Annotated in this window: 47 protein-coding genes, 2 tRNA genes, 2 pseudogenes and 1 riboswitch (1 of these 52 only partly in view); of the genes and pseudogenes, 39 read left to right on the plus strand and 12 right to left on the minus strand. The window is 62.5% G+C overall.

Annotated features, from left to right (window positions below; translation table 11 throughout):
• Positions 1–74: 74 nt before the first annotated feature.
• Positions 75–524, plus strand: coding sequence for a hypothetical protein (locus DQ397_RS18790; protein WP_043207329.1), 450 nt, complete (start codon positions 75–77; stop codon positions 522–524).
• A gap of 88 nt (positions 525–612) precedes the next feature.
• On the opposite strand, the gene DQ397_RS18795 is transcribed toward DQ397_RS18790, so the two are convergent.
• Positions 613–2,043 (minus strand): TolC family outer membrane protein, encoded by a 1,431-nt coding sequence (locus DQ397_RS18795; protein WP_043207331.1) that lies wholly within the window; start codon positions 2,041–2,043, stop codon positions 613–615.
• Between the two features lie 152 nt (positions 2,044–2,195).
• Positions 2,196–2,302, plus strand: a riboswitch (TPP riboswitch).
• Between the two features lie 141 nt (positions 2,303–2,443).
• Here DQ397_RS18795 and thiC point away from each other — a divergent pair.
• Both thiC and cytX read left to right on the plus strand, forming a co-directional pair.
• Positions 2,444–4,330 (plus strand): phosphomethylpyrimidine synthase ThiC, encoded by a 1,887-nt coding sequence (gene thiC / locus DQ397_RS18800; protein ID WP_043207332.1) that lies wholly within the window; start codon positions 2,444–2,446, stop codon positions 4,328–4,330.
• 184 nt (positions 4,331–4,514) lie between these two features.
• Entirely contained in the window at positions 4,515–5,798 is a 1,284-nt protein-coding gene (gene cytX / locus DQ397_RS18805; protein WP_148921595.1) for a putative hydroxymethylpyrimidine transporter CytX, read from the plus strand.
• Here cytX and DQ397_RS18810 read toward each other — a convergent pair.
• Complete coding sequence (locus DQ397_RS18810; RefSeq protein ID WP_043207334.1) at positions 5,767–6,513, minus strand: RsiV family protein; 747 nt, start codon at positions 6,511–6,513, stop codon at positions 5,767–5,769. The genes cytX and DQ397_RS18810 overlap by 32 nt on opposite strands.
• A 184-nt stretch (positions 6,514–6,697) precedes the next feature.
• Between DQ397_RS18810 and DQ397_RS18815 the strand changes: the two genes are divergently transcribed.
• From DQ397_RS18815 to DQ397_RS18850, 8 genes are all read left to right on the plus strand, one after another.
• The gene (locus DQ397_RS18815; protein ID WP_043207336.1) at positions 6,698–7,315 is read left to right on the plus strand and encodes an NUDIX domain-containing protein; all 618 of its coding nucleotides are present in this window, start codon (positions 6,698–6,700) and stop codon (positions 7,313–7,315) included.
• Complete coding sequence (locus DQ397_RS18820; protein ID WP_043207338.1) at positions 7,306–7,758, plus strand: DUF1249 domain-containing protein; 453 nt, start codon at positions 7,306–7,308, stop codon at positions 7,756–7,758. Before DQ397_RS18815 ends, DQ397_RS18820 begins: the two co-directional genes overlap by 10 nt.
• Before the next feature lie 85 nt (positions 7,759–7,843).
• Entirely contained in the window at positions 7,844–8,659 is an 816-nt protein-coding gene (gene cpdA / locus DQ397_RS18825; protein ID WP_102081290.1) for a 3',5'-cyclic-AMP phosphodiesterase, read from the plus strand.
• Between the two features lie 175 nt (positions 8,660–8,834).
• A complete protein-coding gene (locus DQ397_RS18830; RefSeq protein ID WP_043215928.1) occupies positions 8,835–9,443 on the plus strand; it encodes a YqiA/YcfP family alpha/beta fold hydrolase in 609 nt (202 codons plus the stop codon).
• A gap of 34 nt (positions 9,444–9,477) precedes the next feature.
• The gene (parE, locus tag DQ397_RS18835) at positions 9,478–11,382 is read left to right on the plus strand and encodes a DNA topoisomerase IV subunit B (RefSeq protein WP_070571120.1); all 1,905 of its coding nucleotides are present in this window, start codon (positions 9,478–9,480) and stop codon (positions 11,380–11,382) included.
• A gap of 74 nt (positions 11,383–11,456) precedes the next feature.
• Positions 11,457–12,365 carry an esterase-like activity of phytase family protein gene (locus DQ397_RS18840; protein WP_372240775.1) on the plus strand — a complete coding sequence of 303 codons (909 nt, stop codon included), beginning with the start codon at positions 11,457–11,459 and terminating at the stop codon, positions 12,363–12,365.
• 76 nt (positions 12,366–12,441) lie between these two features.
• Entirely contained in the window at positions 12,442–14,700 is a 2,259-nt protein-coding gene (gene parC, locus DQ397_RS18845) for a DNA topoisomerase IV subunit A (protein WP_043215890.1), read from the plus strand.
• A 175-nt stretch (positions 14,701–14,875) separates the two neighbouring features.
• Entirely contained in the window at positions 14,876–15,589 is a 714-nt protein-coding gene (locus DQ397_RS18850) for a membrane integrity-associated transporter subunit PqiC (protein ID WP_070571122.1), read from the plus strand.
• Between the two features lie 171 nt (positions 15,590–15,760).
• Here the strand turns inward: DQ397_RS18850 and DQ397_RS18855 are convergent.
• Positions 15,761–17,210, minus strand: a pseudogene (locus DQ397_RS18855) (histidine kinase).
• A 136-nt stretch (positions 17,211–17,346) separates the two neighbouring features.
• Here DQ397_RS18855 and serB point away from each other — a divergent pair.
• Positions 17,347–18,561 (plus strand): phosphoserine phosphatase SerB, encoded by a 1,215-nt coding sequence (gene serB, locus DQ397_RS18860; RefSeq protein ID WP_043212004.1) that lies wholly within the window; start codon positions 17,347–17,349, stop codon positions 18,559–18,561.
• A 71-nt stretch (positions 18,562–18,632) separates the two neighbouring features.
• On the opposite strand, the gene asd is transcribed toward serB, so the two are convergent.
• The 3 genes from asd to DQ397_RS18875 are packed head-to-tail and all read right to left on the minus strand — an operon-like array spanning position 18,633 to position 21,905.
• Positions 18,633–19,496 (minus strand): archaetidylserine decarboxylase, encoded by an 864-nt coding sequence (asd, locus tag DQ397_RS18865; RefSeq protein WP_043212003.1) that lies wholly within the window; start codon positions 19,494–19,496, stop codon positions 18,633–18,635.
• 17 nt (positions 19,497–19,513) lie between these two features.
• Positions 19,514–20,323 carry a rhodanese-like domain-containing protein gene (locus DQ397_RS18870; RefSeq protein WP_043212000.1) on the minus strand — a complete coding sequence of 270 codons (810 nt, stop codon included), beginning with the start codon at positions 20,321–20,323 and terminating at the stop codon, positions 19,514–19,516.
• 46 nt (positions 20,324–20,369) lie between these two features.
• A complete protein-coding gene (locus tag DQ397_RS18875; protein ID WP_043211998.1) occupies positions 20,370–21,905 on the minus strand; it encodes an HDOD domain-containing protein in 1,536 nt (511 codons plus the stop codon).
• Positions 21,906–22,035: 130 nt separating this feature from the next.
• On the opposite strand from DQ397_RS18875, the gene motA reads away from it, so the two are divergent.
• Together motA and motB are read left to right on the plus strand one after the other, a co-directional pair.
• On the plus strand, positions 22,036–22,887 hold the full coding sequence (gene motA, locus DQ397_RS18880; protein ID WP_043211996.1) for a flagellar motor stator protein MotA: 852 nt from the start codon (positions 22,036–22,038) through the stop codon (positions 22,885–22,887).
• 3 nt (positions 22,888–22,890) lie between these two features.
• On the plus strand, positions 22,891–23,922 hold the full coding sequence (motB, locus tag DQ397_RS18885; protein ID WP_043211995.1) for a flagellar motor protein MotB: 1,032 nt from the start codon (positions 22,891–22,893) through the stop codon (positions 23,920–23,922).
• Positions 23,923–24,022: 100 nt separating this feature from the next.
• Here the strand turns inward: motB and rsgA are convergent, their stop codons facing one another.
• Positions 24,023–25,054 (minus strand): small ribosomal subunit biogenesis GTPase RsgA, encoded by a 1,032-nt coding sequence (rsgA, locus tag DQ397_RS18890; RefSeq protein WP_043211994.1) that lies wholly within the window; start codon positions 25,052–25,054, stop codon positions 24,023–24,025.
• A gap of 553 nt (positions 25,055–25,607) precedes the next feature.
• Between rsgA and DQ397_RS18895 the strand changes: the two genes are divergently transcribed.
• The 4 genes from DQ397_RS18895 to DQ397_RS18910 all read left to right on the plus strand — a co-directional run bounded on the left by DQ397_RS18895 (position 25,608) and on the right by DQ397_RS18910 (position 28,993).
• Positions 25,608–26,459 (plus strand): glycosyltransferase family A protein, encoded by an 852-nt coding sequence (locus DQ397_RS18895; protein WP_269475618.1) that lies wholly within the window; start codon positions 25,608–25,610, stop codon positions 26,457–26,459.
• Positions 26,460–26,613: 154 nt separating this feature from the next.
• Positions 26,614–27,678, plus strand: coding sequence for an O-antigen ligase (locus DQ397_RS18900; RefSeq protein WP_232092064.1), 1,065 nt, complete (start codon positions 26,614–26,616; stop codon positions 27,676–27,678).
• A 53-nt stretch (positions 27,679–27,731) separates the two neighbouring features.
• Positions 27,732–28,274, plus strand: a complete 543-nt coding sequence (orn, locus tag DQ397_RS18905; protein WP_043211989.1) for an oligoribonuclease — start codon at positions 27,732–27,734, stop codon at positions 28,272–28,274.
• Between the two features lie 107 nt (positions 28,275–28,381).
• The gene (locus tag DQ397_RS18910) at positions 28,382–28,993 is read left to right on the plus strand and encodes a trimeric intracellular cation channel family protein (protein WP_043211988.1); all 612 of its coding nucleotides are present in this window, start codon (positions 28,382–28,384) and stop codon (positions 28,991–28,993) included.
• A 32-nt stretch (positions 28,994–29,025) separates the two neighbouring features.
• Here DQ397_RS18910 and queG read toward each other — a convergent pair whose 3' ends face one another.
• Entirely contained in the window at positions 29,026–30,090 is a 1,065-nt protein-coding gene (gene queG, locus DQ397_RS18915; protein ID WP_043211986.1) for a tRNA epoxyqueuosine(34) reductase QueG, read from the minus strand.
• A gap of 65 nt (positions 30,091–30,155) precedes the next feature.
• Between queG and DQ397_RS18920 the strand changes: the two genes are divergently transcribed.
• The 13 genes and pseudogenes from DQ397_RS18920 (at position 30,156) to DQ397_RS25075 (ending at position 44,553) form a co-directional block, all read left to right on the plus strand.
• Positions 30,156–31,016 carry an NAD(P)H-hydrate dehydratase gene (locus tag DQ397_RS18920; RefSeq protein ID WP_043212015.1) on the plus strand — a complete coding sequence of 287 codons (861 nt, stop codon included), beginning with the start codon at positions 30,156–30,158 and terminating at the stop codon, positions 31,014–31,016.
• On the plus strand, positions 31,004–31,477 hold the full coding sequence (gene tsaE / locus DQ397_RS18925) for a tRNA (adenosine(37)-N6)-threonylcarbamoyltransferase complex ATPase subunit type 1 TsaE (protein WP_043211984.1): 474 nt from the start codon (positions 31,004–31,006) through the stop codon (positions 31,475–31,477). The genes DQ397_RS18920 and tsaE overlap by 13 nt, the downstream gene beginning before the upstream one ends.
• Positions 31,478–32,917, plus strand: coding sequence for an N-acetylmuramoyl-L-alanine amidase (locus DQ397_RS18930; protein WP_178113802.1), 1,440 nt, complete (start codon positions 31,478–31,480; stop codon positions 32,915–32,917).
• Complete coding sequence (gene mutL, locus DQ397_RS18935; RefSeq protein ID WP_043211982.1) at positions 32,914–34,809, plus strand: DNA mismatch repair endonuclease MutL; 1,896 nt, start codon at positions 32,914–32,916, stop codon at positions 34,807–34,809. The genes DQ397_RS18930 and mutL overlap by 4 nt, the downstream gene beginning before the upstream one ends.
• 1 nt (position 34,810) lies before the next feature.
• Positions 34,811–35,782 (plus strand): tRNA (adenosine(37)-N6)-dimethylallyltransferase MiaA, encoded by a 972-nt coding sequence (gene miaA, locus DQ397_RS18940; RefSeq protein WP_043211981.1) that lies wholly within the window; start codon positions 34,811–34,813, stop codon positions 35,780–35,782.
• Positions 35,783–35,876: 94 nt separating this feature from the next.
• A complete protein-coding gene (gene hfq, locus DQ397_RS18945; protein ID WP_003258160.1) occupies positions 35,877–36,137 on the plus strand; it encodes an RNA chaperone Hfq in 261 nt (86 codons plus the stop codon).
• A 12-nt stretch (positions 36,138–36,149) separates the two neighbouring features.
• Positions 36,150–37,451 (plus strand): ribosome rescue GTPase HflX, encoded by a 1,302-nt coding sequence (gene hflX, locus DQ397_RS18950; protein WP_043211980.1) that lies wholly within the window; start codon positions 36,150–36,152, stop codon positions 37,449–37,451.
• Positions 37,452–37,547: 96 nt separating this feature from the next.
• Positions 37,548–38,726: an FtsH protease activity modulator HflK gene (hflK, locus tag DQ397_RS18955; RefSeq protein ID WP_043211979.1), complete on the plus strand. Its 1,179-nt coding sequence runs from the start codon at positions 37,548–37,550 to the stop codon at positions 38,724–38,726.
• The gene (gene hflC / locus DQ397_RS18960; protein ID WP_043211977.1) at positions 38,726–39,595 is read left to right on the plus strand and encodes a protease modulator HflC; all 870 of its coding nucleotides are present in this window, start codon (positions 38,726–38,728) and stop codon (positions 39,593–39,595) included. Before hflK ends, hflC begins: the two co-directional genes overlap by 1 nt.
• Positions 39,596–39,885: 290 nt before the next feature.
• Positions 39,886–41,073 (plus strand): ATP phosphoribosyltransferase regulatory subunit, encoded by a 1,188-nt coding sequence (locus DQ397_RS18965; RefSeq protein WP_043211975.1) that lies wholly within the window; start codon positions 39,886–39,888, stop codon positions 41,071–41,073.
• Between the two features lie 56 nt (positions 41,074–41,129).
• A complete protein-coding gene (locus tag DQ397_RS18970) occupies positions 41,130–42,422 on the plus strand; it encodes an adenylosuccinate synthase (protein ID WP_013974430.1) in 1,293 nt (430 codons plus the stop codon).
• Positions 42,423–43,434: 1,012 nt separating this feature from the next.
• Positions 43,435–43,695, plus strand: a pseudogene (locus tag DQ397_RS25070) (HAMP domain-containing protein); the annotation flags it as partial.
• A gap of 69 nt (positions 43,696–43,764) precedes the next feature.
• Complete coding sequence (locus tag DQ397_RS25075) at positions 43,765–44,553, plus strand: methyl-accepting chemotaxis protein (protein ID WP_372240776.1); 789 nt, start codon at positions 43,765–43,767, stop codon at positions 44,551–44,553.
• Between the two features lie 95 nt (positions 44,554–44,648).
• Here the strand turns inward: DQ397_RS25075 and DQ397_RS18980 are convergent, their stop codons facing one another.
• From DQ397_RS18980 to DQ397_RS18995, 4 genes are all read right to left on the minus strand, one after another.
• Positions 44,649–46,214 carry an iron ABC transporter permease gene (locus DQ397_RS18980; RefSeq protein WP_043211970.1) on the minus strand — a complete coding sequence of 522 codons (1,566 nt, stop codon included), beginning with the start codon at positions 46,212–46,214 and terminating at the stop codon, positions 44,649–44,651.
• Positions 46,214–47,227: an extracellular solute-binding protein gene (locus tag DQ397_RS18985; RefSeq protein WP_043211968.1), complete on the minus strand. Its 1,014-nt coding sequence runs from the start codon at positions 47,225–47,227 to the stop codon at positions 46,214–46,216. The genes DQ397_RS18980 and DQ397_RS18985 overlap by 1 nt, the downstream gene beginning before the upstream one ends.
• A gap of 267 nt (positions 47,228–47,494) precedes the next feature.
• Positions 47,495–47,581, minus strand: a tRNA-Leu gene (locus tag DQ397_RS18990).
• An 87-nt stretch (positions 47,582–47,668) separates the two neighbouring features.
• Positions 47,669–47,755 (minus strand) — tRNA-Leu (locus DQ397_RS18995).
• 273 nt (positions 47,756–48,028) lie between these two features.
• Here DQ397_RS18995 and rnr point away from each other — a divergent pair.
• The 8 genes from rnr to DQ397_RS19035 form a co-directional block, all read left to right on the plus strand.
• Complete coding sequence (rnr, locus tag DQ397_RS19000; RefSeq protein WP_043211965.1) at positions 48,029–50,608, plus strand: ribonuclease R; 2,580 nt, start codon at positions 48,029–48,031, stop codon at positions 50,606–50,608.
• A complete protein-coding gene (gene rlmB, locus DQ397_RS19005) occupies positions 50,605–51,351 on the plus strand; it encodes a 23S rRNA (guanosine(2251)-2'-O)-methyltransferase RlmB (protein ID WP_043211963.1) in 747 nt (248 codons plus the stop codon). Before rnr ends, rlmB begins: the two co-directional genes overlap by 4 nt.
• 274 nt (positions 51,352–51,625) lie before the next feature.
• Entirely contained in the window at positions 51,626–52,051 is a 426-nt protein-coding gene (gene rpsF, locus DQ397_RS19010; protein WP_043211961.1) for a 30S ribosomal protein S6, read from the plus strand.
• 29 nt (positions 52,052–52,080) lie between these two features.
• Positions 52,081–52,311, plus strand: coding sequence for a 30S ribosomal protein S18 (gene rpsR, locus DQ397_RS19015; protein ID WP_009403887.1), 231 nt, complete (start codon positions 52,081–52,083; stop codon positions 52,309–52,311).
• Positions 52,312–52,344: 33 nt separating this feature from the next.
• Entirely contained in the window at positions 52,345–53,238 is an 894-nt protein-coding gene (locus DQ397_RS19020) for a hypothetical protein (protein ID WP_043211957.1), read from the plus strand.
• Between the two features lie 20 nt (positions 53,239–53,258).
• Positions 53,259–53,705, plus strand: a complete 447-nt coding sequence (gene rplI / locus DQ397_RS19025) for a 50S ribosomal protein L9 (RefSeq protein WP_043211954.1) — start codon at positions 53,259–53,261, stop codon at positions 53,703–53,705.
• A gap of 113 nt (positions 53,706–53,818) precedes the next feature.
• Positions 53,819–55,216 carry a replicative DNA helicase gene (dnaB, locus tag DQ397_RS19030; protein WP_043212012.1) on the plus strand — a complete coding sequence of 466 codons (1,398 nt, stop codon included), beginning with the start codon at positions 53,819–53,821 and terminating at the stop codon, positions 55,214–55,216.
• 213 nt (positions 55,217–55,429) lie between these two features.
• Positions 55,430–57,671, plus strand: partial view of a YgiQ family radical SAM protein gene (locus tag DQ397_RS19035; RefSeq protein ID WP_043211952.1) — the 5' portion only. The gene runs 59 nt beyond the window's last position; only the first 2,242 of its 2,301 coding nucleotides appear in the window; its start codon is at positions 55,430–55,432; its stop codon lies beyond the right edge, outside the window.

Here is a 57,671-nt window from a genome sequence, read left to right on the forward strand (position 1 = left end):
TTTGCGCTGTGCGTGCTGCCTACGCTCCTGTCCAGGACGCCAACAGGCGTGTCGAAGATTGGAGGAGACGCCGCATGTACAGCAGGACACTCACCGCGTTCGGCCTGATGACCGCCTTGTCGGCACAGGCCTCGATCGGTGTGCCGAAGTACCCAAAGTTCATCGAACCGTGGGCCAGCGTGAGCGTGAACTACCCGGATCCAAACGCCAGCATCCAGCACACCGGGGCCTATTTCATCGACGCCCTGAAAGGGCCGCACTTCACTATCGATGACAACGCCAGTTGGTCGGTGGATGACGACGATCAGGGCAGGTTGGAGATGGTGCCGAAGGTGCTGGGCAAGCATAGCTTCGTTGAGGAGGTCCTTGTGACCTCGGGCGCTCTGGCGTGCAATTTCAGCATCATGTACGACCTGCGGCGTGTCAGGCTTCATGCCGCGTCCATCGGCGAGGCCTACGCCGACTGCAGGTCTTCGCTGCATGTCGATGGCGATCACAACGCAATTCGTTTCTTCATGAAGTGATGTGCATCGACAGGCTGTGCCAGCTACTTCACGAGCCACTTCACGAGCCGCTCGGCAGGCGTGCCCGTGAAGTAGCGGTAGCGCGTCCTCAAGGTCGCCGCTCGAAGTTCTTTGCCGCCGCGGCTGCCAGGTCGGGTGGGAGGAAGTCCTTGTCCGGGTTGTAGTCGGCTTTCAGATAGCGGCCCAAGTCCTGCAGGTCCTGCGGACTGAGCGTCCCGGCGGCTTGCTTGAGGCGCAGGTTGTCGAGGATGTAGTCGTAGCGGCTGTTGTTGTAGTCGCGCACCGAGGTGTAAAGCTGGCGCTGGGCATCGAGTACGTCGACGATGTTGCGGGTACCGACCTGATAGCCGATCTCGGTAGCCTCCAGGGCACTCTGGTTGGAAATGATCGATTGCTTGCGCGCCTGTACCTGTTCCACGTCTGTGTTCACTGCGCGGTGCAGGTTGCGGGTGTTCTCCACCACCTGACGACGCAGGCTTTCGCGCTGCTGTTCGCTCTGGCTCAGGCGCTGGTACGCTTCGCGCACTTGGGAACTGGTCAGCCCGCCACTGTAGATCGGGATGTTCAACTGAAGGCCGATGCTGGTCTGCTCCACGTCGCCGCTGTAGCGCCCGAAGGGCGAGGGGTTGGTGAAGCCGAGACTGTCATTGTCGCCTTTTTGGTACTTGGCCACAGCATCGAGCGTCGGGGCGTGGCCGGCCTTGCGCTGGCGCAGGGTTTCCTCGGCGGCGGTCACGGCATGGTTGGTGGCAAGCAGGTTGAGGTTCTGCCGCGCCGCGGTATCGACCCAGGCCTTGGCATCGTTGGGGATTGGCACCTGCACCGGTAGGGTATGGACCACGCCCTGGATCGAGCTGTATTCGCGGTTGGTCAGGGTCACCAGGGCCTCGAAGGCATCCTGTACCTGGCGCTCGGCGATGATCCGGTTGGCCCGGGCGGTGTCGTAACTGGCCTGGGACTGCAGCACGTCGGTCTTGTCCGAAAGGCCGACGTCGAAGCGCTCGTTGGACTGGTCCAGCTGGCGCTTGAAGGCCGCTTCCTCGGCTTTGGTCGAGGCCAGGTTGTCCTGGGCGCGCAGTACCGCGAAGTAGTTTTCGGCGGTTTGCAGAATCAGGTTCTGTTCGGTGGCCGACAGCTCGAGGGCCGCCTGTTCATTGACGGCTTCGGCTGCCTGCAACTGGAACCAGCGGTCGGCACGGAAGATCGGCTGCGCCAGTGTGGCGCTCCAGGAATTGCCGCTGCGGTTGGACGTGATGGAGGGCTCGTCGATCTTGGTGCGAGTGTTGAGCATCTCGGCACCGGCCGACAGGTTCGGCAGCAGTCCGGCCCTGGCCTGGGGGACCACTTCGCGACGAGCGCCGTAGTCGGCGCGGGCGGCGGCCAGGTCGGCGTTGTTGTCGACCGCCTCCTGGTAAACGCTGACCAGGTCGGTTTTCACCGTCGTGGGCATATCCGCTGCCCAGACCACTGCGTTGGACGCACAAGACACGGCTATCGCCAGTGAGAGTTTGCGCAGCATAGGCAATCCTTGAAATGAATTTCTGAACTGTTGAGTATCGAGCGATGGCCAGTGTAGTGCCGGGCGCACCTGGCAACAATCGCCTGACGTGCCTTTCATCATTCGCCAAGCTACACGCTTGGCTTTGCCGACCACTTGAGTCTAGACTGCGCATGTTCTTGTCGGGGTGCCTTGAATCGAAGGCTGAGATCGGATAGTTCCGGATCCCGTTGAACCTGATCAGGTTAGCGCCTGCGTAGGGAACAAGATTGCTCGCTTTCCCGGCGAGATCTTGTGCCAGGTCCGGGATTGTCGAAGCTCAAGCTCAAGGCACTTCTCGCATCCGGCACCGCACCGTCCTAGGTGTATCCGCGCCCCTTCAGGTTCTCCCCGACATTCCACGCTGTCTGGAGAGCCTGTGATGAGCCAACAAGAAAAATCGATCCACCTCAGCGAGTCGGCGCAAGTCGACCAGCAGTCCGTGCAACCTTTCCCCCGTTCGCGCAAGGTCTATGTCGAAGGCTCGCGCCCCGATATCCGCGTACCCATGCGCGAGATCAGCCTGCATGACACGCCCACGGACTTCGGTGGCGAGCAGAATGCGCCGGTGCTGGTGTACGACACTTCTGGTCCCTACACCGATCCCAACGTCGTCATCGATGTGCGCAAAGGCTTGGGCGATGTGCGCTCGGCGTGGATCGAGGCCCGTGGCGATACCGTGCGCCTGGATGGCCTGAGCTCGAACTTCGGTCAGCAGCGCCTGAACGACCCCGAACTGGCCAAGCTGCGTTTCGCCCACGTGCGCAACCCGCGCCGTGCCAAGCCAGGCGCCAACGTCACCCAGATGCACTATGCACGTCAGGGCATCATCACCGCCGAGATGGAATACGTCGCCATCCGCGAGAACATGAAGCTGCAGGAGGCCCGTGCCGCTGGCCTGCTGGACCAGCAGCACGCCGGGCACAGCTTCGGTGCCAGCATTCCCAAGGAAATCACCCCTGAGTTCGTGCGCGAGGAAATCGCCCGCGGCCGCGCGATCATCCCCGCCAACATCAACCACCCGGAACTCGAGCCGATGATCATCGGCCGTAACTTCCTGGTGAAGATCAACGGCAACATCGGCAACAGTGCCCTGGGGTCCTCGATCGAGGAAGAAGTGGCCAAGCTGACCTGGGGCATCCGCTGGGGTTCGGACACGGTCATGGACCTGTCCACCGGCAAGCACATTCACGAAACCCGCGAGTGGATCATCCGCAACTCGCCGGTGCCGATCGGCACCGTGCCGATCTACCAGGCCCTGGAAAAGGTCGGCGGTGTGGCCGAAGACCTGACCTGGGAGCTGTTCCGCGACACCCTGATCGAACAGGCCGAGCAGGGCGTGGACTACTTCACCATCCATGCCGGCGTGCTGCTGCGCTACGTACCGCTGACCGCCAAGCGGGTCACCGGTATCGTCAGCCGTGGTGGCTCGATCATGGCCAAGTGGTGCCTGGCGCATCACAAGGAAAACTTCCTGTACACGCACTTCGACGAGATCTGCGAAATCATGAAGGCCTACGACGTCAGCTTCTCGCTGGGCGACGGCCTGCGTCCGGGCTCGATCGCCGATGCCAACGACGCGGCCCAGTTCGGTGAGCTGGAAACCCTGGGCGAGCTGACCAAGATCGCCTGGAAGCATGACGTGCAGTGCATGATCGAAGGCCCGGGCCACGTGCCGATGCAGTTGATCAAGGAAAACATGGACAAGCAGCTCGAGTGCTGCGATGAGGCGCCGTTCTATACGCTGGGTCCGCTGACCACCGACATCGCCCCTGGCTACGATCACATCACCTCCGGTATCGGTGCCGCGATGATCGGCTGGTTCGGCTGCGCCATGCTCTGCTACGTGACGCCCAAGGAGCACCTTGGCCTGCCGAACAAGGACGACGTAAAGACCGGCATCATCACCTACAAGATCGCCGCGCACGCCGCTGACCTGGCCAAGGGCCATCCTGGGGCACAGATCCGCGACAATGCCTTGTCCAAGGCACGCTTCGAGTTCCGTTGGGAAGACCAGTTCAACCTCGGCCTGGACCCGGACACCGCCCGTGCGTTCCACGACGAGACGTTGCCCAAGGAGTCGGCCAAGGTCGCGCACTTCTGCTCGATGTGCGGGCCGAAGTTCTGCTCCATGAAGATCACCCAGGAAGTCCGTGAGTACGCAGCCAATCAGCGTATCGAGGCGACGGATGTGTCCGTGGAAGAAGGCATGCGCGAGCAGGCCGAGCGGTTCCGTCAGGAAGGCAGCCAGCTGTATAAAAAGGTGTAACGCATCCCGGCCCCTTCCTGTGGGAGGGGCACATTTTTCTGTGTGGGGCACGGCCCTGTGGGGGCGGGTTTACCTGCGAATGCTGAGTTCACTGACGCATTCGTGGGTAAACCCACTCCCACAGGGCTGTGCCCTTCGTCAGTTGGACTCGGTATCCCCAACAACAACTCTGGTAAGCCCGCCGATGACCACTCCCAGCCACTTCTCCCCCGACCACCCGGTCCCTCACGGGCAGCGCCAATTCGGCGCCCGCGACCTGTTTTCCCTCTGGTTCTCCCTCGGCATCGGCCTGATGGTCCTGCAGGTCGGCGCGCTACTGGCGGCAGGCCTTGGCTTGGCAGGCTCGGTGCTGGCGATCGCGCTGGGCTCCGCGGTAGGCGTGCTGCTGTTGGCGGCGGCCGGGGTCATCGGCAGCGACACCGGGCTATCGGCCATGGCCACCCTGCGCCTGAGCCTGGGGCGTCATGGCGCGCGTCTGCCGGCGCTGCTCAACTTGTTGCAACTGGTGGGGTGGGGGGCGTTTGAGATCATCGTCATGCGCGATGCCGCCAGCCTGCTCGGCACCCGGGCGTTCGGCGAGGGCAGCGGCTGGAGCAGCCCTCTGCTCTGGACCTTGTGCTTTGGCGCTCTGGCCACCTTGCTGGCGGTGAGCGGCCCACTGACCTTCGTGCGCAAGGTGCTGCGCAAATGGGGTATCTGGCTGCTGCTCGGGGCGTGCCTGTGGCTGACCTGGAACCTGTTCGCCAAGGCGGACCTGGCGGGCCTGTGGCGCCAGGCGGGCGATGGCTCGATGTCGCTGGCGGTGGGCTTTGACATCGTCATCGCCATGCCGTTGTCGTGGTTGCCGTTGATCGCCGACTACTCACGTTTCGGCCAGCGAGCCAGCCGCGTGTTCGGCGGTACGGCGCTGGGCTTTTTCATTGGCAATGCCTGGCTGATGAGCTTGGGCGTGGCCTACACCCTGGCCTTCGCGCCGAGCGGTGAGGTCAATGCACTGCTACTGGCCTTGGCGGGGGCAGGTCTGGGTATTCCACTGCTGCTGATCTTGCTGGATGAGTCGGAGAACGCCTTTGCCGACATCCATTCTGCTGCCGTGTCTACGGGTTTGCTGGTGCGCATGAAGGTCGAGCACCTGGCCCTGGCCATCGGCGTGCTGTGCACATTGATCGCCCTGCTGGCGCCGCTGGCGCAGTACCAGAACTTCTTGCTGTTGATCGGATCGGTGTTCGCGCCGTTGTTCGGTGTCGTGCTGATGGACCACTTCGTCATTCGTCGTCGGCAGATGCCGGCGGCGATCAGTGGCTTACACTGGCAGGCGCTGGTCGCCTGGGCGGTGGGGGTGGCGGCATATCACTTCATGGCCAATGTCGCACCGGAGCTGGGGGCGACCCTGCCGGCACTGCTGCTGGCAGGGGTACTGCATGGCCTGCTGAGCCTCAGCCGCGGCCAGGAAACAGCTCGGGCTTGAGCACGCCATTGAGGCGTGGATAGGGGATCTTCAGTTCGATGTGGCCCATGGAATAGGGCGCAATGGCATAGACTTCGTACTTGACCACCACCGCGCCATAGGTCAGCGCCACGTGCGGGGACTTGCGGAACGGCCAGGTCTTGATGAATTCGGGGTCCTTGTCCATGCCGGTGCTGATCATCCAGGCGCGGTGGGACTCCTCGACCGTCTTCCAGAAGGTCTCCTCCTGGCCCGGCAGCAGCATGTCCTGCAGGGTCAGGACCTTGTCCAGCTTGCGCGAATAGTTGATGAACCCGCGCCCCGGCATGCCGTGGGCGCCACCGCTGTCCAGATAGCTGGACAGTTCGATGATCACCAGCCCGTCATGCTGCTCGCGTACCTTGGCCTGCAGGTAGCTGCTGTTGCGTTTTTCGGCACTGGCCAGGTATTGCTGCTCATAGGCTTGCAGCGAGGTAGGCGCGGTGCTGCGCTGGTTGTCTTCGGTCAGCTGCAGCAGGCGCTGTTCGACGATGGCGTCGAGCTTGGGCAGGGCCGGGAAATGAATGGTGTCGATGTTCACCAGTGGGCAGTCGCTCTCGCTGCAACCGGGTTTGACGTGTTCCCAGGCGTCGCGCTTGACCTCGAGCGGGGCTCGGTAGTTGGGCTCGAACAGGCTTTGGCAGGCGCCAAGGGCCAATGCCAGCACAGCCACGGAAGTCAGTTTGACAAGCGTCATGATGATCCTTGCAGAACAGATGGAGTCGAGCTTCGACCGTCGGCGCGGCCTTCAGTTCGCCACTAAGCTAACAGAGTAGAGACGCTCTGTCCTGGCCGCCTGAACGGTCGTTGGAAAGGGGTGAAACACGACGGCTCGCAGAGTAGGATGGCGCGATGCGGTAAATGAGGTAACGAGGATTCCCATGTCAGATACGTTGAATTCAGTGCCCAAGGCGGTCGAGATCGTCGAGCAGGCCAACTGCTTCCAGGGCTTCTACCGGCTCGACAAGGTGCGCTTGCGCCATGAGTTGTTCGCTGGCGGCATGGGGCGGGAGATCAGCCGGGAACTGTTCGTGCGCCATGATGCGGTCTGTGTGCTGCCATACGATCCTCAGCGTGACGAGGTGGTACTGATCGAGCAGTTCCGCGTCGGTGCCTTGGGCAAGGTCGAGAACCCTTGGCTGATCGAGATGGTCGCCGGGCTCATCGACAAGGACGAGGAGCCCGAGGAGGTCGCCCACCGCGAAGCTCAGGAGGAAGCCGGCCTGACCTTCAGCGCACTGTGGCCCATGACCCGCTACTTCCCGTCGCCCGGAGGCAGTGACGAGTACGTGCACCTGTTCCTGGGGCGCTGCTCCAGCGAAGGCGCCGGCGGGCTGCATGGTCTTGAGGAAGAAGGCGAGGACATCCGCGTGCGCGTCTGGTCGTTCGAGGACGCCCTGCAGGCTGTGCGTGACGGGCGTATCTGCAACGCCGCGACCATCATCGGCCTGCAATGGTTGGCGCTGAACCGTGCGGAAGTGCGAGGGATGTGGTCGTGAACCTGTTACGCGAGCGCTATCGGGTCGACCTGGCCGGGCTGCAGGCAGCCTGCGAGGCCAACTACGCCCGCCTGATGCGTCTGTTGCCAGACATGCGCACCACCCAGAGCTCGCGGCGCATCGGCATGACCCAAGGTGACCAGATGCTGGGCGTGCTGGTGCTCGACGTGGTGCTGGCGTGCCCCTACACCACCACCCTGCGCGTGCGTCAGGAACACAGCCTGCCCTGGTTGCCGGTGCCGCATCTGGAGGTGCAGGTGTACCACGATGCACGCATGGCCGAAGTGGTCAGTGCCGAGCATACCCGGCGCCTGCGCAGCATCTATCCCTATCCCAACGCGGCCATGCACCAGCCGGATGAAAAAGCTCAGCTCAACCTGTTCCTGGGTGAATGGCTCAGCCACTGCCTGGCCTGCGGCCATGAGTTGGAAGCCGTTCGCTGAAATGTGACGGCGGTCGGTTTCAGCCCTTTGCTCCGGCCCCTTCGGCATCCCATAATCGCGCTGAATCCGTTCGAGGAGCCGGCCGTTGCCGCAATTCAATCTCCCTCAAGCCTCGGCACCCCTGCAGGTGGTGCAACTGACCGACGCCCACCTGTTCGCGGACGCGGGCGGCACCCTGCTGGGCATGAATACCCGCGACAGCTTGCAGCATGTGGTCGAGCAAGTGCGGCGCGAGCAGCCGCAACCGGACTTACTGCTGTGCACCGGTGATCTGTCCCAGGATGGCAGCGTCGCGTCCTATGAAGCCTTCCGCCAGCTGACTGCGGTGTTGGGTGCGCCGAGCCGCTGGCTGCCGGGCAATCACGATGAGGCCAAGGTGATGGCCGAGTTCGCGCAGGGCAGCGACCTGGTGCAGGCGGTGACCGATCTGGGCGCCTGGCGCATTGTCATGCTCAACTCGAACGTGCCCGATGCCACCCATGGTTGGCTCGCCGACGATCAACTGGCCCTGCTGGAGCAAGCCCTGGCTGGAGCGGGGGAGCGTCACTGCCTGGTCTGCCTGCACCATCAGCCTGTGGACATCGGTTGTGCCTGGATCGCGCCGATCGGCCTGCGCAATGCCGATGAACTATGGAAGCGACTGCGCGGTTATACACAGGTAAGGGCAGTGCTCTGGGGGCATATCCACCAGCCTTGGGATGAGCGGCGTGAAGGTGTTCGTCTGTTGGCCACGCCCTCGACCTGCATCCAGTTCGCCCCCAACAGTGAGGACTTCCAGGTCAGCGAGGAGCAGCCCGGTTACCGGTGGTTGCGCTTGCATGGCGATGGGCGAGTCGAGAGTGGGTTCGAGCGGGCCCGGGATTTCAACGTACAGCTGGATTTCAACAGTCCGGGGTATTGAGGCTCGGTGTGCTCCAGGTAAGGGCCCGCGAACAAGATGCAAGCCCTTGGCCGCCTGCGGCGTGAAGAATTTGTTGCGAAAAGCCCGAAGCTGCGCCAAAACCCAGCGAACAAGCTACACTGCGCGTCCCTGCGCCCGCACGGACGGGCGCGCCGCAGTACACTCCGGGGGCAGCATGTCGGGTTCCATCCTTTATATCCACGGCTTCAACAGCTCGCCGCTGTCGAGGAAAGCCCTCCAACTCGAGGCGGTGATGCAGCAACTGGGCCTGGCCGACCAACTGCGTGTGCCTGCCTTGCATCACCACCCGCGTCAGGCCATTGCCCAGCTCGAAGGGGCCATCGCCGAGCTGGGCCACCCTTTACTGGTGGGCAGTTCGCTCGGCGGCTACTATGCCACCTACCTGGCCGAGCGCCATGGCCTGAAGGCACTGCTCATCAACCCGGCGGTCGGACCGCACCGGCTGTTCGACGGATACCTCGGCACCCAGCGCAACCTGTACACCGACGAGACCTGGGAGCTGACCCTGGACCATGTACACGCCCTGGCCGAGCTGGAGGTGCCGCCCCCCCTGGATGCCAACCGCTATCAGGTATGGTTGCAGACCGCCGATGAAACCCTGGATTATCGCCATGCCGAGCGCTATTACCGAGCTTGTGCCCTGCGCATCCAGGCTGGCGGCGACCACGGTTTCCAGGGTTTCGCCGAGCGTCTTCCGGCATTGCTGGCCTTCGCCGGCATTGCGCGCGGGCAGTATGCGGCGCTCGATTTTTCTGTATTTTGACTTTTTGCATTCACCAGACTGACGACGAGAACCCATGGCCAATCCCAGCGCTAGCGCCTATAACGCAGACGCCATCGAAGTCCTCTCGGGCCTTGACCCGGTCCGCAAGCGGCCGGGCATGTATACCGATACCAGCCGGCCCAACCACCTGGCCCAGGAAGTCATCGACAACAGTGTCGACGAAGCCCTGGCCGGCCACGCCCGTTCGGTACAGGTGATTCTCCACGCCGATCATTCGCTGGAAGTCTGCGACGATGGTCGCGGCATGCCGGTGGACATTCACCCCGAGGAGGGGGTGTCCGGGGTCGAGCTGATCCTCACCAAGCTGCATGCTGGCGGCAAGTTCTCCAACAAGAACTACCAATTCTCCGGCGGCCTGCATGGGGTGGGCATCTCGGTGGTCAACGCCTTGTCCAGCCAAGTCCGCGTACGCGTCAAGCGCGATGGCACCGAGTACCAGATGACCTTCGCCGATGGCTACAAGGCCAGCGAACTGGAGGTGGTCGGCACTGTTGGCAAGCGCAACACTGGCACCAGCGTCTATTTCAGCCCCGACCCGAAATACTTCGATTCACCTAAGTTTTCCATCAGCCGCCTCAAGCATGTGCTCAAGGCCAAGGCCGTGCTTTGCCCAGGCCTTCTAGTCAGCTTCGAAGACAAAGCCAGCGGCGAAAAGGTCGAATGGCATTACGAGGACGGCCTGCGCTCGTACCTGGTCGATTCGGTCAGCGAGTTCATGCGTCTGCCCGACGAGCCGTTCTGCGGCAGCCTCGCGGGCAACAAGGAGGCGGTCGACTGGGCCTTGCTATGGTTGCCCGAGGGCGGCGACAGCGTCCAGGAAAGCTATGTCAACCTGATCCCCACCGCCCAGGGCGGCACGCACGTCAATGGGCTGCGCCAGGGGCTGCTGGATGCGATGCGCGAGTTCTGCGAGTTTCGCAACCTGCTGCCGCGTGGCGTCAAGCTGGCGCCCGAGGATGTCTGGGAGCGCATCACTTTCGTCTTGTCCATGAAGATGCAGGAGCCACAGTTCTCTGGCCAGACCAAGGAGCGCCTGTCATCCCGCGAGGCGGCGGCGTTCGTTTCCGGCGTGGTCAAGGATGCGTTCAGCCTGTGGCTCAATGCCCACCCCGAGCTGGGCATGCAATTGGCGGAGCTGGCCATCAGCAACGCTGGGCGTCGTCTGAAGGCGAGCAAGAAGGTCGAACGCAAGCGCATCACCCAAGGCCCGGCACTGCCTGGCAAGCTGGCCGACTGCGCAGGCCAGGACCCGATGCGTGCCGAGCTGTTCCTGGTCGAAGGTGACTCGGCCGGCGGTTCGGCCAAACAGGCGCGTGACAAGGAGTTCCAGGCGATCCTGCCCCTGCGCGGCAAGATCCTCAACACCTGGGAAGTCGATGGTGGCGAAGTCCTCGCCAGCCAGGAGGTGCACAACATCGCCGTGGCCATCGGGGTCGATCCGGGCGCTGCGGACCTGTCGCAGTTGCGCTACGGCAAGATCTGCATCCTCGCCGACGCCGACTCCGACGGTCTGCATATCGCCACGCTGCTATGTGCCTTGTTCGTTCAGCACTTCCGCCCGCTGGTGGAAGCCGGTCACGTGTACGTGGCCATGCCACCGCTGTATCGCATCGACCTGGGCAAGGAGATCTACTACGCCCTCGACGAGGCGGAACGCGACGGCATCCTGGACCGCCTGGTGGCCGAGAAGAAACGTGGCAAACCGCAGGTCACCCGATTCAAGGGGCTGGGCGAGATGAACCCACCGCAGTTGCGCGAGACCACCATGGATCCGAACACCCGGCGCCTGGTCCAGCTGACCCTGGACGATGTGCAGGGCACCACCGAGATCATGGACATGCTGCTGGCCAAGAAGCGCGCCGGCGATCGCAAGAGCTGGCTGGAGACCAAAGGTAATCTCGCCGAGGTACTGGTTTGACCCGCCTGCTCGCAGCGGTCTGCCTGCTGTTGGTCGCCTTGCCGAGCCTGGCGGCCAACTGGCCTGAGCTCAAGATGAGCGAGGAACACCCGGTCGATGGCATGCGCGGTGGCAACCTGTCGGGCCTGGCCTGGTGCCGTGGGGCCTTGTGGACGGTGTCCGACCGGGACGACGACCGCATCTACCGCCTCGATCAGCAGGACCGGACCTGGCGTGCCCAGCCACTGACGTTCACCCCGCCACCGGTGCCGGAGAGCGGTCTGCCTTGGGGATTGAAGTCGCGTAATTGGGCGGCCTCTTATATCCGCGGCGGCGAGCTTGACTTCGAGGGCATCAGCTGTGATCAGGCCGGCAACTTCTACCTGATCAGCGAAGCCCATGCCGCGGTGTTGCAACTGCCTGCCGATGGCGAACCGCGCTGGCTGAAGATCGACCCGGCCATGGTGCGCCAGGCGCGTGCCAGCGGCATGCTGCTGCACTTCAATGCACTGTTCGAAGGGCTGGCAGTCCACCCGTCCGGGGATCGTCTGTGGCTGGCGGCCGAGCGGGAGCGACGCGGTCTGCTGCTGATAGAACGCCAGCAGTCGGTCTGGAACTGCGCACGCAGCTGTGTGTTGCTCAGCGAGGCGGGCGTCGAAATGCAGCCCAAGCAAATGCCCAATCCGCAGGCCATGGCGCGGGACTTCTCCGACCTGGCATGGTACGAGGGCAAACTGTACACCCTCGAACGCAACGCCTATCGCATCTGCCGCCGTGACAGCGAGAGCGGGCAGGTCGAGCGTTGCTGGTCGTTCGCCGCCGATGCCTTGGTTGAATCGCGCCGCTACGACCAACCGTATGGGCTGGCCGAGGCGTTGGTGATCGACGCCAAAGGTGCCTGGGTGGGTGTGGACAACAACAACGGCGATCGTGCCGATGGTGAGGCTCGTCCAATCGTCTGGCGTTTCGCGGCCCCTGAAGGTGGCTGGAACGCCAAGCCGTAGGCTTGCCGGCCGATTTGAATTTACCCGGCGCGGCGGTAGTTGCCGTCGCGCCAGAACCTGAAATGACGAGGCCCGCATGAGCGACTCACTGGAACTCAGTCTCGAAGGCGTCGAACGCCGCTCCTTGGCTGACTTCACCGAACAGGCCTACCTCAACTACTCCATGTACGTGATCATGGACCGTGCCTTGCCGCATATCGGCGACGGTCTGAAGCCGGTGCAACGACGCATCGTTTACGCCATGAGCGAGTTGGGGCTCGATGCCGATGCCAAGCACAAGAAATCGGCGCGCACCGTCGGTGACGTGCTCGGCAAGTTCCACCCCCATGGCGACTCGGCCTGCTACGAGGCCATGGTGCTGATGGCCCAGCCATTCAGCTACCGCTATACCCTGGTCGATGGCCAGGGCAACTGGGGTGCGCCGGACGATCCGAAGTCATTCGCCGCTATGCGTTACACCGAGGCGCGCCTGTCGCGTTATTCGGAGGTGTTACTCAGCGAGCTGGGCCAGGGCACTGTCGACTGGGTGCCGAACTTCGATGGCACGCTCCAGGAGCCTGCCGTGTTGCCGGCGCGCCTGCCGAACATCCTGCTCAACGGCACCACCGGCATCGCCGTGGGCATGGCCACCGACGTGCCACCGCACAACCTGCGTGAAGTCGCCAGCGCTTGCGTGCGCCTGCTCGACGAGCCCAAGGCCACCATCGAGCAACTGTGCGAGCACATCCAGGGGCCGGACTATCCGACCGAAGCCGAGATCGTCACGCCCCGCGCCGAGATCCTCAAGCTCTACGAGAGCGGCCGTGGCTCGATCCGCATGCGCGCCGTGTACCGGGTAGAAGACGGCGACATCGTGGTGACGGCCCTGCCGCACCAGGTCTCCGGTGCCAAGGTGTTGGAGCAGATCGCCGCGCAAATGCAGGCCAAGAAGCTGCCGATGGTCGCCGACCTGCGCGATGAGTCGGATCATGAGAACCCCTGCCGTATCGTCATCATCCCGCGTTCGAACCGGGTGGATACCGACGAACTGATGCAGCATCTGTTCGCCACCACGGACCTCGAGAGCAGCTATCGGGTCAACGTCAACATCATCGGTCTGGACGGCCGGCCGCAGCTGAAGAACCTGCGTGCCTTGCTGCTCGAATGGTTGGAGTACCGCATCGGTACCGTCCGCCGCCGCTTGCAGCACCGTCTGGAGAAGGTCGAGAAACGCCTGCATCTGTTGGAAGGCTTGCTCACAGCGTTTCTCAACCTGGATGAAGTCATCCACATCATTCGCACCGAAGACCAGCCCAAGCAGGCTCTGATCGCTCGCTTCGACCTCACCGAGGTTCAGGCCGATTACATCCTCGAGACCCGCCTGCGTCAGCTGGCGCGCCTGGAAGAGATGAAGATCCGCGGCGAGCAGGACGAACTGCTGAAGGAACAGGCCAAGCTGCTGGCGCTGCTGGGCAGCGATGCCAAGCTGCGCAAGCTGGTGCGCAGTGAGCTGATCAAGGATGCCGAGACCTACGGCGACGACCGCCGCTCGCCGATCGTCGAGCGAGCTGAGGCCAAGGCACTCTCGGAAAACGAGCTGATGCCGACCGAGCCTGTTACCGTCGTGCTTTCCGAGAAGGGCTGGGTACGCTGCGCCAAGGGGCATGACATCGATGCCACAGGCCTGTCCTACAAGGCCGGTGATGGCTTCAAGGGCGCTGCCGCGGGCCGCTCCAATCAGTACGCCGTGTTCATCGATTCCACCGGGCGCAGCTATTCGCTGGCTGCCCACAGCTTGCCTTCGGCACGTGGCCAGGGTGAACCGCTGACCGGTCGTCTGACGCCGCCACCGGGCGCGAGCTTCGAATGCGTGCTGCTGCCTGATGACGATGCGCTCTATGTGGTAGCCTCCGACGCCGGCTACGGCTTCGTGGTCAAAGGCGAAGACCTGCAGGCGAAGAACAAGGCCGGCAAAGGGCTGCTCAGCCTGCCCAACGGCGCCAAGGTCATGACTCCAAGGCCGGTGACGGACCGGGAGCAGGACTGGCTGGCTGCGGTGACCACCGAAGGTCGCCTGCTGATCTTCAAGGTCAGCGATCTGCCGCAATTGGGCAAAGGCAAGGGCAACAAGATCATCGGCGTGCCCGGTGACCGGGTCGCCAGCCGTGAAGAGTTTGTCACTGACCTTGCGGTAGTGAGTGAGGGGGCGACCCTTGTATTGCAAGCGGGCAAGCGTACGCTATCTCTCAAGCCTGACGATCTTGAGCATTACAAAGGCGAGCGGGGACGGCGTGGCAGCAAGCTGCCGCGTGGCTTCCAGCGCGTGGATGGCATGGCGGTTGAACGCCCTGAGTGAACCGGCTGTCTGTCTGAAGCGGCAATTACAGCGTCATTTCAGGCAGAAATGCTGGAGTCGGGCGGTTATTTCGCGGATGATAGTGCCCTTGCGGTACCGGCGTGGCCGTGTGCCCGTAAGAATCTACATGAGTATCACTGCGGTTTGCCCCTGGGCGACCGCTTGGATGGGATGAATGAAATTTCTGCGCCTTCCATTTGCGCTGTTGATGACAGGTCTGCTGGGACTGAGCGGATGCAGCATGCATCAGCCGGTAGCCTTGTATCAGCTGGACAGCGGTGATCCAGGCCAGCCCTCGCAGAGCGCCGGCATGGCGGTTGTGCTCGGCCCGGTATCGGTCGCCGATTACCTGCAACGTGAAACCTTCCTGCAGCGTCAGCCTGATGGCAGCCTGACCTCGGCGACCGACGGTCGTTGGGCCGGCAGTTTGTCCTCGGACATCGATCAGTTGCTGGTTCGCCAATTGGCCTGGCGTCTGGACAGCCAGCGCGTGGTCCTGGCCCCGGCGACCGCCGGTTTCAATCCTGACGTGCAAGTGTTGCTGTCGATTACCCGCCTGGATTCGGGCAAGAACCAGCCGGCGATTCTCGACGCCCAGTGGCGCCTGCTCGATCGTCGCGGCAAGGTACGGGATAACCGTATCGTTCACCTGGAGCAGCCACACGAGGGCTCCGAGGCGTCCCAGGTGCAGGCCCAGGGGCAATTGCTGCAGAAGCTGGCCGAGCAGCTCAGTGTTGCGGTCAAACCGCTGGCTAACCAGCCGGCAATTGCTGAAGAGACCCCGCCTCAACGCAAGTCCGCCCCGGTTCAAGTCAAGAAGGGGCCTGAGAAGCCAAAGATTCCGATGGCCTCGCCGATTCGGACCGACATGGAGGTCTACCGGTTCTAAACCGATAGACACAAAAAAAAGCCCGCAGCGATGCGGGCTTTTTTTTGCTTCGTGAAGTGCTGGTGATTCGAGCTGTTGGAACGGTTGCGAATTAGAAGGCCGGTGTACGGACCCTCGCAGGTTGAGCCAGCTCCTACGGTGCGCTGGCTCGGCCCCAATCGTTCCTGAAGCTCAGGCCCGGCGCTCGTGCATGCGCGCCAACTGGCGCTCGAGCATGGACGGATAGGGCTCCATCAGTCGCTCGACGCAGCAGGCGCCTTCTGGGCTGGCTATCGGGCGGATGCGGGCTCGTTGACGAATCAGTCCATCATCGCTGATCTTGCGCTCCACCAGCAGCAAGTTACGGCTGTGCTGCGAGAGCGCCAGGGCATCCTGAGCTTTTTCGGTCATCAGCAGGTCGACCTGCTCCAGACCCTGCAGGTCGTCTGCCAGGACCAAGCCCAGCTGCAGTTGCAGGGTGATGCCACTGTCGGCCACCTCGATCTGCAAGGCATGGCCCAGCGCCCGTAGCAGTTCGCCGCAGCAGATGGCATTGGTCAGGTAATCCTCGCCACAGTCGCGACTGTGGAACAGCAACAGGGTGCTGCCATCGTTGAGGGTGTAGGTCTCGCCGTCATACAGCGATGCGGCCTGCTCCAGGCAGTCGCGATAGCGCTCCAGCAACTCGGTCAGGCGTGTGCGGGGCAGGCGGCGCAGTTGCTCCTGGGAGCCCAGTTGCACGGCGAGCACGGCGCTGTACTGCGGCTCGTCGGACACAGCAGCGACAGGCTTGGCGTGGCTGTCCTCGGCGTCGATCAGACCGGCGAAGGCATCATCGTCCTCGTCGTCTTCAGTTGCGATCTTGGTTTTTGTCGTGGCCTTGGGGGTAACGACGACTTCGTCCAGGTCCTCGAAATCTTCTTCGATTTCCTCCGGTTCTGGCGGCGGGGGGGGGGGCCAGGCGGGTGTGCAACTGACGCGCCAGGTCGCCGATCTCGTCCTGACGGTCGGTTGCAGGCGTATATGGGTGCGGGTCGCGCAGCCACACGCGCAACTGCAAGAGCGGCGTGGTGATGTGACGGCCCAGGCGCAGGCTCAGGGCCAGTGCCAAGGCCAGCAGGATGCCGCCGAGGATACCCATGCTCTGCAGGCTGATGGTCATCGGCTGCTGGAACTGACTCATGTCCAGGCTGATGCGCAGTTGCCCGGCGGTCACGTCCTGGAAGGTGATCTTGGTCTGGTAAAGCCCTTCAGCCTCGCCCAGCAGTCCGTTCTTCGGCCGTTGGCCGGCTTCGGCCAGCATGCGGTTGTCCACGCTGTAGATGGCCGCATGGGCCACCAGCGGATTCTTCACCAGATTGCCCAGCAATACGTTTAGGCTGAGGATGTCATTCGACACCAGCAGCTCGGTCGCCGAGTTGGCGGTCTGGATGGTCAGGCTCTGGCCGAGGGCGTCGGCCTGCTCATGCATGGCCTGCCGGAACTGCAGACCCATGACGCAGGCATAGATCACCAGCGCCAGGGCCACCAGGAAAATATTGTGGCTGGCGATGCGCAGAGCCAGCGGAACGCGACGCTGGCGCAGGGCTCGGAAGATCATCAGGAAGAAGTTATCAGGTTTGACTGGCGTGGGCCGGTTCACAGAGCGCGGCTCTTTATGGCGAAAAAGGTGTTGCGCAGTATAGCGAGCCGTGTTTTGTCGGCAAAGTATCGGTAGTGCCCGATGGTCACGGAAAATCGGTAGAATGCGCATTTTTCATCGAAGTCGGAGCCCGGTCTTGCGCGAAATCGTCCTGATCAACATCACTGGTGAAGACCGTCCCGGTCTCACTGCGGCCATCACTGGCGTCCTGGTCCAGGGCGGTGTGAACATTCTCGACATCGGCCTGGCGGTGATGCATGGCACCCTGTCCTTCGGCATTCTGGTCGATATCCCGGACAACGAAGTGGCCACCAACTTGCTGCAGAGCGTTCAGGCCAAAGCTCATGCGCTGAACCTGCAGGCCCGCTACACGCCCATTTCCGAGGCCGACTACCAGCATTGGGCCGACAGCCAGGGCGAGGCACGCCATATCGTGACGTTGCTCAGCCGCAAAGTGACACCGGAGCAGTTGCAGCGGGTCAGTGCTGTGATCAGCCAGTACGGCCTGACCATCGAGCGCATCGAGCGCCTGTCCGCTCGGGTGTCGCTGGATGCCTCCTGCGAGAAGAGCAAGGCCAGCCTCGAGATTTCCGTACGCGGCGAGCCGAGTGATTCCCAGGCCCTGCGCGCGGACTTCTTCGCCCTGGCCGAGGAGCTGAGCGTCGACATCGCCTTCCAGAAAGATGACCTGTTCCGCCGCAACCGGCGCCTGGCCGTGTTCGACATGGACTCGACGCTGATCGAGGCTGAAGTGATCGACGAGCTGGCCAAGGCCGCCGGGGTGGGCGAGCAAGTGGCGGCGATCACCGAGCGCGCCATGCGCGGTGAGTTGGATTTCCGTGCCAGCTTCAAGGAGCGCATGGCCTTGCTCAAGGGCTTGGATGTTGGCGTGCTGGACCAGATCGGCGCTTCCCTGCGCCTGACGGAGGGGGCCGAGCACCTGTTCGCCGAGCTCAAGCGGCTGGGCTACAAGACAGCGATCTTGTCTGGTGGCTTCTCCTACTTCGCCAAGCAGGTGCAAGCGCGCCTGGGCATCGACTATGTCTTTGCCAACGAACTGGAAGTGGTCGACGGCAAGGTCACCGGCGTCGCTGTTGAGCCGATCGTCGATGCGCAGCGCAAGGCCGATCTGCTGCAGCAACTGGCGAGCGAAGAAGGCCTGCAGTTGGAACAGACCATTGCCGTGGGTGATGGCGCCAACGACCTGCCGATGCTGTCGCTGGCCGGCCTGGGTGTGGCTTTCCGTGCCAAGCCGCTGGTGCGCCAGTCGGCCAAGCAGGCAATCTCCACCCTGGGGCTCGATGGCGTGCTGTACCTGCTGGGCCTACGGGATCGCGACGCGCGTAGCTGAGGTTGGCGCCTAATGACGTAGCACCATGAAAAAGGCCCCGCCTGTGCGGGGCCTTTTTTCGTGGCGATGACTCAGGCTTGGGCAGGCTGTGCGAGCAACTCGCCCATGCGTACCGCGGAGCCTGCACCCAGGCTTTGCGCCCACTTCACCTGCTCTGGGCCAAAAAGCACGATTGCGGTCGAACCCAGCTTGAAACGGCCCAGTTCGGCGCCTTTCTCCAAGTGGATAGGGGCACGGCTGCCTTCGTCGTAGCGGAAGGTCTTGAGTTCACGCTTGGGTGGCGTGACCAGGCCTGCCCAGACCGTCTCGATCGAGGCCACGATCATTGCGCCGACCAGCACTACAGCCATCGGGCCACGCTCCGTATCGAACAGGCAGACTACACGCTCGTTGCGGGCGAACAGCTCGGGTACGTTCTCGGCAGTGGTCTGGTTGACCGAGAACAGCCGGCCTGGCACGTAGACCATTTCTCGCAGGGTGCCGGCCAGTGGCATGTGCACGCGATGGTAGTCCTTAGGCGACAGGTAGATAGTGGCGAACTCCCCCCCCATGAAGGGCGCGGCCAGGGCGGGATCGCCGCCAAGCAGTTCCAGGGCACTGAAACTGTGCCCTTTGGCCTGGAAGATACGGCCATGCTCGATCGGGCCGAGCTGGCTGACGGCACCATCGGCCGGGCACAGGATGGCGCCTGGGGTTTCGTCCAGCGGGCGGGCGCCTGGCTTCAGGGCGCGGGTGAAGAAGGCGTTGAAATGTTCGTAGGCGGTCAGGTCTTCGACCAATGCCTCGGACATGTTCACCTGGTAGCGCTTGGCGAACCAGGCGGTGAAGGCGTTCTTGAACCAGCGGGCGCGGCATTCGGCGACGCAGCCGGCCAGCCGCGAGAGCAGGTGATGCGGCAGCAGGTACTGGCTGATGATGAACAAACGGGATTTCATTGGGTTTCCTTGGAATTTCAAACTTCTACAGGCGTGTCCGGATGGTTGCCCCATTCGCCCCAGGAGCCGGCGTAGGCCTTCACTCGTGGATAGCCGAGGGCTTTGGCCACCAGATAGGTGAAGCCGGAACGATGGTGGGTCTGGCAGTGAGTGATCACTTCCTTGTCCGGGGTGATGCCGAGTTGTTGCAGGATGTCGGCCATGTCCGAGCGGATGCGCAGGTGGTCGTTCAGGTCCATGCCTGCGGTCCACTCGAAGTTGACCGCGCCGGGAATGTGCCCGCCTTTGGCGGCCAGGACTTTCTCGCCTTTGTACTCGCCGGGGCTGCGGGCGTCCCAGATGGCCAGGTCCGCCGCGCCCAGTCGGCTTTGCAGGTATTCGCGGGTGGCGGTGGGCTCTGCATGCAGTTGCAGGCTGACCGGGCTGCCGCCGCTTGGCGGGATTTCAACGCTGAGCTTGTCAGCGGGCCAGGCCTGGATGCCGCCATTGAGGTAGTGGTAACGCGTGTGCCCGATGACATCGAGCAGCCAGATGAAGCGCCCGGCCCAGCCGCCCCCTTCATCGTCGTACACCACATAGACCGCATCGTCCCGGTGCTCGAGTTCACCGAACAGCTTCTCCAGGTCAGCCCGCGCCGGCAGCAATCCAGGTGCCGGTGGTTGTCCCAGCTGGGTGCGCTTGGGATCGACGAACCGGGCGCCAGGGATGTGCCCGCTGCCATAGCGATTGACGCTGGTCAGGTCGACGAGGATCAGCTGTGGCGAATCCAGGCGCGCGAGCAGGTCGGCCGGTTCGATCACCAGGGGCAAGCCGGAAAAGTCAGTCATCCACGATCTCCAGGGTGGAATAGAGGAGGCGATTGTAGCCTAAGGCTCAAGCGTTGCGGTTGGTAAAGGCCGACAGGGCACGCTCGGTGCATTGGGCTGTCTTGCCGAAAGCTTGCACGCTGACATCGGCCATGGGCCTGCCGCCTTGGTCGGCGATCATCAGCATCGTCACCTGGCCGTTGACTGCCAGCGAGCGCAGCAACAAATGCTCGCTGGACAGCAGTGCTCGCAAAGGAGTTGGCAGCAAGGCCGAGTACTGGGCGTGGTTCTCCGGCGTCAGGCGCAGTTGCGCTGCCTGGCCCATCAGCCGTTGCAACAATTTGCTCTGGTTCAGTGGCAGCACCAGCGAGGCTGCCTCCGGGGGCAGACCTGCGGTCTGCTGAACACGCAGGCATTCATTGGGTCTGTCGAGCGCCAGCAGCATGACCCGCTGCATACCGCAGGCCAGGAGGGCTTCGCGCGCCTGGGTGCTAAGGTGCAGGATGGTGGTGAAGGGGCTGGGTTGGACCAGCAACTCGCCACAGATTTTGCGCCAGTGTTCCAGATCCTTACTGGTGGGTGGCTCAGGTGCGAGCATGTCCGGATGCGGTCGCCGCTGGTGCCAGGGCCAGAGCAGCGCTTCGGCGGGATGGAACAGGGCGTGCCGGGCGTGGTGCCGGGCACTGGCTGCCGCTTGCTGGTGAACCTGTTGCTGGACATCGTCGAGCGAGGTTTGTAGGTACAAGGCCGTCAGCAACTGCCAGCGCAGTAGGTGAGGGTTGTCCCAGCCCACCTGCGCCGCCAGAGCCAGTCCGTTGGCCAGCAGCACGGTGTTGGCCGGTTGGTTGAACCAGCGGCGCAGCCCGGGCTCTTCATCCAGACGCTGTTGCTGGGAGAAGGCATCCTGCTCGCGCGCGATGGTCAGGATCTGGGCTAATTGTTCGCGCTCATCGAGCAGCAGGCGATAACCCTGGGTCACCCAGCCGGGCAAGCGCCATTGCTCGGCCATGGCCTGGCACAGGGTCACGATGCGCACGCCGAACAGTGCCTGCTCGACTTCGGCAGCCTCCTCGCCCTTGTGGATGACTCGCAGTTCCCAGGCATCGAGCAATTTAGGGTAGGCCAAAGCCAGGGGCCACAGTGGTGACAGGAACAACAGGCTGCCCCAATGGATCTCTTGCCACAACCGGGCCAGGCGGCTGGCGAACAGGCCACTGGCCTGCTGGGCAGCGTGCTGGCTGATCAGCAGGAACTGACGCAGTACCGGCGGAATATCTTCGCCAGGGACGGCAGGCAGACGTGCCAGCAGGCTCGCGGTGCGGGCCAGACCTAGGCGATTGAGGGCGACTTCCAGGCTTTCGGCGGGTTCGGCCTGGCTGGCGTTGGCCGGATGGTTCGCCTCGCGCATCACCGAAAGCACCAGCGCTGGGCTGTCCTGCATGAGTTCGGCGATGTCGCGCAAAGAGCGCCGGCTATCGTTGATGGCGGCCAGTACCCGGTCATGACTCTCCTTGGGTACTGGCAGGCGGATGCCATCGAGCAGTTTTACCCAGGCATCGAGCGTGGGTGGAATCTGGCTTGGTACCTTAGCGTCCATTGGCATTTTGACATCAGTCCGAACTGGCTTTTCGCATTTTGTGCCTATAGTCTGGCGCAGTTCTGTCGATAAGTAGAAGAAGAGTTTTAAAGCTCCCGCCCCTGACCCTGACCACCACAGCAAGTGCTTTGAACCTATGGCTAAAATTATCGGCATCATCGTCGTATTCGCGAGCGTGCTCGGCGGCTACGTGCTATCCCACGGCAAGATCGCGGCGCTGATCCAGCCGTTCGAAGTGCTGATCATCGGCGGTGCGGCCTTCGGTGCGTTCCTTCAGGCCAACCCTGGTCACATGACCATGCATGTGATCAAGAAGTCGCTGAAGATGTTCGGCACCCGTTTCACTCACACCTTCTACCTGGAGGTGCTGGGCCTGGTCTATGAGATCCTCAACAAGAGCCGCCGCGAGGGCATGATGGCCATCGAGGGTGATATCGAAGACCCAGCCGCCAGCCCCATCTTCGCCAAATACCCGGCCGTTCTGGGCGACGAGCGCATGACCGCGTTCATCTGCGACTACCTGCGCATCATGTCCACCGGCAACATGGCGCCCCACGAGCTCGAAGGCCTGTTCGACATGGAGCTGTTGAACATGAAAGAAGAGCTCGAGCACCCTTCCCATGCGGTGACAGGCATCGCCGATGGCATGCCCGGCTTCGGTATCGTGGCCGCGGTTCTCGGGATTGTCGTGACCATGGCATCGCTGGGCGATGGCGACCAGAAGTCCATCGGTCTGCACGTGGGCGCCGCGCTCGTGGGTACGTTCTTCGGTATTCTCGCGGCCTACGGCTTCTTTGGTCCGTTGGCCAACGCCCTGCGTCATGACGCGAAGGAAGAGCTGAACGTCTACGAGGCAATCAAGGCATCGCTGGTGGCCTCTGCCTCTGGCATGCCGCCGTCGCTGGCCGTGGAGTTCGGGCGCAAGGTGCTTTATCCGGCGCACCGTCCAAGCTTCGCCGAGCTGGAACAAGCGGTTCGCGGTCGCTAAATCATGGAGAACAATCAGCCCATCATCGTCAAGCGCGTCAAGCGCTTTGGCGACGGTCACCACGGCGGTGCCTGGAAGATCGCCTTTGCCGACTTCGCCACCGCGATGATGGCGTTTTTTCTGGTGCTCTGGCTGCTGTCCACGGCCACGCCTGAACAGAAGCTCGCCATCGCTGGCTATTTCAAGGACCCGATAGGCTTCTCCGAGAGCGGCACCCCCTACGTCATCGACTTGGGTGGTTCGCCACAATTGGCGCCGGAGAAAACCATCAATCCGGAAGAAAAATCCGAGCCGACACCTGACACCAGCATCCAGTTGGACAAAGACAAGGTCGAGACCTTGGCCGAGCAGGTCGAGCAGGAGCGCTTGCAATTGCTGTTGCAGGAACTGCAGAACAAGGTCGAGGAAAACCCGCAACTGCAGAAGTTCAAGGACCAGATTCTGTTCGAGATCACCCAGGACGGCCTGCGCATTCAGATCATGGATGCCGAGAACCGGCCGATGTTCGACCTGGGCAGTGCACGCCTGCAGCCATACTTCGAGGACATCCTGTTGGCCATGGCCGACACCATCAAGGCAGTGCCGAACAAGATCAGCATCAGTGGTCATACCGATGCCAAGCCATACGCCGGCACTGGCGAGTTCGGCAACTGGGAACTGTCGGCCAACCGCGCCAACGCCGCGCGCCGTGCGCTGGTCGCCGGAGGGTATCCGGATGAGCAGGTGGCACGGGTGGTGGGTTATGCCTCGTCGTCGCTGTTCGATCGCAAGGACCCGTTCAACCCGGTCAACCGACGCATCGACATCATTGTCCTGACCAAGAAGGCCCAGCGTACCATCGAAGGCGAGCAGGGCACGCCACAGGCCCCGCCGGCGACAGAACAGGTTCCGGCCAATGGTGCGCCGGGGGCGGCTACCCCGGCCGCGCCGGGCCCGGGCGATACGGCTCAGGCGCCGATGCAGCCGCGTGAGCTTCGCCAGAAGCTGAACATCTTCGAAGATGGCGTGTTGAAAATGGACAATACCCAGGAATGAGACCTGGGCTGGGCCAGTCCACATAAGGCCGCGCCTGCAATCGCTGCAGGCGCGGCCTTGTTTTGTCTGGGAACTGTTCGGCAGGCCCGCGCTGGATGACTCAGTAGGTGTCCTGCGGCAGGCTGGCGATGATCGAGCGGTAGCTGTTCATCCGCTGTGGCTTGATGCGCCCGTCATCCAGAGCCTGGAGCAAGGCGCAGCCGGGTTCACGGTCGTGTTTGCAGTCGCGGAAGCGGCAGTGGCCGAGCAGTTCGCGGAACTCGATGAAGCCGGCCTCGACATCGTCGCGGCTGACATGGCCCAGGCCGAATTCGCGGATGCCGGGTGAGTCGATCAGATCACCACCGTTGGGGAAATGGTACAGGCGGGCTGTGGTGGTAGTGTGCGTGCCTTGGCCGGACCATTCGGACAGATCGCCCACACGAGTCCTGACCTCCGGCAACAGGCTGTTGACCAGCGATGACTTGCCGACCCCGGACTGGCCAACGAACACGCTGATGTGCTTGTCCAGCGTCTGCTGCAAACGCTGCATGCCCTCGCCCTGATGAGCCGAAACCTCAAGAAGGGGATAACCCAGGTCGCGGTAAACCGCCAGGAGGGCCTCGATGGTCGGGCCGTTCTGCTCATCGATCAGGTCGGCCTTGTTCAGCAGCAGAAGAGGGCGGATGCCTGCGTGTTCGGCGGCGACCAGGTAGCGGTCGATCAGGTTGGCCTGGGGTTCGGGTGCGGGAGCGAAGACGATCACGATCAGGTCGACATTCGCCGCGACCGGCTTGAGCTGGCCGTGATTGTTCGGCCGGCACAGCTCGGCGGTGCGGGGCATCTGCGCGACGATCACACCATTGCCCTGGTTGCCCGCTCGCCATACCACCCGATCGCCAGTGACCAGTGCCGGTAAATTGGCTCGCAAATGACAGCGAAACACCTGGCCCTTGGACTCGCCATCCTGCGCCTCGACCTCCACCTGCACGCCGAAGTGAGCGATCACCAGCCCCAACTGCTCAGGGCCTAGATCACCCCCTTCCAGCTTCTGCAGGGCGTGTTGCTCACGTTTGGCGGCGCGAGCGGCGCGCTCGCCTTGGATTTTTTCGATGCGCCAGTTTTGGCGACGGTTGAGCTGGCGTTTGGCCATGGAGGTTCCGTGTCGGCGGGGCAGAAGGAAAAACGGCTGGCAGTTTAGCACGCCGGAAGCCCTCGCCTTATTCGGTTACGGTTTCGCGGCCAAATGCACGGCGAAAGCTGCTATTTCTATAGAAATAACTACATATATAGAGAGGGTGAAAAAATCGGGGAAACACCCATCCGACGTTAAGCTTCCGGTGGGTATGGAGTTTCCCTAGGCATCTATGTGCCATTGTGCGACGATGCCGCCCTGCACTAGGAGCTGGCACCTTGCCGCTGTGCAGATTCGATACGCAGGATTTCCAAATGATGGCCTGCCACGCAATGACCAAGGAGCGGGGGAAGGCCGCGATATTGTGCCTGATGGACATGCTGATTAGAGTTTTCTACGGTGATTACCCAGCGTTTCTCTACGTGCCCAGGAGCATGGGTGATCGCATTCCTTCGCAGCGTTTCCTGAGTACGGCGGCTGGCCTGGGATCGGAGGTATTGCATTGGAGGTCGGGCGTTTGAGCATTCGTCCATCATCGGGACCTGATGCAGAAGGTGGCGCGGACGCGCCCTTGGTCTCCGTGCTCGTGCCTTGCTACAACCGCGAGCTGTACATCGAGGAAGCACTGCTGAGCATCCTTGAACAGGATTACCCGAATTTCGAGCTGATCGTCGTCGACGACGGCTCGCAAGATGGCAGTGCCCAGCGGATCGAAGCCTTGCGCGAGCGTTATGGTTTCCAGTTTTATCGCCAGCAGAATCAGGGTGTGAGCGCGGCACTCAACACAGCGCTCAAGTATGCACGCGGTCAGTACATTGCGACCCCGGACTCCGACGATGTCATGTTGCCAGGCCGTCTGGCGCTGCAGGTCGCCTACCTTGAGCAACATCCCGAAGTCGGATGCGTCGGCGCCGGGGTTGTGTATGTGGATGCCAATGGCCGGCGCTTGAAAGCCGAGAAGTGCAAGCCGATACGCGCTTTCAGTTTTTCCGAGTTGCTGGCCACTGCCCGTGCGGTTGGGGCTCCGGTGGCCATGTACCGACGCGAGGCTATGGATCGTGTCGGTGGTTACGACCCGCAGATTCGTATCCAAGACTTCCAGATGACCCTGAAGATCGCCTATCTGGGTTACCGCGTGGATATTCTGCCTGACCTGGTGACGCTGTATCGCAAGCATCCGGGTAACATGTCGACGACGGCCTACAAGCGCCAGCTTGACTATGACCTGATGGCAATCGCCCCTTATCAAGATCATCCCGGCTACCTGCCGGGATTGACCTGCGTGATGAACAAAGCCCTCAAGCACTCGGTGGTTTCGCAAAAGGGCTATGCGCTCGGGTTGTTGATGAAAATTCCGCCGTGGCGCTGGAATCGCGTGACCTGGCGACGCATTCGCCAGCTGGTGTTCAAGTTCCGTGAGTAATCAGATGTTGTCTACAAAGCAAAATTTGCTGCACGCCTGGAATAGCTGGCGGGCGCCCGTACGTGTGGGTGAGGGACGAGCGGCCCGGGTCGCGGAAACGATGCTTGGGATTGGTGTGTTTTGGAGCATTGGGGGCGTGTTCCTGACGCCGACTATGAAGCTCTATCACACGCTTCTGGTGTTGTTCGTCTACCTGCCCGCCTTGTGGTTGGTCATCAGTCGTCCGGCGAGCCTCAAGCAACTGTTGCACGAACGAATCGAGGCGCGCTTGTTCCTGGTATTGCTGGTCTGGGCCGGGCTTTCATTGTTCTGGAATGGTGAGCCGGGTGAACACCTGTCCCGCCTCAAGCGCTTGTTACTGTTCTGCCTGCTGGTCTGCGGGTGGGTGCTGTGGGCACGGATGAGCGAGCAGCGCTTGCGTGGCACCATGATGGTGTTGGGCGCGCTCAATAGCCTGTACAGCGTCGCGGCCTTGCTGTGGTTGAAGCCGGTGTTCGGGCGTATGAGCGGGTTTGGCGGTTTTCTCGACAATCCCAATGCGGCGGCCTATGCCACTGGCTTTGTAATGCTGTTGGCGTTGCCATTGCTTCCGGCTATGCGGTCCTGGCGTATAGGGTGGCTGCTGCTTCAGATCCCTCCACTGATCTATATCGGGCTGTGTGCGAGCCGAGGGACGTTGTTGGGGTTGATGGTGGTGGCGCTGTTCTACCTGGTATTTTTGGCCGGGCGCCGAGGGCGGTGGATCGCGCTCTTGGTCTTGGCTGCTGGCGCGATGCTGGCCTGGCTCGAGCCGACCTTGCTGGCGCGTGGGGATTCGGGGCGCTTTGAATTGCTGCAAAGTGCCTGGCCGATCCTGAAGGAGCATTTCTGGATCGGCCTGGGCTATGGGGCAGGCTATGAACTCCATCTTTGGGGCCGTCCGACCGACATGGACGTTCACAACTTCCTGATGCATACGGCGATGCAATATGGCGTTCCGGCATTGCTGGTGTGGTGCTGGCTATGGGTGGCGCTGGGCCTTCAGGCCTGGCGGGCCCGTCATACCCAGCTGGGCCTTTCGGTGCTGCTACTTTGGGTTTTCGCCAGCGTGGCCATGCAGTTCGATGTCTTCAGTTTGTGGGAGCGTACCCGTGCGATGTGGTTGATGCCATGGGTTGTGGTACTGCTGGGGTTAAGCCTGAAGGTGCCGACTAATTCAACCGCTGCTGAGCAGAATTAACCGCCCCGGGGCTCGCGTGGGCTAAAATGACGGCCTATTCGAGGAGCCCCTTCATGCAAAACGCACAGAACCTGATCTGGATCGATCTGGAAATGACCGGTCTGGATCCGGACAACGACGTCATCATCGAGATGGCGACCATCGTCACCGACAGTGAGCTCAACACCCTGGCCGAAGGGCCGGTCATCGCGATCCACCACAGCGATGAAGTGCTGGCACGTATGGACGACTGGAACACCCGGACCCACGGTGCTTCCGGCCTGACCCAACGTGTGCGCGAGAGCCGCATCGACATGGCTGAGGCCGAAGCGCAGACCTTGGCCTTCCTCGAACAATGGGTGCCCAAGGGCAAGTCGCCGATCTGCGGCAACAGCATCTGTCAGGACCGCCGCTTCCTTTATCGCCACATGCCTAAGCTCGAAGGGTTCTTCCACTACCGCAACCTGGACGTCTCCACGCTCAAGGAGTTGGCAGCCCGCTGGGCCCCGCAGGTGCGCGACAGCTTCAAGAAGGGGGGGACCCACCTGGCGTTGGACGACATTCGTGAGTCGATCGCTGAGTTGCGGCACTACCGCGAACACTTCATCAAAGACTAAGTTTCGAGCCTCGAGCCAAGCATCAGCGCCACAGCGGCTGAGTGATCAGCCAGCCGTGGCGTTTTGTTTGTGGGTTTGGCGTTTGCCGCTTTTTTTGGACATGCACCATGTTGTTGATGCTCTACCTTGTCGCCATTACCGCCGAAGCCATGACCGGCGCGCTTTCCGCGGGGCGCCGCGGCATGGATTGGTTTGGCGTGGTGCTGATCGCCTGCGTCACCGCGCTGGGCGGCGGTTCGGTGCGGGATGTACTGCTTGGGCACTACCCGCTGACTTGGGTGAAGCATCCCGAGTACCTCGTGCTGACCAGCTTTGCAGCTTTGCTGACCATCTTCATAGCGCCGCTGATGCGCCATCTGCGCTCGCTGTTTCTCGTGCTCGATGCGCTGGGGTTGGTGGCCTTCACCTTGATCGGTTGCATGACCGCCCTGGAGATGGGGCAGGGCATGCTGGTGGCTTCGATCAGTGGCGTGATCACCGGTGTGTTCGGTGGCATCCTGCGGGACATCTTCTGCAACGATATCCCGCTGGTATTCCGCCGGGAGCTGTATGCCAGCGTCTCCTTTGCCGCCGCCTGGTTCTACCTGGGTTGCGTGCACTTCAAAGTGCCAGCCGAGCAGGCCATGCTGCTGACCTTGTTCGGTGGGTTCCTGGTGCGCTTGCTGGCAATCCGCTTCCATTGGGAAATGCCCAAGTTCCACTACAACGACCAGCAATGATTGCCTCTCTGCAGGCCTGAGGGGCTGGGTCGCTACTGATCTTCGTGCTGTGCCAGCGCCCACTCCACATGCTCGCGCACCAGTGCCGAGGGGTGCTCGCGCCGGGCACGCAAAGCTTCGAGTACAGGGATGGTAGTCGGGGCATTCCCCAGCCCCACCGCCAGGTTGCGCAACCAACGTTCGTAGCCTGCACGGCGCAGGGGAGAGCCCTCGGTGTTGTTCAGGAAGGTCGCTTCATCCCAGAGGAACAGTGCGGCCAGCTCGGCGTTGTCCAGGCCGTGACGGGGCTTGAAGTCGTTTTCCTGGGTCGGGCGGGCGAAGCGGTTCCAAGGGCAGACGATCTGGCAATCGTCGCAACCGAACACCCGATTGCCAATCAGCGGGCGTAACTCGACCGGAATTGCGTGCTTGAGTTCGATGGTCAGGTAGGAAATGCAGCGACGGGCGTCGAGCACATACGGCCCGACGAAGGCGGCGGTCGGGCAGATGTCCAGACAGGCCTGGCAGCGTCCGCAATGTTCGCTGGTCTGGGCCTGATCCACCGGCAGTGGCAGGTCGACGAACAACTCAGCAAGGAAGAAGTAGCTGCCGGCCTTGCGATTGAGCAGCAAGGTATTCTTGCCGATCCAGCCCAGGCCGGCCTGTTCGGCGATGGCTTTTTCCAATACTGGGGCGCTGTCGACGAAGGCGCGAAAACCAAAGGGGCCGATGGCCTGCTGGATACGCTCGGCCAGGTGCTGCACGCGTTTGCGCACCAGCTTGTGGTAGTCGCGACCCAGGGCATAGCGGGAAATGTAGGCTTTCTCAGGCTGAGCGAGCATCTGGGCCATGCGTGTATCGCCGGGTAGGTAGTCCATGCGCAGTGACACCACACGCACAGTGCCGGGTACCAGTTCGTCGGGGTGCGAGCGTTTGCTGCCATGGGCGGCCATGTAGTCCATCTCGCCCTGGTAACCGGCTTCCAGCCAGCGCTGCAGGTGATGTTCGTGCTCGCCAAGCGCCACGTCGGCGATACCGACGTGTGCGAAACCGAGTTCGCGGCCCCAATCCTTGATCGATTGGGCCAGCGTATTGAGGTCAGGAAGGCAAGCGGACATGGATGGACAAGGCAATACAGGCAGAGGTGCGTATAATTCTGCCAGACATCGGAGCCTTTGACCCCATGCCTCAGACCAAACACCCCGGTAATGCCCCCCAGCTGCTGAGCAGCCTGACCACTGCGCACCTGCCAGCGCGGCGCGCCGACGCCCACAAAGGCGACTTCGGTAACGTCCTGGTGGTCGGGGGCGATCTGGGCACCGGCGGAGCGGTGATGCTCAGTGCCGAGGCGGCCCTGCGCTGCGGTGCTGGCCTCGTGAGCGTGGCCACACGCCCAGAGCACGTCAGTGCAGGGCTTGCGCGTCTGCCCGAAACCATGTGGCTCGGCGTGAGTTCGGCCAACCAGTTGATGGGCGTGCTCGAGCGCGCCTCGGTGTTGGTAGTCGGCCCTGGCCTGGGCCAGGCCGCCTGGGGGCGCAGCCTGTTGTCGGCGGCGGCCAACGCGCCTGTGCCGCAGGTGTGGGATGCCGATGCGCTGAATCAGCTGGCGCACAGGCCCTTGGCCCTGCACAGCGGCAGCATCCTCACCCCGCATCCTGGGGAGGCAGCGCGCATGCTGGGTATTTCCACTGAGGCGGTTCAGGCCGACCGCCCGGGAGCTGCCCGCAAGCTTGCGCGCAAGCATGCCAGTGTCTGCGTGCTCAAGGGCGCCGGTACCTTGGTGGCAGGCCCGGATGGGCAGTTGGCGCTGTGCGAGCGTGGCCATCCGGCCATGGCGGGCGCGGGCCTGGGCGATGTGCTGACCGGTGTGCTGGCCGCCTTGCTGGCCCAAGGCATGGACGCGTGGTCGGCCGCTTGCCTGGGCGTGTGGTTGCACGCCTGTGCAGGGGAGCGCTTGGGTGTGAAGGGAAGAGGCTTGGCGGCCAGTGATCTGGTTCCGGTCATTCGTGAGTTGTTGGAGGAGCATTCAGCGTGTCTGGCATAACCCTGTTTCTGGCCGACGAACCGGCCACCGTCGCATTTGGTGCACGCTTGGCCGAAGTGACCGGCGGTCATGGCGTGATCTTTCTCGAAGGCGATCTGGGCGCGGGCAAGACCACGCTTTCGCGCGGGCTGATCCGCGGCCTGGGCCATACCGGGGCAGTCAAAAGTCCGACCTTCACCGTGGTCGAGCCTTACGAAATTGGCGATGTGCGCGCCTTCCATTTCGACCTGTACCGTCTGGTCGATCCGGAGGAGCTGGAGTTCATGGGGATCCGTGACTATTTCGAAGGGGACCCGCTGTGCCTGTTCGAATGGCCACAAAAGGGTGCGGGCGTTTTGCCAAAGCCCGACCTGACCATTACCATAAGCCCGCAAGCGAGTGGACGCTCGCTTCTCCTTTCACCGCAGGGGGCTCGCGGTGAGGCCTGGTGCGCCGCCCTGGCCACAGAATTCAAACAGTAAATGGGGTTAGGTATGCGCATACGCGCACTGGTCGCCGTCGTTGGGCTGCTGCTGACAGCGGTGACCGTTGACGCTCTGGCCGTCACACAAGTCAAGAGCATGCGTCTGTGGCGCGCACCGGACAATACGCGGCTGGTCTTCGACCTGTCCGGCCCTGTGCAGCACAGCGTCTTCACCCTGACCGCGCCGGACCGCCTGGTCATCGACATCAACGGCGCCACCCTGGGCGGTTCGCTGAATGTCGCCACCTCCAATACGCCGATCAACAGTGTGCGCTCCGCCCAGCGCACGCCCACTGACCTGCGCGTGGTGGTCGATCTGAAAAAGGCCGTGACGCCCAAGAGCTTCACCCTGGCGCCCAACGCGCAGTATGGCAACCGTCTGGTGGTCGATCTGTACGATCAGGAAGCCGATGCCGTTGCCGCCAGTACTCCGACCCCGCCGCCTGCGCAAACACCTGCTACTGCCCCGGCCGTGCCGGTGTCGCCTGCCCAGCCGGCTATCAAATTGCCGCCGGTGCCCAGTGGCAAGCGCGACATCGTCGTCGCCATCGACGCCGGCCATGGTGGCGAGGACCCAGGCGCATCGGGCTCGCGTGGGCAGCATGAAAAAGACATCGTCCTGCAGATTGCCCGCGAGCTGCAGCGCCAGATCAACACCGAGCGTGGCTATCGCGCCGAACTGACCCGAACGGGCGATTACTTCATCCCGTTGCGCAAGCGCACCGAGATCGCGCGCAAGAAGGGCGCCGACCTGTTCATTTCCATCCATGCCGACGCCGCGCCGTCCAAGGCCGCTTTCGGCGCATCGGTGTTCGCGTTGTCCGACCGGGGCGCAACCTCAGAGACCGCGCGCTGGCTGGCCGACACGGAAAACCGCTCCGACCTGATCGGGGGCGCCGGCAATGTCAGCCTCGATGACAAGGACCGCATGCTTGCAGGTGTACTGCTGGATCTGTCCATGACCGCCACGCTCAGCTCCAGCCTCGATGTGGGGCAGAAGGTGTTGGGCAACATGGGGCGCATCACCCCGTTGCACAAACGCCGCGTGGAGCAGGCTGGGTTCATGGTGCTGAAATCCCCGGATATTCCGTCGATCCTGGTGGAAACCGGGTTCATCTCCAATGCCAACGAAGCCGCCAAGCTGGCGACCAAGAGCCACCAGCAGGCTTTGGCCCGCTCGATCCACACTGGTGTGCGTCAGTATTTCCAGCAAAGCCCCCCTCCCGGGACTTACATCGCATGGCTGCGCGATAGCGGCAAGATTGCCCAGGGACCGCGCGAGCATACTGTGCGGCCCGGCGAAACCCTGGCCATGATCGCCGTGCGTTATCAGGTCAGCGTGGCCAGCCTGCGGACCACCAACAGCCTCAAGAGCGATGAGCTGAAGGTCGGCCAGCACCTCGACATCCCTGGCACTACCCTGGCTGCCCAGCAATGAGTGGTGGTTCGCGCATCCAGTTGCTCAGCCCTCGGCTGGCCAACCAGATCGCCGCAGGCGAGGTGGTCGAGCGCCCGGCTTCGGTCGCCAAGGAGCTGCTTGAGAACAGCCTGGACTCCGGTGCCCGGCGTATCGATGTGGAAGTCGAGCAGGGCGGCGTGAAGCTGCTGCGCGTGCGGGATGACGGTGGCGGCATCGCGCCTGACGATCTGCCGCTGGCCTTGGCGCGCCATGCCACCAGCAAGATTCGCGAACTCGAAGACCTCGAAGGCGTGCTCAGCCTGGGCTTTCGCGGCGAGGCCCTGGCGTCGATCAGTTCGGTGGCGCGCCTGACGCTCACCTCGCGCACCGCCGGCGCTGGTGAAGCCTGGCAGGTGGAGACCGAGGGGCGCGACATGACGCCGCGTGTACAGCCCGCCGCGCACCCTGTCGGCACCTCGGTCGAGGTGCGTGACCTGTTCTTCAATACCCCGGCCCGGCGCAAGTTCCTCAAGTCGGAGAAGACCGAGTTCGATCACTTGCAGGAAGTCGTCCGGCGTCTGGCCTTGGCTCGCTTCGATGTCGGCTTCCACTTGCGACATAACGGCAAGAGCATCCTCAGTCTGCACGAGGCGCCCGATGAGCTGACCCGGGCGCGGCGGGTCGGCACGATCTGCGGCCCGGGCTTCCTCGAGCAGGCGCTGCCTATCGATGTCGAGCGCAGTGGCCTGCGTTTGTGGGGCTGGGTTGGCCTGCCGACGTTTTCGCGCAGTCAGGCTGATCTACAGTACTTCTTCGTCAACGGTCGCGCCGTGCGTGACAAGTTGGTGGCCCATGCGGTGCGGCAGGCCTACCGCGACGTGCTGTTCAATGGCCGGCACCCGACCTTCGTGCTGTTCCTCGAACTCGAGCCGAACGGGGTTGACGTCAACGTGCACCCCACCAAGCATGAAGTGCGTTTTCGCGAAGGGCGCATGGTCCACGATTTTCTGTATGGCACTCTGCACCGTGCCCTGGCGGACGTGCGCCCGGAAGACCAGCTCGCCGCACCGGCAGCGGCTACCGAGATCGTCCGTCCCAGTGGTCTGCAGGCCGGTGAGTTCGGGCCCCAGGGCGAGATGCGCCTGGCCTCGCCGGTGCTGGAGCAGCCTCAAGCCGAGCCGCGCCAGTCGTTCGCCGGTGGTGGCTCGGGTTATCAGTACCAGTACACCCCACGCCCCTCGCAGCCTGTGCCGGTTGCTGAAGCGCAGGCTGTCTATCGTGAATTCTTCGCCCCGCTGGAGGGCGGCGCCTCTGTCCCGGCGGCGTTGCCGCAAAGCCAGGGCGATGTGCCGCCATTGGGCTTTGCCCTGGCCCAGCTCAAAGGCATCTACATCCTGGCTGAGAACGCCGTTGGCCTGGTGCTGGTAGACATGCATGCCGCCCATGAACGCATCATGTACGAGCGCCTCAAGGTGGCCATGGCCAGCGAGGGGTTGAGTGGCCAGCCGCTGCTGGTGCCCGAGTCGCTGGCCCTCAGCCAGCGCGAGGCCGACTGCGCCGAGGAGCATGCCCAATGGTTCCAGCGCCTGGGCTTCGAACTGCAGCGCCTGGGCCCAGAAACCCTGGCGATCCGGCAGATTCCTGCCTTGCTCAAGCAGGCCGAGGCCAACCGGCTGGTCCAGGACGTGCTCGCGGATCTCATGGAGTACGGCACCAGTGATCGTATCCAGGCGCACCTCAACGAGCTGCTCGGTACCATGGCCTGCCACGGCGCGGTGCGTGCCAACCGCCGCCTGGCCATCCCCGAGATGAACGCGCTGCTGCGTGACATGGAGAACACCGAGCGCAGTGGCCAGTGCAACCACGGTCGGCCGACCTGGACCCAGCTAGGGCTGGATGACCTGGACAAACTTTTCCTGCGCGGTCGATGACATGAGCGGCAAGCCCCCAGCGATATTCCTCATGGGCCCGACGGCGGCCGGCAAGACCGACCTTGCCATCGAGCTGACCAAGGTGCTGCCCTGTGAGCTGATCAGTGTCGATTCGGCGCTGGTCTATCGCGGCATGGATATTGGCACCGCCAAGCCTTCCAAGGACGTGCTGGCTGCACACCCCCATCGGCTGATCGACATTCTCGACCCGGCCGAGAGCTACTCGGCGGCGCAATTTTGTACCGACGCGCTGGAAGCGATGGCCGAGATCACCGCGCGGGGCAAGATCCCTTTGCTGGTGGGCGGCACCATGCTTTATTACAAGGCGCTGGTCGATGGTTTGGCGGATATGCCCGCCGCAGACGCTGCCGTGCGTGCCGAGCTTGAGGCCCAGGCGCGGGACCTGGGCTTGGCCGAGCTGCACCGGCAATTGGCCGAAGTGGATCCGGAATCGGCGGCGCGCATCCATCCCAACGACCCGCAGCGACTGATTCGCGCCTTGGAAGTCTATCGCGTGAGCGGCGAAAGCATGACCGCGCACCGGCAACGTCAATACGCGGAAAGTCGCGGCTCAGACGCAGGCGCGGGCGGTCATTTGCCCTATACTGTCGCCAGTTTGGCGATCGCTCCTACAGATCGTCACATTTTGCATCAGCGAATTGCGCTACGATTTTCGCAAATGCTGGAACAGGGGTTCGTCGACGAGGTCCGAGCACTGCGTGCCAGAAGTGACTTGCACGCAGGGCTGCCGTCTATACGGGCAGTGGGGTATCGGCAGGTCTGGGACTACCTGGACGGCAAGCTGACAGCCGAAGAAATGCGTGAACGCGGTATCATTGCCACTCGCCAATTGGCCAAGCGGCAATTCACCTGGTTACGTGGTTGGTCCGGCGTGGAGTGGCTCGACAGCCTGGCCTGCGACAATCTGTCCCGCACCTTGAAATACCTGGGGGCCATCTCCATATTGAGCTGAGTCCCTGCAATTGCCGTCTATTCTTGCGATTAGAATGGCTTGAATGACCGATTTTATTGTTTTTTTACTATTGATCCTTACAGGAGTGCGGCATATGTCAAAAGGGCATTCGCTACAAGACCCTTACTTGAACACCTTGAGAAAAGAAAAGGTCCCGGTTTCCATTTACCTGGTAAACGGGATCAAGCTGCAGGGCTCGATCGAATCCTTCGACCAGTTCGTGGTACTGCTGAAGAACACCGTCAGCCAGATGGTCTACAAGCACGCCATTTCGACCGTGGTTCCTGCCCGTCCGGTTCGCCTGCCAAGCCCGTCCGATTCCGAACACGGCGACAGCGAGCCAGGCAACGCCTGATAGGAGCCTGCATTGTTCTTTGAGCGCCACGGTGGTGGTGAGCGAGCGTTGCTCGTTCACTTGGAAGGTCAGAACCCTGAGGCGCGCGAAGACCCGCAGGAGTTTCAGGAGCTGGCGCTGTCGGCCGGAGCGGAGATCGTTTCGCTGGCCACGGTGGCCCGGCACCAGCCTACAGCCAAGTACCTGATTGGCAGTGGCAAGGTCGAGGAACTGCGCGATCTGGTCCACGCCGAACAGGTCGATCTGGTGATATTCAATCACACCCTCACGCCCAGCCAGGAGCGCAACCTCGAGCGCGTCTTCGAGTGTCGTGTGCTCGACCGTACCGGGCTGATCCTTGACATTTTCGCCCAGCGGGCGCGCACCCATGAGGGCAAGCTGCAGGTCGAACTGGCTCAGCTCGAGCATATGAGCACGCGCTTGGTACGCGGTTGGACCCACTTGGAGCGGCAGAAGGGCGGTATCGGCCTGCGCGGCCCGGGTGAGACCCAGCTGGAAACCGACCGCCGCCTGTTGCGGGTCCGCCTGCGGCAGATCAAGGCGCGTCTGGAAAAGGTGCGCAGTCAGCGCGAACAGGCAAGGCGCGGCCGCAAACGTGCGGATATCCCATCCGTTTCGCTGGTGGGCTACACCAACGCCGGCAAGTCCACGCTGTTCAACGCCTTGACCACCTCCGACGTCTACGCCGCCGATCAGTTGTTCGCGACCCTCGATCCGACCTTGCGCCGACTCGAACTCGCCGACCTAGGCCCGATCGTGCTGGCCGACACCGTGGGATTCATCCGCCACCTGCCGCACAAGCTTGTCGAGGCATTTCGGGCTACGCTCGAAGAATCGAGCAACTCCGACCTGTTGCTGCACGTCATCGATGCTCATGAGCCCGAGCGTATGGAGCAGATCGAGCAGGTACTGGCGGTGCTGGGCGAGATCGGAGCCGAAGGCTTGCCGATCCTCGAGGTCTATAACAAACTCGACCTGCTCGAAGATGTCGAGCCGCAGATCCAGCGAGATGCCGACGGCAAACCGCAGCGGGTCTGGGTATCGGCACGTGATGGACGTGGCCTGGAACTGGTTGGCCAGGCGATTGCCGAGTTGCTGGGGGATGATCTGTATGTCGGAACCCTGCGTCTGGAACAGCGACTTGCCCGCTTGCGCGCGCAATTCTTCGCTCTGGGCGCGGTGCAAGGCGAAGAGCACGATGAAGAAGGTCGCAGCCTGCTGAGCGTGCGATTGCCCCGGGTGGAGCTCAATCGCCTGGTCAGTCGCGAGGGCATGGAGCCTGAACTTTTCATCGAGCAACACACTTTGCAATAAATGCCCGTCGAGGTCGCCGGGCGACCGTGACAGGCATTCTGTAGCATTGGACGGCGCGCCGTGGGCGCGTCTTTGCTTTATCAGATGGAGAGCGCTATGGCTTGGAATGAGCCGGGTGGCAACTCGAACAATCAGGATCCCTGGGGCGGCCGTCGTGGCGGCGGTGGTGGCGACAAGAAAGGTCCACCGGATCTGGACGAGGCCTTCCGCAAGCTGCAGGACAGCCTCAACGGCATGTTTGGCAGCGGCAAGAAACGCGGTGGCGGTGGTGACCGCAATGTTGGCAAAGGTGGCGGCCTGGGCCTGCTGGGCATCGGCCTGGCCGTGCTTGCGGCCATCTGGCTGTACAGCGCCGTGTACGTCGTGGACGAACAGGAACAGGCTGTGGTGCTGCGCTTCGGCAAGTACTACGAGACTGTCGGTCCGGGCTTGAATATCTATTTCCCGCCCATTGACCGTAAATATCTTGAGAACGTGACCCGCGAGCGGGCCTACACCAAGCAGGGCCAGATGCTCACCGAGGACGAGAACATCGTCGAGGTGCCGCTGACCGTGCAGTACAAGATCACCAACCTGCAGGACTTCGTACTCAACGTCGACCAGCCGGAGGTCAGCCTGCAGCACGCGACCGACAGCGCCCTGCGCCATGTGGTGGGTTCCACCTCGATGGACCAGGTGTTGACCGAAGGCCGTGAGCAGATGGCCGTCGATATCCGTGAGCGCCTGCAGCGCTTCCTCGACAACTACCGCACCGGTATCACCGTCACTCAGGTCAACGTGCAGAGCGCGGCAGCCCCGCGTGAAGTGCAGGAAGCGTTCGATGACGTGATCCGTGCCCGCGAGGACGAGCAGCGTGCACGCAACCAGGCCGAGTCCTACGCCAACGGTGTGGTGCCGGAGGCCCGTGGTCAGGCTCAGCGCATCATCGAGGATGCCAACGGCTACCGCGATGAAGTCATCGCCCGCGCCAAGGGTGAGGCCGATCGCTTCAGCAAGTTGGTTGCCGAGTACCGAAAGGCACCGGACGTGACCCGTCAGCGCCTGTACCTGGAGACCATGCAGGAGGTCTACAGCAATTCGAGCAAGGTCCTGGTGACCAGCAAGGATGGGCAGAACAACCTGCTCTACCTGCCACTGGACAAGATGGTCGAAGGCAGCCGCCATTCGGCCGCACCGGTCAGTACAGTACCGGCGTCGGCCAACGATGCGGCCGCGCGCGCGGCGCAGGAAATGCAACAGCAGCAACAATCGCTGCGTTCTAGGGAGAGCCGCTGATGAGCAATAAATCGCTGATCGCCCTGATCGCCGCCGTGGTGCTGGCCATCGTGGCCTGGAACAGCTTCTACATCGTGTCCCAGACCGAGCGTGCGGTATTGCTGCAATTCGGCCGCGTGGTCCAGGCGGATGTCCAGCCAGGCCTGCATGTGAAGGTCCCCTACGTCAACCAGGTGCGCAAGTTCGACGCCCGTCTGATGACCCTGGATGCACCGACCCAGCGCTTCCTGACACTCGAGAAGAAGGCGGTGATGGTCGATGCTTACGCCAAATGGCGAGTCAAGGACGCCGAACGCTTCTACACCGCGACCTCGGGCCTCAAGCAGATCGCCGATGAGCGTCTGTCCCGTCGTCTGGAAAGCGGCCTGCGTGACCAGTTCGGTAAGCGCACCCTGCACGAGGTGGTCTCCGGTGAGCGTGATGCGTTGATGGCCGACATCACCGCTTCGCTGAATCGCATGGCCAGCAAGGAACTGGGTATCGAGGTCGTCGACGTGCGCGTCAAGGCCATCGACCTGCCGAAGGAAGTCAACCGCAGTGTGTTCGACCGCATGAGCACCGAGCGTGAGCGTGAAGCCCGTGAGCACCGCGCCAAGGGTAACGAACTGGCCGAAGGTATCCGTGCCGATGCCGACCGTCAGCGTCGTGTACTGCTGGCCGAGGCCTATCGTGAAGCGGAAGAGACCCGCGGTGACGGCGACGCCCAGGCGGCTGCCATTTATGCCAAGGCTTACAACCAGGACGCGGACTTCTATGCGTTCTACCGTAGCCTGCAGGCCTATCGCGAGAGCTTCTCCAGCAAGAGCGACGTGCTGGTCCTCGATCCGAAGAACGAGTTCTTCCGCTTCCTGGACAAGAGCAAGCCTTGAGCCCTTCCTGAAAGACGCACCCCGCCTGGCAGCTAAAATGCCAAGCGGGGTGCATCCTGAAGGAAAAGGGGTGTATGATGAGTCAGCCGGGAAATTCCCGGCTTTTTTGCGTCTGCAAGGTTGATCGGCAACGTGTCGGTTGACGGTTTGGTCAGGTCGCAAGGCTATTCGAGGGTATTGGGTACGGTGGTAGCGCTGGGATCGGTGCTGCCCGCTGCTGTGCGCCAATGCCTGCTTTACTGACGGCTCGCCAGCTGGCAAGCCGCCCGGACCAGAGGGGAAATGGCGTAATGGCAACGGTAGACCGCTGGCTGCTGCCAGATGGCATCGAGGAAGTACTGCCGCCTGAGGCTGCGCGCATCGAGATCGCGCGTCGCCAGGTGTTGGACCTGTTCCAGAGTTGGGGTTACGAGCTGGTCGTCACCCCGCATATCGAGTACCTGGAATCGCTGCTCACCGGTGCCGGCCAGGACCTGGACCAGCGCACCTTCAAGGTGGTCGACCCGCAGTCCGGTCGCCTGATGGGCTTCCGCGCCGACTTCACTCCGCAGGTGGCGCGTATCGACGCCCACACCTTGCGTCGCGAAGGGCCGAGCCGCCTGTGCTATGCCGGTAGCGTTCTGCACGCTCAACCCCGTGCCCTGTCCACTTCGCGCAGCCCGATTCAGCTCGGTGCTGAGTTGTACGGCGATGCCAGTCCCACCAGTGACGTCGAGGTCATCAGCCTGATGCTCGCCACGTTGCAACTGACCGATGTCGCCGATGTGCACATGGACCTCGGCCATGTGGGCATCTACCGTGGCCTGGCCCGTGCCGCCGGCTTGTCCGGGGCGGTCGAGCAGCAGTTGTTCGACGCCCTGCAGCGCAAGGCCGTCGATGAAGTGCAGGCCCTGACCGCCGACCTGCCGAAGGATCTGGGCAACATGCTGCGTGCCCTGACCGAGCTGTGCGGTGGTCGTGAGGTGCTGGCCGAGGCCCGCGTCCGCCTGGGGCGTGCGCCAGCCAGCGTGCTGGCGGCGCTTGACGATTTGCTGGCGATCGCCGATCGCCTGGCGGCGCGTTATCCGGACTTGCCGCTGTACTTCGACCTGGGCGAGTTGCGCGGCTATCACTATCACACCGGCGTGGTATTCGCCGTGTTCGTTCCAGGCGTCGGTCAGTCGATCGCCCAGGGCGGACGCTACGACGACATCGGCGCCGATTTTGGCCGGGCACGCCCAGCCACTGGATTTTCCACGGATTTGAAGACCCTGGTCACACTGGGGCGAGCGGAGGTCGTATTGCCTTCTGGCGGGATCTGGATGCCCGACAGCGGCGACACGGCCCTCTGGCAGATGGTCTGCCAGTTGCGCAACGAGGGCCAGCGTGTGGTCCAGGCACTGCCTGGTCAGCCGTTGAGTGCTGCTCTCGAGGCGGATTGTGATCGGCAATTGATTCAGCAAGACGGGCGCTGGCAGGTACTGCCGCTGACCCATTGAGATTCTTCGTCGGCCGTGGGCCGGCAACCAAGTTTGCGTGAATGAGGACAAGTGTTATGGGTAAGAATGTCGTCGTCCTGGGCACCCAATGGGGTGATGAGGGCAAAGGCAAGATCGTCGATCTGCTGACCGAACATGCTGCCGCCGTAGTGCGCTACCAGGGTGGCCACAACGCGGGTCACACCCTGGTGATCAACGGTGAGAAGACCGTTCTGCACCTGATTCCTTCCGGCATCCTGCGTGAAGGCGTGCAGTGCCTGATCGGCAACGGCGTGGTCGTGGCTCCGGATGCCTTGATGCGTGAAATCACCAAGCTGGAAGAGAAGGGTGTACCGGTGCGCGAGCGCCTGCGCATCAGCCCGGCTGCTCCGCTGATCCTGTCCTACCACGTGGCCCTCGACCAGGCCCGTGAAAAGGCGCGTGGCGAAGCCAAGATCGGTACCACTGGCCGTGGTATCGGCCCAGCCTACGAAGACAAGGTCGCTCGTCGCGGCCTGCGTGTTGGCGATCTGTTCCACCGCGAGCGTTTTGCCGCCAAGCTCGGTGAGCTGCTGGATTACCACAACTTCCAGCTGGTGAATTACTACAAAGAGCCGGCCATCGACTTCCAGCAGACACTGGACGAGTGCATGGCCTACGCCGAGCAGCTCAAGCCGATGATGCTCGACGTCACCGCCGAACTGCATAACCTGCGCCGCGCTGGCAAGGACATCATGTTCGAAGGCGCCCAGGGCTCGCTGCTGGATATCGACCACGGCACCTACCCGTACGTCACCAGCTCCAACACCACCGCTGGCGGTATCTCCACGGGTTCCGGCGTTGGCCCGATGTACCTGGACTATATCCTCGGCATCACCAAGGCCTACACCACCCGCGTGGGTTCTGGCCCGTTCCCGACCGAGCTGTTCGACGAGACTGGCGCCACCTTGGCCAAGCGCGGCCATGAGTTCGGCTCCACCACCGGTCGTGCTCGCCGCTGCGGTTGGTTCGATGCCGTGATCCTGCGTCGCGCTATCGACGTCAACAGCATCTCGGGTATCTGCCTGACCAAGCTGGACGTGCTGGACGGCCTGGAAACCATCAACATCTGTGTTGGCTACAAGAACGAGAACGGTGCGGTCATCGACGCGCCTTCCGACGCTGACAGCTACATCGGCCTGGAGCCGGTGTACGAAGAGATGCCAGGCTGGAGCGAGTCGACCCTGGGCGTGAAAACCTTGGAAGAACTGCCGGCCAACGCTCGCGCCTACATCAAGCGCATCGAGGAGCTGATCGGTGCGCCGATCGACATCATCTCGACTGGCCCGGACCGCAACGAGACCATCGTGCTGCGTCATCCGTTCGCCTGATCAGTCGCTTCGGCAGTGATCGAACGCCGCGCTCCGCAAGGAGTCGCGGCGTTTTCATTTGGGCACCATGCAGAAATGCCTTGTCAGGCGCCAGACATTGGCGTTTATCCCTGCTGTGCTGGGCATAACCCTTGCTGTATGAAACTCCTGTCGGTGCCATCAAAGTAATGGCGCCAGAAAACACGGGAGTTACAACGTGTCTGCCATTCTTTCACTGTTACGAAGCCGCCTCTTGCGGCCAGTGTTTGTTGCACTTGGTATCGCTCTTCTGGTGCAGGTGCTGGTTGCCGTTGCACTAACGCGGAGCACGGTCACCGCCCTAGAAGCCGATTTGGGTGCACGCTTGGGCAGCGACAGCCAGAAACTGGCCGCTGAACTGGAGCAGGCCGGGCAGGATGTCCGCGCCGGGCTCGACAGCCTCTCGGCCAGCACCCGTCAGCGCCTGAGCGCCGGCCTTTCCGAGCGCCTGCAGGGTGAGCAGCAGCAACTGCGCGCCACGCTGGAGAAGAACCTCAAGGACTCGGCCAACGACATGGCCGAGCTATTGGCCTCTGTCGCGCCGCGCGCCATCTGGGACAACGATGTACCGACGCTTTCGGACTTTGCGCGTCGCGCGCAGCGCAATCCCAATGTGTTGTTCGTCATTTATGACGACGCCCAAGGCCAACACCTGACCCGCTACCTGAATCGCCAAAATCCCATCAACCAGACGCTGATCGAGCGCGGGCAGGGCGAGCGCGCGTTGGACAAGGTGCTCGATGCCGCGCGCAAGGACCCTTCGGTGTACTACGTCGAGGCGTCCATCAACCCCAATGGCGCCGAGATCGGCAAGGTGCTGATGGGCGTGTCGACCGCCGGGGTGGAGCAGGAGCTCAAGGCGCTGGACCAGCGCTTTGCTGCCTTGATCGCCAGCGGCGAGCAACTGGTGGGCGATAGCCTGGTGGCGGCCGCCGCCGACAGTGGCAAGGCCCTGCGGTCGCGTCTCGAGACCGCACAGAACAGCGCCACCGCCATGCAGGCCAACACCGCGCAAACCGTGCGCGATGCCGCGGCCGAGCTGCGCTGGCGGATCGGCCTGGGCCTGGTGCTGGTAGGCTTGGGCGTGTTGTTGGTGGTGGCCGTGGTGCTGGGGCGGCGTGTGGTCAACAAGCTGCGCTTGTTGATTGGGGCGCTGAACGATCTGGCGGCGGGCGAGGGCGATCTGACCAAGCGGGTGGCGCTCGACAGCCGTGACGAGATCGGTGATATGGCCTCGGCGGTCAATCGCTTCGTCGACAAGTTGCAGCCCATCGTCCGCGAGGCTGGCGAAGTGGCTCAGCGTACGGGAGTGGAAATCGACACCATGGCTCAGCGCAACGCAGGTGCCGACGCAGCCGCTGCGCTGCAGCGTGACGAGGTCGCCGCCAGTCTGCGTGATCTTTCGAGCATGGCGGACGAGGCCCAGGCCGAAAGCCAGGCCATGCAAGCGGCCTTGCAGCAAGTGGTGGATATCCGCCAAGCCACTGACGAGAACAGTCGCGCTTCCACCCAGCTGGCGCGTTTGATCGAGAACCTGGCCGGGGAGGTGGAGACGGGTTCTCAGGTAATCGAACGGCTGGCCAAGCAGAGCGAGCAGATCGAAGTGGTGTTGACCGTGATCCACGGCATCGCTGAGCAAACCAACCTGCTGGCGCTCAACGCCGCTATCGAGGCTGCCCGGGCCGGAGAGACGGGACGCGGCTTTGCCGTGGTCGCCGATGAAGTGCGCGCCCTGGCAAGCAAGACCCAGAGCTCTACGGGCGATATCCAGGCGCACATCGCCGCCTTGCAGGCAGGAGCCAAGGAGGCGGTGGCCACCATTAGCCAGGCCGGTCGCCAGGCAAGCGAAGGGTTGTTGGTGCTGCGTGACAATGAGCGTCGTCAGCAGTCGGTACAGGCAGCGGTGGAGCAGGTGCACTCGGCCATCGGTCTCGCGACCCGGGCGGCTGAACAACAGGCTCACGGCGCGCAGGCTGTGCGCGGACGAGTGGAGAATATCCATGCCCAGGCTGAGCGTTCGGCAGAGGTGGTGATGCAGACCACGGCCAGCAGCAAGGTGCTGGATGATCTGGCGGCACAGTTGCGGGCGAGCCTGGGGCAGTTCCGCGCCTGAAAAAACGTAGGGGGTGTGACGGGGCGACTGTTGCCCTGCCGGATCCAGGGGCTGTAAAGCAGCCCCTGGAGCGGCGGTGGGATCTACGAAACGGTTTACGCCTTGTTAAGATACATCCGCGTGGTCAGCAAATACACCGGCAACCCCGACACCACGATCAGTAGCGCCGCATAAGGTGCTGCCGCGGCGAATTCGACGTTGGCGGTATGCGCCCAGACTTCTGTTGCCAGCGTCGTCATGCCGGTGGGGCTGAGTAGCAGGGTAGCGGTCAGCTCCTTCATGGCATCGAGGAATACCAGGGCGAAGGCCGCTGCCAGGGCTGGGAAGATGATCGGCAGAGTCACCCGGCAGAAGGCGCCAAAACTGCTGGCGCCCAAGGTTCGGGCCGCTTCTTCCAGCGTGGGGGAGGCTTTGTTCAGGGCCGTGCGCACGGGGGCCTGTGCCAGTGGCAGGAACAGCAAGGCATAGGCCAGCAGCAGCAGGGCGGACGTCTGGTAAAGGGCCGGCACATAGTGCAGGGCGAAGAACACCAGCGTCAGCGCGATCACCAGCCCTGGCAAGGCATGCAGCAGGTAGGGCAGGCGCTCGGCCCAGATCGCCAGGCGGCCCTTGTAGCGCACCACCAGAAAGCTGATGGGCAGCGCCAGCAGCACGCAAAAACCGGCTCCACCCAAGGAGACTGACAGCGACGTCAGCAGTGCCTTGCCGATTTCCGTAACCGGAAATGCTGCCGATGAACCCACACTCAACCAGTAGCCGAGCATGGCCAAGGGGATTCCGCTGCCCAGTACCGCCAGTGACAGGCAGAACAACTGCCCCAAGGGCATCCAAACCCGTAGGCGAACCGGTTGACCGCGACGGGCCACGCCCTGGCCGATCCGCACATGGCGCGCCTTGCCACGTACGCGCAGTTCCAGCCAGAGCATTGCCAGGCACAGCGCCAGCAGCACAGCCGAAAGCATGGCCGCGTTGGCGTTGCTGAACTCCAGTTCGAACTGCTGGTAGATGGCCGTGGTGAAGGTCTGCAGGCCGAGGATGGACAGGGCGCCGAACTCCACCAGCATGTGCAGGGCAATCAGCAGTGCGCCGCCGATCATCGAGGGCCACAGCAACGGCAGGGTGATCTTGAAGAATACGCCCCAGCGGCTGCAGCCCAGGGTGCGCGCCGACTCCTCAAGAGAGGTGTCGAGGTTGCGCAGGGTCGCGGCCACAGGCAGGAACACCAGCGGGTACTTCGACAGCGCCATGACCAAGATTGCCCCGCCCAGGCCCTCGAAGTCCGAACTCAGCGACACCCAGGTGAAGCTGCTGACGAACGACGGCACAGCAAAGGGTAGGCACAGCACCACCCCCCAGAGGCGACGGCCTGGCAGGTCGCTGCGCTCCAGCAGCCAGGCCAACGCCAGTCCGACGATCAGGCAGGCCACTGTGACCCCTATCATCAACATCAAGGTGTTGCGCAGCAGCCCCCAGACGAAGGGGCGCCAGAGCAGGCGAAAGGCTTCATGCCAGCCGGCTTGCCATGCCTTGAGGGCGACGTAGAGCAATGGCAGCAAGCTCATCGCCACCAGGAACAGGACGGGCAGCACCACCCAGATCGAGGGGCGCTTGCGGCGTGGCACGAAGCGCGCCAGGGCCGGCTGGGGCAGGGCGGCAGTCATCAGAGCAGGCCGACCTCTCGTTCAAGCTCCAAGGCTTCCTCGGCGTTGCCAAGGTCCGCCGGCGAGATCTTCGGTGGGCGTAGCTCTTCGAACGGCTTCAGGCCCTGATCCGAGACCATGCCTTTATGCAGCGGGTATTCGGCGGTGGTCTGGGTGATGACGCGCTGGCCCTCTTCGCTGGCCATCCAGTTGAGCAGGGCTTGGGCTTCCTTCGGGTGCTTGCTGGCCTTGACGGCGCCGGCACCGGAGATGGTTACCAGATTGCCGGCGTCGCCGTCGGCCAGGTAGTAGAGCTTGGAGTCCAGCTGGCCACGCTCGCGCTTGAGGGCATACCAGTAGTAATTGTTCACTAGCACGGTATCGACTTCACCGCGCTCGACGGCTTTGAGGGCCACCATGTTGTTGGTGTAGGCCTTGCCGAAGGCTTTGAGGCCGGTTAGCCATTCCTCGGTCGCTTCGCGGCCATGCAGCTTGAGGATGGCCACGGCTTGTTCTTGGAAGGCCCCGCTGGTAGGCACGTAGCCGACACGGCCATCCCACTCGGGGTTGGCGAAGTCCATGACGCTTTTCGGCAGGTCCTTCTCGTCGATTTTCTTGGGGTTGAACACGACGATCCGGGTTCGCGCGGTCACACCCATCCAGGTACCGTTGGCGCCGACGTATTGCTTGGGCAGCATGTCCAAGGTCGCGTCATCGATTTTCGCCAGCAGGCCCAGTTCGCCCAGGTTGTTCAGAGGCGGGGATTCTTCGGTATAGATGACATCGGCGGGCGAGCGATCGCCTTCCTCGATGATCTGACTGGCCAGCTGGTTGCTGCTGCCCTTGCGAATATTGATGTGAATGCCGGTCTTGGCCTCGTAGGCCTTGGCGATGGCTTCGCCGATTTCTTTGTGCTGGCCGTTGTACAGGGTCAGCGTGACCGGTTCGTCAGCCAAGGCGGCCGGTGCGCCGATCACCAGGCCGAAGAGAGCGGCGGCCAGGCTGCGCATCAGCAGTTGCGGGCGGATCGTCATGCGGGTACTTCCTCGCTTACGGCTACATATTTGGAAACAATGGTAAACGAAATCGTTTCTCAAGTGGCCGTATGGCGAGAAATTCATCAGCAGACAAAGGGCTAAGGAGGCGTCTCTTCCTGGTGGGGCTGGTTTGCCTGTGAAGAGCGATACACAGTGCTTGGCACCGGCTTTGCCGGTGTTTGCGCATGAAGCCGTTGCTGCAGAGGGCAGGGGGCTAAATCGCAGGCAAGAAAAAACCCACTAGCAAGCTAGTGGGTTTTTGTATGGTGCCCAGGAGAAGACTCGAACTTCCACGACCGTTAAGTCACTGATACCTGAAACCAGCGCGTCTACCAATTCCGCCACCTGGGCAAAGCTTTACATCTTCTGTGCAAGACGACTATCGTTCGTTTAACACAGTAGTAACAGATCCTTGGTCATCTGTTACTTGAAAATAGTTGGTGCCCAGGAGAAGACTCGAACTTCCACGGCCGTTAAGCCACTGATACCTGAAACCAGCGCGTCTACCAATTCCGCCACCTGGGCACACATTTCGTCGAGGTCACATGATGCTTTACATCGCGTTGCATCTCAACTACAACGTCGGCTGTCCGTCGTTGTGGTGCGCACTATACGGACGCTCCTGAGGGCTGTAAAGCCCCGGATCAAAAAAAAATTCAAAAAATTCAACTTGTTGATTCCGCAGGCCTATTGCCTCCACTTCGACGCTCCGCTGGGGCTGTCCAAGGCAGACATTTCCGGTTTCAATACGCCTATGCCAGAATTCTTATCTATATACCCCAAGGTGAACCCCTTCTGATGGCCGATTGGCAATCCCTCGATCCCGAGGCCGCTCGCGAAGCGGAAAAATACGAAAATCCCATTCCTAGCCGTGAGCTGATCCTGCAGCGTCTCGCCGACCGTGGCGAACCGGCCGCTCGCGAAGAGCTGGCCGCCGAGTTCGGCCTGCACGAAGAAGACCAGATCGAAGCCCTGCGCCGCCGCCTGCGCGCCATGGAGCGCGATGGCCAGCTTATCTATACCCGGCGCGGCACCTATGCCCCGGTAGACAAGCTTGACCTGATCTGCGGTCGCGTTTCCGGCCACCGCGATGGTTTCGGCTTCCTGATCCCTGATGATGGCAGTGAAGACCTCTTCCTGAGCCCTGCGCAGATGCGCCTGGTGTTCGACGGTGACCGCGGTCTGGCCCGGGTTTCCGGTGTCGATCGCCGTGGCCGTCGTGAAGGCGTGCTGGTCGAAATCATCTCCCGTGCCCACGAGAGCGTGGTCGGCCGCTACTTCGAGGAAGGTGGCATTGGTTATGTCACTCCCGATAACCCGAAGATCCAGCAGGAAGTGCTGGTGACTGCCGGGCGTAACGGTGGTGCGAAGATTGGCCAGTTCGTCGAGATCAAGATCACCCATTGGCCGACCCCACGCTTCCAGCCCCAGGGTGATGTGGTGGAGGTGATCGGCAACTACATGGCGCCCGGCATGGAGATCGATGTCGCGCTGCGTAGCTACGATATTCCTCACGTCTGGCCTAAAGATGTGATCAAGGAAGCGCGCAAGTTCCGCTCCGAGGTCGAAGAGAAGGACAAGGAAAAGCGCATCGATCTGCGTCATCTTCCGTTCGTCACCATCGATGGCGAAGATGCCCGCGACTTCGACGATGCCGTTTATTGCGAGCCCTTGGGCAAGCTGCGGCTGTTCTCGGGCGGCTGGCGCCTGTACGTGGCGATCGCTGACGTTTCCAGCTATGTGCGCCTAGGTTCGGCCCTGGATGTCGAGGCGCAGCAGCGCGGCAACTCGGTGTACTTCCCCGAGCGCGTGATTCCGATGCTGCCCGAGGAGCTGTCCAACGGCCTGTGTTCGCTGAACCCGCACGTCGATCGCCTGGCCATGGTCTGCGAAATGACCATCAACAAGGCCGGCCAGATGGTCGACTATCAGTTCTACGAAGCGGTGATTCATTCCCATGCCCGCCTGACCTACAACAAGGTCAGCAGCATGCTCGAACATGCCCGTACCCGCGAAGGCAAGGCCCTGCGCGAGGAGTACAGCGCGGTTCTGCCGGACCTCAAGCACCTCTATGCCCTGTACAAGGTGCTGGTGGCGGCTCGCCACACCCGTGGCGCGATCGACTTCGAGACCCAGGAAACCCGCATCATCTTCGGTGAAGACCGCAAGATCGATGAGATTCGCCCGACCGTACGCAACGATGCCCACAAGCTGATCGAGGAGTGCATGCTGGCGGCCAACGTGGCCACCGCCGAGTTCCTGCAGAAGCACGGCGTTCCGGCACTCTACCGTGTTCACGATGGCCCGCCACCGGAGCGCCTGGAAAAACTGCGCGCATTCTTGGGCGAGCTGGGCCTTTCGCTGCACAAGGGCAAGGATCCTTCGCCGAAGGACTACCAGGCCCTGTTGGCGAGCATTGCCGGGCGCCCGGACTTCCATCTGATCCAGACCGTCATGCTGCGCTCGTTGAGCCAGGCGGTGTACAGCGTCGAGAATAACGGCCACTTCGGCCTGAACTACGAGGCCTACACCCACTTCACCTCGCCGATTCGCCGTTACCCGGACTTGCTGGTGCATCGCGCCATCCGCAGCGTGATCCGCTCGAAGATCGATACTCCGCATGTCAAGCGGGCGGGTGCCATGAGCATTCCGAAGGCGCGCATTTACCCATACGACGAGAACACCCTCGACCAAATGGGCGAGCAGTGCTCGATGACCGAGCGACGTGCCGACGAGGCCACGCGCGACGTCGTCAACTGGCTCAAATGCGAATACATGCGCGACCGTGTCGGCGAGACCTTCCCGGGCGTGATCACCGCGGTGACCGGCTTCGGCCTGTTCATCGAACTGACCGACATCTATGTGGAAGGCCTGGTACATGTCAGCGCCTTGCCGGGTGACTATTACCACTTCGATCCGGTGCACCACCGTCTGTCTGGCGAGCGCAGTGGTCGCAGCTTCCGCCTGGGCGATACTGTCGAGGTCAAGGTCATGCGTGTCGACCTGGAGCAGCGCAAGATCGACTTCGAGATGTCCGAGGCGAGCGTCAACGCCCCGGTCGGTCGCAAACCCGCTGCCGCGGCCGACAAAGCGGTACCTGCAGCCCAGCCGGCACCTGCATCCGAGGCGAAGATTTCGCCCAAGCCGCGCAGCCGCAAAAGCGAGACTGCCGAGGCGTACTTCCCCAAGGACGCCGTGCAGCGTAATGCCGAAGTGCGCAAAAGCCGGGAAATGAAAAAGGCGCTGATGAGCGAGGCCCGTCACAGCCACGCCAGCGGCAAGTCGGACAAAGGCGCCAAGGCGTCCGGCAAGCCGACCAAGCATCGCAAGGGGCCGTCGAAGTCAGGCGCGCCGCGCAAAGGCAAGAACAAGTCATGAGTCAGCTGGAAAAAATCTACGGCGTGCATGCCGTGCAGGGGCTGTTGCAGCATCATCCCAAGCGGGTCAAGCAGATCTGGTTGTCCGAGGGACGCAGCGAGCCGCGTATCCAGAGCCTGTTGGCCTTGGCGGCGGAAAACCGCGTTCCGGTCGGCCAGGCCGAGCGCCGCGAGCTCGATGCCTGGGTCGAAGGTGTGCACCAAGGTGTCGTTGCCGAGGTCAGCCCGAGCCAGGTCTGGGGCGAGGCCATGCTCGACGAGTTGCTCGAACGTGCCGAACGGCCACCGCTGATCCTAGTGCTCGATGGTGTCACCGATCCGCATAATCTCGGTGCCTGCCTGCGTACTGCCGATGCTGCCGGTGTCACGGCAGTGGTGATTCCCAAGGACAAGTCGGCGACGCTCACGGCCGTGGTGCGCAAGGTCGCCTGCGGCGCTGCCGAGGTGATTCCACTGGTGGCCGTGACCAACCTTGCCCGTACGCTGGAGAAACTCCAGCAGCGTGGGCTATGGGTGGTCGGGACTGCAGGCGAGGCCGAGCAGGAGATCTACCAGCAGGATCTGACTGGCCCGCTGGTGATGATCATGGGCGCCGAAGGCAAGGGCATGCGTCGCCTGACCCGCGAGCACTGCGACTTCCTGGTCAAGTTGCCGATGGCCGGTAGCGTCAGCAGCCTGAACGTGTCGGTGGCTACCGGGGTGTGTCTGTTCGAGGCTGTGCGACAGCGTCAGGTCAAGGGCTGATGCCCATTTGCGGCTGATCCCGCTGCTACAGGGCAGTGGGAGCGGGATTACCCGCAAAAGGGGCGGCGCCTCTTTCGCGGGGCTCCGGCAATTTGTTTCCGGCTGTTCAAATAATCGCCAGCCACCTTGCTTGTACTCCCCGCCTTCTCTACAATTGCGCCCCTTGCCAAGCAGGCAGGCGCGCATGTGCCTCTTTCCAAGGCAAGACATACAGTGTCATTCACTCCTTGTCTGACCACAGTGCTGGCAGACTACTAACCCGTAAGGAGCATTCATGCGTCATTACGAAATCATCTTCTTGGTTCACCCGGACCAGAGCGAGCAAGTCGGCGGCATGGTTGAGCGTTACACCAAGCTGATCGAGGAAGACGGCGGCAAGATCCACCGCCTGGAAGACTGGGGCCGTCGTCAGCTGGCCTACGCCATCAACAACGTTCACAAGGCTCACTACGTGATGCTGAACGTTGAGTGCACCGGCAAGGCCCTGGCCGAGCTGGAAGACAACTTCCGCTACAACGATGCCGTGATCCGTAACCTGATCATCCGTCGCGACGAAGCCGTCACCGGCCCGTCCGAGATGCTGAAGGCCGAAGAGAACCGCAGCGAGCGCCGTGAGCGTCGCGAGCGTCCTGAAGCTGCTGATGGCGTCGATGGCGACGACAGCAACGACAGCGACAACAGCGATAACGCTGACGAGTAATCCACGGACCTTTTTGAGGAGCCTATTACATGGCACGTTTCTTCCGTCGTCGTAAATTCTGCCGCTTCACTGCTGAAGACGTGAAAGAGATCGACTACAAAGATCTCAACACCCTGAAAGCTTACGTATCCGAAACCGGCAAGATCGTTCCAAGCCGTATCACCGGTACCAAAGCTCGTTATCAGCGTCAGCTGGCTACCGCTATCAAGCGCGCCCGCTTCCTGGCCCTGCTGCCCTACACCGACAGCCACGGCCGCTGAGACCGGGTCGTCGACAAGTAGCAAGGGATAAGCATGCGAGCGTTGGCTGATTTCATCATGCGCGGTCGTGTGCAGGCCTCCATTGTGGTGGCCGGTTGTGCGGCGTTGCCGCTGTTGTTCTGGTTGAGTGCCGCCGCCGGGAGCCTGGTGTTCCTGCGGCGCGGTTTCAAGGACGCTTCCTCGGTCATCGTCTGGGGTATCTTGCCGGCGTTGGCCTGGTGGATCTTCGGCGAGCCACGCACCTTGATGGTGCTGCTGGGGACGCTGGGGCTGGCTGCGCTGCTGCGCGCCGGACATTCCTGGAACCGGGTGCTGTTGTCCAGCATCGCCCTGGGCCTGTTGTACGGTGTTGTGCTTGGTTCGGTGTTCCGCGAACCGATTGAAGCTCTGGCGCGAGCGCTTGAAAAAGCCCTGCCGCAGATGCTCGACGGCCTCTACCAGCAGTTGTCGGTAGAGGAACAGGCACACCTTGGAAGCCTCATCGTACCGGTGCTCGGCGGCCTGATTGCGGCCCTGTTGCAAGTTGTCAGCGTGCTGGCCCTGATGTTGGGTCGCTACTGGCAAGCCGTGTTGTACAACCCGGGAGGTTTCGGCCGCGAGTTTCACGCGGTACGGATTCCCCTGGTGCCGATGCTGGTGCTGTTGGCCTGCATGCTGTTCGGCCCGAACTTCGGTCCTGGCCTGGCATTGCTGACACCACTGTGCAGTGTGCCGCTCATGTTCGCGGGGATCGCCCTGCTGCATGGGTTGGTGGCCCAGAAGCGCCTGGCCAAGTTCTGGCTGGTGGGGTTGTACGTGACGCTGGTGCTGTTCATGCAGCTGACTTATCCGTTGCTCGTGGTCTTGGCCATTGTCGATAGCCTGATTGATTTTCGCGGTCGCAAGTCCCCTCACCAGGGTGACGATTCCGCGAACGGTGAAGGTTAAAAGTTAAGAGGTTTTACCAAATGGAACTGATCCTGCTGGAAAAAGTCGCCAACCTGGGCAACCTGGGCGACAAAGTAAAAGTAAAAGGTGGTTACGGCCGTAACTTCCTGCTGCCTTTCGGCAAGGCCGTCGTTGCCAACGCCGTCAACCTGGCTGCGTTCGAAGAGCGTCGCGCCGAGCTGGAAAAAGCTGCTGCCGAGCGTAAAGCTTCGGCTGAAAGCCGCGCTGCCCAACTGGCCGAGCTGGAAGTGACCATCACTGCCACCGCTGGTGACGAAGGCAAGCTGTTCGGTTCGATCGGCACCCACGACATCGCTGACGCCCTGACCGCCTCCGGCGTTGAAGTGGCCAAGGCTGAAGTTCGTCTGCCGAACGGCACCATCCGTAACGTCGGCGAATACGACGTTGCCGTGCACCTGCACAGCGACGTTGAAGCCACCGTTCGCGTGGTTGTCGTCGCAGCCTAAGCTGCCGCGAATCGGTTGGCTCCTCGGGGCCAGCCGGTTAACATCGGGCACGGTCCTGCATCATGCAGGTCGTGCCCTTTGTCTTTTTCATCACCCAGATTTTTCGTGTGGACATGAACGAGATCAGCAATCCCGAACAACTAGACCTGCAGACTGCCGCCCTCAAGGTGCCGCCGCACTCCATCGAGGCCGAACAGGCCGTGCTCGGTGGCCTGATGCTGGACAACAACGCGTGGGAGCGGGTGCTGGACCAGGTCTCGGACGGTGATTTCTATCGGCATGACCACCGCCTGATCTTCCGCGCCATCCACAAACTGGTGGATCAGAACCAGCCGTTCGACGTGGTCACGCTGCACGAGCAGTTGGACAAGGAAGGCCTCTCGACCCAGGTCGGCGGGCTGGCGTACCTGGCCGAGCTGGCCAAGAACACGCCCTCGGTGGCCAACATCAAGGCCTATGCGGCGATCATTCGCGAGCGGGCCACGCTGCGCCAGTTGATCAGCATCAGCACCGATATCGCCGACAACGCCTTCAACCCCCAGGGCCGCAATGCTGCGGAAATTCTCGATGACGCCGAACGGCAGATCTTCCAGATCGCCGAAGCACGGCCCAAGACCGGTGGCCCGGTGGGCGTCAACGAGCTGCTGACCAAGGCCATTGACCGCATCGACACGCTGTTCAACTCCGACAGCGACATCACCGGTCTGTCGACCGGCTATACCGACCTGGATGAAAAGACCAGCGGCCTGCAGCCAGCGGATCTGATCATCGTCGCGGGTCGCCCTTCGATGGGTAAGACCACCTTCGCCATGAACCTGGTGGAGAACGCAGTGCTGCGCAGCGACAAGGCGGTGCTGGTGTTCTCCCTGGAGATGCCCGGCGATGCGCTGATCATGCGTATGCTGTCGTCCCTGGGGCGCATCGACCAGACCAAGGTGCGTTCCGGTCAGCTGGACGACGACGACTGGCCGCGCCTGACCTCGGCAGTCAACCTGCTCAACGACCGCAAGCTGTTCATTGACGATACTGCCGGCATCAGTCCCTCGGAAATGCGTGCCCGTACCCGCCGTCTGGTCCGCGAGCATGGCGATATCGCCATGATCATGGTCGACTACCTGCAGTTGATGCAGATCCCTGGCTCCAGCGGTGATAACCGGACCAACGAGATCTCCGAGATCTCGCGTTCCCTCAAGGCGCTGGCCAAGGAATTCAACTGCCCGGTCATCGCCCTGTCGCAGCTCAACCGCTCCCTCGAGCAGCGCCCGAACAAGCGTCCGGTGAACTCCGACTTGCGTGAATCCGGAGCGATCGAGCAGGACGCCGACGTGATCATGTTCGTCTACCGTGACGAGGTGTATCACCCCGAGACCGAGCACAAGGGCATCGCCGAAATCATCATCGGCAAGCAGCGTAACGGCCCCATCGGCTTCATCCGCCTGGCGTTCATCGGCAAGTACACCCGTTTCGAGAACCTCGCTCCGGGCATGTACAACTTCGACGACGACGAATAACCCTTCCAGCGGTACGTCTGTCCCATGTGACGACGGGTTTGCCTGCGAATACAGTGGACTCTGCGCCATCGCATTCGCGGGTGAACCCGCTCCCACAGGGCGGAAGTCTCTTTTTTTGAGCACACGAATCCGACCACTACCGTCGGATTTGATCAAATTTTGTGCTATATTCCGCGCCCGCGATTTCCCTGCACACCAGAACCGGTCACTGACATGCAAGCAGCCAAACCACTCTACGACTATCCCAAGTACTGGGCCGAATGCTTCGGGCCGGCACCGTTCCTGCCCATGAGCAGGGAGGAGATGGATCAGCTCGGCTGGGATTCCTGCGACATCATCATCGTGACCGGAGACGCCTACGTCGACCATCCGTCCTTCGGCATGGCCATCATTGGCCGGCTGCTGGAAGCCCAGGGCTTTCGCGTCGGCATCATTGCACAGCCGAACTGGCAGTCGAAGGACGACTTCATGAAGCTTGGCGAGCCGAATCTGTTCTTCGGCGTCGCGGCAGGCAACATGGACTCGATGATCAACCGCTATACCGCGGACAAGAAGATCCGTTCCGACGATGCCTATACCCCGGGTGGCCTGGCGGGCAAGCGCCCTGACCGCGCAAGCCTGGTGTACAGCCAGCGCTGCAAGGAGGCCTACAAGCATGTGCCGATCGTCCTCGGTGGCATCGAAGCCTCCCTGCGTCGCATCGCCCACTACGACTACTGGCAGGACAAGGTCCGTCATTCGATCCTGATCGATGCCAGTGCCGACATCCTGCTGTACGGCAACGCCGAGCGCGCCATCGTCGAAGTCGCCCAGCGCCTGTCCCAGGGCGAGCGCATCGAAAGCATTACCGATGTACGCGGCACCGCCTTCGTGCGCCGTGACACACCAGAGGGCTGGTACGAGATCGACTCGACCCGCATCGACCGGCCAGGACGTGTCGACAAGATCATCAACCCCTACGTCAACACCCAGGACACCCAGGCCTGCGCCATCGAGCAGGCCAAGGGTGAAGTCGAGGACCCGAACGAAGCCAAGGTTGTGCAGATTCTCGACAGCCCGCGCATGACCCGTGAGAAGTCGGTGATCCGCCTGCCATCGTTCGAGAAGGTGCGCAACGACCCGGTCCTCTACGCCCACGCCAACCGTGTGCTGCACCTGGAGACCAACCCCGGGAACGCCCGCGCTTTGGTGCAGAAGCATGGCGAGGTGGACGTATGGTTCAACCCACCACCCATCCCGATGAGCACCGAGGAAATGGACTACGTGTTCGGCATGCCTTACGCGCGCGTCCCGCATCCGGCCTATGGCAAGGAGCGCATCCCGGCCTACGAGATGATTCGCTTCTCGGTGAACATCATGCGTGGCTGCTTCGGCGGCTGCACCTTCTGCTCGATCACCGAGCACGAAGGCCGAATCATCCAGAACCGCTCCCACGACTCGATCATCCGCGAAATCGAGGAAATGCGTGACAAGGTGCCAGGCTTCACCGGCGTGGTCTCCGACCTCGGCGGCCCGACCGCCAACATGTACCGCATCGCCTGCAAGAGCCACGAGATCGAGAAGCACTGCCGCAAGCCGTCCTGTGTGTTCCCCGGCATCTGCGAGAACCTCAACACCGACCATAGTTCGCTGATCGAGCTGTACCGCAAGGCGCGTGCCCTCCCGGGGGTGAAGAAGATCCTTATCGCTTCCGGCCTGCGCTACGACCTGGCCGTGGAGTCCCCGGAGTACGTCAAAGAGCTGGTGACCCACCACGTCGGCGGTTACCTGAAGATCGCTCCGGAACACACCGAGCGGGGGCCGCTGGACAAGATGATGAAGCCGGGGATCGGCACCTACGACCGCTTCAAGCGCATGTTCGAGAAGTTCTCGAAGGAAGCGGGCAAAGAGCAATACCTGATCCCGTACTTCATCGCCGCGCACCCAGGCACCACCGACGAGGACATGATGAACCTCGCCCTGTGGCTCAAGAGCAATGGTTTCCGCGCCGACCAGGTGCAGGCGTTCTACCCTTCGCCGATGGCCTCGGCCACGGCCATGTACCACTCGGGCAAGAATCCGCTGCGTAAGGTGACCTACAAGAGCGAAGGGGTGGAGATCGTCAAGAGCGAAGAACAGCGTCGCCTGCACAAGGCCTTCCTGCGCTATCACGATCCGAAGGGCTGGCCAATGCTGCGTGAAGCGCTGCAACGCATGGGGCGCGCTGACCTGATCGGTCCGGGCAAGCACCAGTTGATCCCGCTGCATCAGCCGCAGACCGACAGCTACCAGAGCGCTCGCCGGAAGAACTCGACTCCTGCCGGCAGCCACAAGGTGGGCAAAGACCAGAAGATCCTGACCCAGCACACCGGCCTGCCGCCGCGCGCCAGCGATGGCAGCAAGCCGTGGGACAAACGGGAGAAGGCCAAGGCCGAAGCGTTCGCTCGCAACCAACAGGCGGCCAAGGAGCGCAGGG

The organism is Pseudomonas sp. CK-NBRI-02 (genome assembly GCF_008124495.1).
In the GTDB taxonomy this organism is placed as follows: Bacteria; Pseudomonadota; Gammaproteobacteria; order Pseudomonadales; family Pseudomonadaceae; genus Aquipseudomonas; species Aquipseudomonas guariconensis.

Coding starts and splice junctions, on each gene's coding strand:
- DQ397_RS18790 (WP_043207329.1), top strand. CDS start 75: ATGTACAGCAGGACACTCACCGCGTTCGGCCTGATGACCGCCTTGTCG.
- DQ397_RS18795 (WP_043207331.1), bottom strand. CDS start 2,043: ATGCTGCGCAAACTCTCACTGGCGATAGCCGTGTCTTGTGCGTCCAAC.
- thiC (WP_043207332.1), top strand. CDS start 2,444: ATGAGCCAACAAGAAAAATCGATCCACCTCAGCGAGTCGGCGCAAGTC.
- cytX (WP_148921595.1), top strand. CDS start 4,515: ATGACCACTCCCAGCCACTTCTCCCCCGACCACCCGGTCCCTCACGGG.
- DQ397_RS18810 (WP_043207334.1), bottom strand. CDS start 6,513: ATGACGCTTGTCAAACTGACTTCCGTGGCTGTGCTGGCATTGGCCCTT.
- DQ397_RS18815 (WP_043207336.1), top strand. CDS start 6,698: ATGTCAGATACGTTGAATTCAGTGCCCAAGGCGGTCGAGATCGTCGAG.
- DQ397_RS18830 (WP_043215928.1), top strand. CDS start 8,835: ATGTCGGGTTCCATCCTTTATATCCACGGCTTCAACAGCTCGCCGCTG.
- parE (WP_070571120.1), top strand. CDS start 9,478: ATGGCCAATCCCAGCGCTAGCGCCTATAACGCAGACGCCATCGAAGTC.
- DQ397_RS18840 (WP_372240775.1), top strand. CDS start 11,457: ATGAGCGAGGAACACCCGGTCGATGGCATGCGCGGTGGCAACCTGTCG.
- parC (WP_043215890.1), top strand. CDS start 12,442: ATGAGCGACTCACTGGAACTCAGTCTCGAAGGCGTCGAACGCCGCTCC.
- DQ397_RS18850 (WP_070571122.1), top strand. CDS start 14,876: ATGAAATTTCTGCGCCTTCCATTTGCGCTGTTGATGACAGGTCTGCTG.
- asd (WP_043212003.1), bottom strand. CDS start 19,496: ATGAAATCCCGTTTGTTCATCATCAGCCAGTACCTGCTGCCGCATCAC.
- DQ397_RS18870 (WP_043212000.1), bottom strand. CDS start 20,323: ATGACTGACTTTTCCGGCTTGCCCCTGGTGATCGAACCGGCCGACCTG.
- DQ397_RS18875 (WP_043211998.1), bottom strand. CDS start 21,905: ATGCCAATGGACGCTAAGGTACCAAGCCAGATTCCACCCACGCTCGAT.
- motA (WP_043211996.1), top strand. CDS start 22,036: ATGGCTAAAATTATCGGCATCATCGTCGTATTCGCGAGCGTGCTCGGC.
- motB (WP_043211995.1), top strand. CDS start 22,891: ATGGAGAACAATCAGCCCATCATCGTCAAGCGCGTCAAGCGCTTTGGC.
- rsgA (WP_043211994.1), bottom strand. CDS start 25,054: ATGGCCAAACGCCAGCTCAACCGTCGCCAAAACTGGCGCATCGAAAAA.
- DQ397_RS18900 (WP_232092064.1), top strand. CDS start 26,614: ATGAAGCTCTATCACACGCTTCTGGTGTTGTTCGTCTACCTGCCCGCC.
- orn (WP_043211989.1), top strand. CDS start 27,732: ATGCAAAACGCACAGAACCTGATCTGGATCGATCTGGAAATGACCGGT.
- DQ397_RS18910 (WP_043211988.1), top strand. CDS start 28,382: ATGTTGTTGATGCTCTACCTTGTCGCCATTACCGCCGAAGCCATGACC.
- queG (WP_043211986.1), bottom strand. CDS start 30,090: ATGTCCGCTTGCCTTCCTGACCTCAATACGCTGGCCCAATCGATCAAG.
- DQ397_RS18920 (WP_043212015.1), top strand. CDS start 30,156: ATGCCTCAGACCAAACACCCCGGTAATGCCCCCCAGCTGCTGAGCAGC.
- DQ397_RS18930 (WP_178113802.1), top strand. CDS start 31,478: ATGGGGTTAGGTATGCGCATACGCGCACTGGTCGCCGTCGTTGGGCTG.
- mutL (WP_043211982.1), top strand. CDS start 32,914: ATGAGTGGTGGTTCGCGCATCCAGTTGCTCAGCCCTCGGCTGGCCAAC.
- miaA (WP_043211981.1), top strand. CDS start 34,811: ATGAGCGGCAAGCCCCCAGCGATATTCCTCATGGGCCCGACGGCGGCC.
- hfq (WP_003258160.1), top strand. CDS start 35,877: ATGTCAAAAGGGCATTCGCTACAAGACCCTTACTTGAACACCTTGAGA.
- hflK (WP_043211979.1), top strand. CDS start 37,548: ATGGCTTGGAATGAGCCGGGTGGCAACTCGAACAATCAGGATCCCTGG.
- hflC (WP_043211977.1), top strand. CDS start 38,726: ATGAGCAATAAATCGCTGATCGCCCTGATCGCCGCCGTGGTGCTGGCC.
- DQ397_RS18965 (WP_043211975.1), top strand. CDS start 39,886: ATGGCAACGGTAGACCGCTGGCTGCTGCCAGATGGCATCGAGGAAGTA.
- DQ397_RS18970 (WP_013974430.1), top strand. CDS start 41,130: ATGGGTAAGAATGTCGTCGTCCTGGGCACCCAATGGGGTGATGAGGGC.
- DQ397_RS25075 (WP_372240776.1), top strand. CDS start 43,765: ATGGCTCAGCGCAACGCAGGTGCCGACGCAGCCGCTGCGCTGCAGCGT.
- DQ397_RS18980 (WP_043211970.1), bottom strand. CDS start 46,214: ATGACTGCCGCCCTGCCCCAGCCGGCCCTGGCGCGCTTCGTGCCACGC.
- DQ397_RS18985 (WP_043211968.1), bottom strand. CDS start 47,227: ATGACGATCCGCCCGCAACTGCTGATGCGCAGCCTGGCCGCCGCTCTC.
- rnr (WP_043211965.1), top strand. CDS start 48,029: ATGGCCGATTGGCAATCCCTCGATCCCGAGGCCGCTCGCGAAGCGGAA.
- rlmB (WP_043211963.1), top strand. CDS start 50,605: ATGAGTCAGCTGGAAAAAATCTACGGCGTGCATGCCGTGCAGGGGCTG.
- rpsF (WP_043211961.1), top strand. CDS start 51,626: ATGCGTCATTACGAAATCATCTTCTTGGTTCACCCGGACCAGAGCGAG.
- rpsR (WP_009403887.1), top strand. CDS start 52,081: ATGGCACGTTTCTTCCGTCGTCGTAAATTCTGCCGCTTCACTGCTGAA.
- DQ397_RS19020 (WP_043211957.1), top strand. CDS start 52,345: ATGCGAGCGTTGGCTGATTTCATCATGCGCGGTCGTGTGCAGGCCTCC.
- rplI (WP_043211954.1), top strand. CDS start 53,259: ATGGAACTGATCCTGCTGGAAAAAGTCGCCAACCTGGGCAACCTGGGC.
- dnaB (WP_043212012.1), top strand. CDS start 53,819: ATGAACGAGATCAGCAATCCCGAACAACTAGACCTGCAGACTGCCGCC.